This window comes from Saccharothrix longispora (assembly GCF_030852425.1).
In the GTDB taxonomy this organism is placed as follows: Bacteria; Actinomycetota; Actinomycetes; order Mycobacteriales; family Pseudonocardiaceae; genus Actinosynnema; species Actinosynnema longispora.
Genome location: NZ_NSDM01000005.1, coordinates 293,964 through 351,634 on the forward strand (window position 1 = coordinate 293,964; position 57,671 = coordinate 351,634).

Below are 57,671 nucleotides of genomic sequence, written 5' to 3' on the forward strand. Positions count from 1 at the left end.
GTGGTGGTCGGCGGCCTCGACCGCCTCGGCCAGCAACCGCCGCACGTGCCCGCCGCGTACCCGGTAGAGCGCCCGTCGCCCGTCCCGGCGCACCGTCACCAGGCCGGCCAGCTTCAGCTTCGCCAGGTGCTGGGACACCGCGGGCCTGGCCGCGCCGACCGCGGCGGCCAGCGCCGTCACGTCGTGCTCCGCACCGCAGAGCAGCCACACCACCCGCAACCGGGTCGGGTCGGACAGCATGCGGAACGCGTCGACGGCCGCCTCCACGTGCCTCCCGGGAGGAAGTTGTCGCCAGTCCTGCGTTGTTGCAACGTCGTCGCGTGCGCACATGAGCACCTATGGTGGCACCGCCCCAGGAGGAGCACCAGCCGTCCGGAGGTGTGCGCACCATGCCCGCCGTGCCGTCCGACCGCACGTACCGACGCCTGTTCGCCGCCCAGGTCGTCGCCCTCACCGGCACCGGCCTGGCCACCGTCGCCCTCGGCCTGCTCGCCCACGACCTCGCCGGGCCGGACGCCGGAGCGGTGCTCGGCACGGCGTTCGCGCTCAAGATGGTCGCCTACGTCGGCATCGGCCCACTGGCGGGCGCACTGGCCGCGCGGTTCCCCCGCACGCGACTCCTCGTCACCCTGGACCTGGTCCGCGCCGGCGTGGCCCTCACCCTGCCGTGGGTCGACCAGGTCTGGCAGGTCCACCTGCTGATCCTCCTGCTCCAATCGGCCTCGGCGGCGTTCACGCCGACGTTCCAGGCCACCATCCCCGACATCCTCACCGACGAACGCGACTACACCCGCGCCCTGAGCCTGTCCCGACTCGCCTACGACCTGGAAACCCTGCTCAGCCCCCTGCTCGCCGCCGCGCTCCTGCTCCTCGTCGGCCACGACCTGCTGTTCGTCGGCACCTCCGCCGGGTTCGCCGGCTCGGCCCTGCTGGTGCTCGCCGCCGCGCTCCCGACCACCCGCACCACGCCAGCCGACCGCACCACGCCCGCCACCCTCCGCACCCCGACCACCCGCGGCATCCGCGCCTACCTCGGCACCCCCCGGCTGCGCGGCCTGCTCGCCGCGCACCTCGCCGTCGCCGCCGCCGGGTCCGCGGTGCTCGTGGACACCGTCGTCTACGTCCGCGTCCTGCTCGGCCGCGACGAGACCGCCGTCGCCGTCGCCCTGGCCGCCCACGGCCTCGGCTCGCTCGTCGCCGCCCTCGCCCTCCCCCGACTCCTCGACCACGTCACCGAACGCCCCGTGATGGTGCGCGCCTCCGCCGCACTCGCCGCCGCACTCGCCACCACCGCCGCCACCACGGCGTTCCTCGACGACCTGCGCTGGCCCGCCCTGCTCGTGCTGTGGGCGGCGGTCGGCGCGGCCGGGTCCCTCGTGCTCACCCCCGCCGGGCGACTCCTGCGCCGATCGGCGCGCACGACCGACCTGCCGCACCTGTTCGCCGCCGACTTCTCCCTCTCCCACGCCTGCTGGCTGCTCTGCTACCCGCTGGCCGGGTGGCTCGCGACCACCACGTCCATGACCACCACACTGCTCGTCCTGGCCGCGATCACCGCCGCCGCAACCGCCGTCGCCACCCGCCTGTGGCCCGCCGGCGACCCCGAGGTGCTCGAACACGACCACCACGACCTGACCCGGGACCACGACCACCTCCGCGACGCCGTCCTCGTCGACGGGCGGCACCGGCACGCGCACACCTACCGCATCGACGACCTGCACACCCGCTGGCCGACGTGACCAACAGCCTTTTGCGCCGGTCGGCACCACTGATTAGGGTTGGCCCGGTTGCTCCGTCATGGAGCATGGTGTGCCGGGAAGCCTGGTCGGCGTCGTGTCCGACCGACCCCGGAGCCGCCCGTGAACCGCCCGACCACCACCAGGATCTTCACCAGGGGCTCGTGGCCCGAGGCCAAGCGCATCGCCGACGTCCTCCGCCTGGAGACCGTCGGCGGTGTGATCATGCTGGTCGCCGCGCTCCTCGGACTGGTGTGGGCGAACTCCCCCTGGGCCCCGGCGTACGAGGCGCTGCGCGACTTCGAGTTCGGCCCCGAGTCGCTGCACCTGCGCCTCTCCGTGGGCCAGTGGGCCTCCGACGGCCTGCTGGCGATCTTCTTCTTCATCGCCGGCCTGGAGCTCAAGCGCGAGTTCGTGGCCGGCGACCTGCGCGACCCCCGGCGGGCGGCGGTGCCGGTCGCGGCGGCGATCGGCGGCGTGGTCGTGCCCGCCCTCGTCTACGCCCTGATCAACCTCGGCTCGCCGGAGGCCGCGGCGGGCTGGGCCATCCCGACCGCCACCGACATCGCGTTCGCGCTGGCCGTGCTCGCCGTGATCGGCCGGAACCTGCCCGCGGCGCTGCGGACCTTCCTGCTGACGCTGGCCGTGGTGGACGACCTGATCGCCATCGTGATCATCGCCCTGTTCTACACCGAGCAGCTGTCGGTGGTGCCGCTGCTGCTCATGCTGGTGCCACTCGCGCTGTTCACCGTGCTGGTGCAGCGGCGGGTCCGGTCGTGGTGGCTGCTGCTCCCCCTCGCCGCGGCGGCGTGGGCCCTGATGCACGCCTCGGGCGTCCACGCGACGGTCGCCGGTGTGCTGCTCGGTTTCGCGGTCCCGGTCATCCGCCGCAGCGCCGGCGAGGGCCCCGGCCTGGCCGAGCACTTCGAGCACCGCTGGCGCCCCCTGTCGACGGGGGTCGCGGTGCCGGTGTTCGCGTTCTTCGCGGCCGGCGTGGCGATCGGCGGCTTCGACGGGTTCGTCGCCTCGCTGGGCGACAGCGTGACCACCGGCATCGTGGCCGGGCTGGTGGTCGGCAAGGTGGTCGGCATCACGGCGAGCACGTGGCTGATGGCGCGGTTCACCAAGGCGACGCTGGACAGCGACCTCGCGTGGGTCGACGTGGTGGGCCTGGCGGTGCTGGGCGGCATCGGGTTCACGGTGTCGCTGCTGGTCGGCGAGCTGGCGTTCGGCGAGGGCAGCACCCAGTACGACGACGCCAAGGTCGCGGTGCTGGTCGGGTCGCTGCTGGCGGCGGTCATCGCGACGGTGATCCTGCGCGCCCGCAACCGCGTGTACCGGCGCATCCACGAGGAGGAGACGCGGGACGTCGACCAGGACGGCATCCCGGACGTCCACCAGCGCCCCGACGCCCACTGACGACAAGCGCTCACCCCGCCGGACATGAAGAATTTTCGCCGTCACTGAAGCCACGAAGACCACCGCACGATTGCCCGCCCCGAACGGTGGAACCCCCGGGCGGACGACGCGACGAGGAGAGTGCGGCACATGGTGATCTTCGGCTTGCGGACCAAGGTCTTCGTCCTGGCGATGCTGACGCTGCTGTGCCCCCGGTGCGGCAACCCGGCGGCGCACGCCCTGCGCAAGTCGGTCACGAAGTTCTCGCTGTTCTTCGTCCCGCTGTTCCCGGTCAGCACCAAGCACACCACCCAGTGCACGTTCTGCGGCACGACCAACCGCATCTCCAAGGAGCAGGCGGGGCGACTGGCGCGGCAGGCCGACGGTCCCGCGCCGCAGTCGTGGGGGCAGCCGCAGTCGTGGGGGCAAGGGCAGTCGTAGGGCAGGGGCAGTCGTAGGACAGGGGCGATCGCGGGGCAGGAGGCGGACCCGCCCGGACCGTGAGGTCCGTTTCCCGCCGGACCCGCGACGCCGCGCCGGACATGATCACCGGCATGGACAACGTCGTGGACAACAGGATCGCGCTGGTCACCGGTGGCAGCCGGGGCATCGGCGCGGCGGTGGCGCTGCGGTTGGCGCGGGACGGCGCCGACGTGGTGCTGACCTACCAACGCGCGGCCGAGGCCGCGTCGGCGGTGGTGGCGGAGATCGAGGCGGGCGGGCGTCGCGCGCTGGCCGTCCGGGCGGACAGCGGGGACCGGGACGCCGTGACCGCCGCGGTGGAGCGGGTGGTCGACCGGTTCGGGCGGATCGACGTGCTGGTCAACAACGCCGGGGCCCTCCGGGTCGGCCCGATCGGGGAACTCGGGCCGGCGGAGTTCGAGGAGGTCGTGGCGGTCAACGTCCGCGCGCCGTTCTTCGCGTCGAGGGCGGCGGCCGCGCACATGACCGCGGGCGGTCGCATCGTCAACATCGGCAGCAACGTGGCCGAGCGCGTGACGTTCCCCGGTTTCTCCCTGTACGCCCTGAGCAAGTCCGCGCTGGTCGGGCTGACCAAGGGGCTGGCCCGGGAGCTGGGGCCGCGCGGGATCACCGTCAACCAGGTCAACCCCGGACCGGTCGCGACCGGCATGAACCCGGCGGACGGACCGCTCGCCGACGCGATCAACGGGTTCACCGCCCTGGGCCGGTTCGGCACCCCGGACGAAGTCGCGGCGACCGTGTCGCACCTGGCCGGCGACGGCGGCGCGTACGTGACCGGCGCCGTGATCGCGGTGGACGGCGGGTTCAACGGCTGAGGGGTCGGGTGGCGCCGTGCGGTTCGGGCCCCGCGGCGCCACCCGTTCAGGAGTGGCCCTCCTGGGCGCGTTGCCGGCGCAGGTTCTCGCGCTCGGCGACGGCGTCCGGTTCCTGGTCCAGCGCGCGGTGCACCTGGTCGAGGGTGGACTCGGGCAGGTGCGGCGCGAGCAGCGGCACGGCCGGGTCGACGATCGCCTCCACGACGACGGGCCGGTCCGCGTCGAACGCCTCGTGCCACGCACCGGCCAGGTCGTCGGGCGAGTCGACGCGGATGCCGCGCAGGCCGAGCAGCTCCGCGTAGGCCGCGTAGGGGAACTCCGGCACGCGCTGCGAGACCGGGAACCGCGGGTCGCCCTCCATCTCGCGCTGCTCCCAGGTGACCTCGTTGAGGTCGCGGTTGTGCAGCACCAGCACCACGAACCGGGGGTCGGCCCACCCGCGCCAGCGGTCGGCCACGGTGATCAGCTCCGGCAGGCCGCTCATCTGCATCGCGCCGTCGCCGACCATCGCCAGCACGGGCCGGTCGGGCGCGTGCAGCTTGGCGGCCAGGCCGTAGGGCATGGCGCAGCCCATCGACGCCAGGTAGCCGGACGTGTGCGCGGGCGCGCCCACCGGGAGCGCGAGGTGGCGGGCGAACCAGTAGGTGGACGAGCCGACGTCCACGGCGACCTGCACGTCGGCGGGCAGGTGCCCGGACAGCTCGTGCACCACCAGTTCCGGGTTGAGCGGGTCGGCGGGGGTGCGGGCGCGTTCACCGGCCACCCGCCGCCACCGGGCGACCGCCGCGAACACCTGCTCCTCCCAGCTCCGGTCGGGGTTGCGGCGCAGCAGCGGCAGCAGCGCCGACAGCGTCTCGCGCGCGTCGCCGACCAGCGCGGCCTCGACCGGGTACTTGCTGCCCACCACGCGCGCCTGGATGTCGACCTGCACGGCGCGGGCCCGGCCGGGTTCCGGGTAGAACTCGGTCCACGGGTCGTTGCTGCCGACGATGAGCAGGGTGTCGCAACCGGACATCAGCTCGGCCGACGCGGTGGTGCCCAGGTGGCCCATGACACCGGTGTGCCAGGGCGCGTCCTCGGGGATCACCGGCTTGCCCACCAGCGACGCGGTCGCGCCCGCGCCCAGCGCCTCCACCACCCGCGCCACCTCGCGGCCGGCGCCGGCCGCGCCGCGGCCGATCAGCAGCGCCGGCCTCTTCCCGGCGTTGAGCACGTCGGCGGCGCGGCGCAGGTCGTCCTCGCGCGGCAGCACCCTGGGGCGGGCGGTGACCGCCGAGGACGGCACGACGCCGTGGGTGTGCGGCAGGTCGTCGGCGGCGTCCGCGCGCTGCACGTCGTGCGGGATGATCAGGCACGTCGGGACGCCCTCGGAGATCGAGGTGCGCATGGCGTTGTCCAGCAGCACCGGCAGCTGCTCGGGCGCGGACACGGTCTGGAGGTACTGGCCGCAGACGTCCTTGAACAGCGTGTGCAGGTCCACCTCCTGGAGGTAGCCGGTGCCCAGCGCGCTGGTCACGACCTGCCCGACGATCGCCACGACCGGGCGGCGGTCGAGCTTGGCGTCGTAGAGGCCCGCCAGCAGGTGGATAGCGCCGGGTCCCTGGGTCGCCAGGCACACGCCGACCTCGCCGGTGTACTTGGCGTGGCCGCAGGCGGCGAACGCGGCCATCTCCTCGTGCCGCGTGGGCACGAACTCCGGGTCGCCGGCGCGGTGCAGGGCCGCCAGGAGGGGGTCGATGCCGTCACCGGCGTACCCGAAGACCCTGGGCACACCCCACGTGCGCAACCGCTCGACCAGGGCGTCCGCGACGGTCCGGCCGCTCACGCGACGCCCCGGGCGTTCGGACCCTCTTCCCGGCGTCCACCGGTCGCGTGCCGCACCACTGCCTCCATGCCGTCTCCCTCGCCCGTCTGGCCGAACGGCTTCCCCGGGGGGCGGCGCCGAAACGCCGGCGCCACCGGTCGGCGCGCACCGGCGCCCACGCCGGTGGGGTGACGGCCCGCGGGCCGGGCGCGTGGCGGTGTGCCCGGCCCGCGGTCCGGGTCAGGCGGCCTGCGCCTGGTTGTAGAGGTTCTGGGCGTCCGCGCCGAAGAACGGGCCGAACATCCAGTTCGGAAAAAAGTTGATCTTGTAGCTGTTCACCGAGTTGAGCGTGCCGGTGCCGGTGGCCTCGGAGAAGGAGCGGAACCAGGGACCGCCGCTCGCGCCGCCGGTCATGTCGCACGTCATGCCGATGCCGCTGCTGAGGAACGCGTTGAACGTCCGCCCGCTGCAGTAGATCAGCCTGGTGCCGTCGTACGGCGTGGCGGCGGGGTAGCCGAAGGCGTAGGTGTCGGCGGCCTTCGGCTGGTTGAAGGCGATGCCCTGGGCCCCGACGACGTCGGTGAGGGACTGGCCGTTCAACTGGCCGACGACGATGGCGCCGATGTCGTAGTTGATGTCCTCGCTCGCGTGCCACTGCGGGGTGGCGAAGGTGGCGCGCGCGTTCCACGTGCCGTACGGGGCGTTGCCGTTGTCGTAGGCCGGCACGAAGGCGACGTTGGTGTGGTACGCGCCGTCGAGCTTCACGCAGTGCCCGGCCGTGATGACCGTGCTCTTGTTGCCGCTGGTGACGGCGTTGCCGCTGCACGAGGCGTTGCGGCCCTGGTAGGTGAAGAACACGCGCCCGGCGGTGGCCACGACGGCGCCGCCACCGGTCCACGGGCTGCCCCCGTTCGGGATGGCCAGGGGGGCGACGGAGGTCGGTTCACCGGTCGGGACGGACGCGCGCAGCGCGGAGGCCGGCGCGGTGCGGATGTCGAGCGGCGCGGCGGCGCGCATCCGCTCCGGCGTCCAGTAGGCGCCGGGCTCGGCCGCCTGGACGGCGGGGACGATGACGAGCGATAACGCCAGGGCACTCGTCAGAGTGAGCAGTCTTTTCACACCACGGTGCAAGATCTCCACCTTTCGTGGGTCGATCACGGGCAGGGGACCGTGGTGAGGAAGTTACTCAGTGCAACGCTTCACCGTTTCCGGCGAACGGGTGGACTCCGTGCGTATTCGGACGCGCATCCACAACCGGAACACGACGTCGTCCCGGTGGGCCGCGGGGGCTGGACCAGGCGGGACCGGGCGGGCGTGGTGCGCGTCGACCACGCCCGCCCGGCGTGCCTCACCCGCCGACGGAGGCCGAGAAGTTGTCGACGCCGAGGCCGACGCCGCCGTTCCACGGTTCGAACCCGGCCTGGATGCTGGTCAGGTACCAGGACGTGGTGATCATCCCGCGGTTGCGGACGTCGTTCACGAAGTCGAGCACGCTGAACGACCACGAGTTGATCGGCGACGGCGCGACGTAGGAGATCACGTTGTTGGCGCCGTTGCTGCCGCGCCAGACCTGCCAGGTGCGACCGCCGACGGTGCCGGTGCCGACCTGGCTGCCGATGGGCTGGATGGAGCCCTGGCGGTTGAACCAGATCATGATCTCCACCTGGTTGACCCCGTTGGTCTTCGGGGTGGGGTCGAGCCAGATGTCGTACGAGGCGTTGTAGGTGCCGCCGGTGTACCGGTAGGTGATCGACGACGACGCGCTGCGGATGCGGCTGACCTGCATCGGCAGGTTGGAGCCGGGCGAGCAGTTGCCGTAGTGGCAGCCCAGGTAGACCGACGGGTAGGACAGGGGTGCGCCGTTGGTGGGCGCCGAGCCCGCCTGCTGGGTGATCCGGAACCCGGTCGAGGTGACGTTGATGCACTGGGTCGCCGACGAACCCCACCTGTTGTTCTGGACCACGTAGCGGCCCTGGACGGTGGTCGTGCCGTACTGGTCGCAGATCGACACGTCGGCCTGGGCCGGTCCGGTCACGGTGATCGCGCTCGCGACCAGCAGGCCGGCCAGTGCGACGGCGCGGGTGGTGCTTCGCATGGAACTCCTCTCGAAGTGTCCACGGCGGCGGGGGCACAGCTCTGGGAGCGCTCCCAGCATAGGGCCTGACGGGCGTTCGCCGCAGCACGGCGTGCCGCCGGCCCCGATCGGGCCGTTGCCGCAGCCCCTCCTGCCGCCGGTTCGTCCCCGGTGAAGCCCCCGGTCCGGCGCGGGACACCCCGTCGCGGGTCCGTGGCGCCGGCCCCGCCGGACGCGGTCCCGCGGCGGCCCCGGCGGGGCCTATACCCGAGCCATATCGGCCCGCCGACGACCGCGTATAGCGCCCGCATAGCCCGCGCGAAGATCCTGGCCCAGCCCGCCGGCCGCGCAGCGCCAACCCGACCACAGTGGACGGTGCCGACCGGACGTCCGGGAGGGCGTCACGACCACCGCCCGCCCACGTCTGCCGTGCGCGACCCGTGTCCTCACCGGCAGTGCTGCGAAGGGGAAGTGATGGACGAGAACGCCGTGTTCACGTTGACCGCCGAGGAACGCGCCCAGGCCAGGACCAGCGCGGACCGGCTCACCGGCACACCGCCCCGCAAGGTCGACGAACCCGCCTGGGTCGACGAGTGCCGGACCGCGTCGACGACGCTGCCGCAGCGGCTGCGCGCCCGCCTGGCCGAGTTCCGCCGCGACCCCGGGCCGAACGGCGCGCTGCTGGTGCGCAACCTGCCGGGCGCGGCCGAACGGCCCACCCCCAACGAGGCCGGCTCGGTCGAGCGCGACGCCACGCCCGGCGCCGCCGTGATCGGCATGGTGTCCATGCAGCTCGGCGAGGTCATCGCCTACCGCAACGAGAAGTCCGGTGCGCTCGTGCAGAACGTGGTGCCGGTGCCCGGCCGGGAGACCCAGCAGAGCAACGCGGGCTCCACGCGGCTGGAGATGCACGTGGAGAACGCGTTCCACCCCCGCCGGCCGGACTACGTGGGCCTGCTGTGCGTGCGCGCCGACCACGAGCGCGTCGCCGGCCTCCAGGTCGGCTGCATCCGCCGGGCCGTGCACGAGCTGCCCGAGGACGTCCGGGCCGTGCTCGCCGAACCCCGGTTCACCACGCAGGCCCCGCCGTCGTTCGGCCGCCCGGACGACGCCGCCCCGGCGCACGCCGTGCTCACCGGCGAGCCGACCGACCCGGACGTCCAGGTCGACTTCCACGCCACCCACGGCCACGACGCCGACGCCAAGAACGCGCTGGAGGTCCTCCGGGACGCGGTGGAGACCGTCGTCGAGACGCTGGTGCTGCTGCCCGGCGACCTCGCCATCGTCGACAACCGGGTCACCCTGCACGGCCGGACGCTGTTCACGCCGCGCTACGACGGCAACGACCGCTGGCTCTACCGGACCTTCGTCCACCTGGACCACCGCCGCTCGCGCCCGCTGCGCGACCTGCACGGGCACGTCCTGGCGTGAAGCGCCGACCCGCGCACCGGTGTGAGGAGGACCCGCGATGACCCCGACGCCCGGAGGGCTGATCCCCGCACTGGTCGCCCGGCAGGCCGCCGCCACCCCGGCCGCGGTCGCCGTGCTCGACGAGGCCGGCCCGCTGACCTACGCCGAGCTGGACCTGCGCGCGAACCGGCTGGCGCACCTGCTGCGCGCCCACGGCGTGCGCGCCGAGAGCACGGTCGGCGTGTGCCTGCACCGCGGGGTGAACCTCGTGGTGGCGCTGCTCGCCGTGTGGCGGGCCGGCGGCGCCTACCTGCCGCTGGACCCCACCCACCCCGGCCGCCGGACCGCCTCGGTGCTCCGGTCCGCCGGCGCGGACCTCGTGCTCACCCAGACCATCACCGACTCGCCGATGGCCGCCGCCGGCGTGCGCACGGTGGTGCTGGACCGCGACCTGACCGCCGCCGACGGGTTCCCGGGCGGCGCACCCCCGGCGGTGACCGGCGACCAGGCCGCGTACGTGCTGTTCACGTCCGGTTCGACCGGGACGCCCAAGGGCGTCGTGGTGCACCACGCGGGCATCGCCAACCGGGTCGGCTGGACGGTGCGCGCCCACGGCCTCGGCCCCGGTGACCGGGTGCTCCAGAAGACCGAGCTGACGTTCGACGCGGCGTGCTGGGAGATCTTCGCCCCGCTGGTGTCCGGCGGGACGGCCGTGCTCGCCCCGACCGGCGCCGAGCGCGACCCGGCGCTGATCACGCGGTTGCTGGCCGAACAGGGCATCACCGTCCTCCAGGTCCTCCCCTCGCTGCTGCGGACGCTGGTCGACGAGCCGGGCTGGGCGCACTGCGGCTCGCTGCGGCTGCTGTTCTCCGCGGGCGAGCAGCTGCACGCCGAGCTGGTGCACCGGTTCCTCGCCCAGCTGCCGGACCCCGGCGCGGTGCAGGTGTGGAACACCTACGGCCCCACCGAGTGCGCCATCGACGTCACCGCGCACCGCTTCGACCCCGCCCAGCCGTCGGGCCCGGTGCCGATCGGCCGGCCCATCGACGGGCTGCGCGTGCTCGTGCTCGACGAACGCGGGGAACCCGTGCCGCCCGGCGGGCGGGGCGAGCTGTTCGCGGGCGGCGTCGGCGTCGGCCGCGGCTACCTCGGCCGCCCGGAGCTGACCGCCGAGTGGTTCGCGCCCGACCCGGGCGGCCCGCCCGGCGCCCGGCTCTACCGCACCGGCGACCTCGTGCGCCGGCGCGACGACGGGGCCCTGGAGTACCTGGGCCGGCGCGACGACCAGGTCAAGGTGGACGGCGTGCGGATCGAGCCCGGCGAGGTGGAGGCCGCGCTGGCCGCCCACCCCGCGCTGCGCGGCGCCGTGGTGGTCGGTTTCCCGACCGCGAGCGGCACCGGGCTGGCCGCCTACGTGCGCACCGCGGACGGCTCGGTGCCGCCCGGCCTGCGCGAGTTCCTGGCCCTGCGGCTGCCCGCGACGCACCTGCCGGTCGCCTACCTCGGCGTGACGTCGTTCCCCACGACCGCGAGCGGCAAGGTCGACCGGGCGGCGCTGCCCGCGCCGGACCAGGCCCTGCTGCCGCCCCGGGAACCCGTGCGCGCCGGCTGATCCGGCGAGGACAGTCCGGGTAGTGCCCGAATATAGGTCGACCCGCGAGCGTGGGCGGAGCCGAGCCGTCGAACCGGAGAAGGACATGGACTTCGATCTCACGCGCGAACAGCGCCGCCGCGGCGAGGACCTGGACGCCGCGGTGCGCGAGCGGTTGGGCGACGACCGTCCGTCCACACCGGAGGGTCACTTCACCCGGGACCGCTGGCTGGTGGCCGCCGGGCTCGGGCTGACCGGCCTGTGCCTGCCCGTCGAGCACGGCGGCGGCGGCCTGGGCGCCCTGGACACGGCACTGAGCCTGGAGGTGTTCGGCCGGGCCTGCCCCGACACGGGCCTGGTGTTCGGCGTCGCCGCGCACCTGCTGGCCTGCGCCGTGGCGGTCCGCGACTTCGCCACCCCGGGGACCGCCGCGGAGCTGCTGCCGGGGCTGGCCGACGGGAGCGTGATCGCGGCCAACGCGATCACCGAGGACGAGGCCGGCTCGGACGTCGCCCGGCTGGGGACGAAGGCGGTCGCCGACGGCGACGGCTACCGGCTCACCGGCGTCAAGTCGTTCTCCAGCAACGCGCCCCTGGCCGACGTGTTCGTCACCTACGCGACCACGGACCCGGGTGCCGGGTTCCTCGGCAACACCGGCTTCGTGGTCCGCCGCGACTCCCCCGGCGTCGAGGTCGGCCCGCCGATGGTCAAGATGGGCCTGCACGGTTGCCCGGCGGGCCGGCTCACCCTCGCCGACACCCCCGTGCCGGCGCGCGACGTGCTCGGCGAGCCCGGCCAGGGCGGGGCGATCTTCCAGCACTCCATGGGCTGGGAGCGCGCCTGCCTGTTCGCGATCTACCTCGGGCTGATGGACGACCAGCTGCGCCGCTGCGTCCGGCACGCCCGTCGCCGCCGCCAGTTCGGCAAGCGCATCGGCGAGTTCCAGGCCGTCGCGCACCCGATCGCGGAGATGCGCCACCGCCTCGACAGCGCCCGCCTGCTGCTCTACCGCGCGTGCTGGCGGATGGACCGGGGTCGCGCGGACGCCACCGAGGTCTCGCTGGCCAAGATCGCCGTGTCCGAGGCCGCGGTCGCCAACGGGATCACCGCGATGCAGGTGTTCGGCGGCAGCGGCTACCTCGCCGAGACCGGGGTCGAGGCGCAGCTGCGCGACTCGCTGCCCGCCAGGGTCTTCTCCGGCACCAACGAGGTGCACCGCGCCATCGTCGCGAGGGGGATGGGCCTGTGAGCCTCCACCAGCTCGTCATCGACACCGCCGCCCGCCACCCCGACCGGCTCGCCGCGTCCTGCGCCGGGGCCGCGCTCACCTACCGCGAGCTGGACGAGGCCGCCGACCGGTTCGCGCACCGGCTGCGCGCCCTGGGCGTGGGCCGGGGCGACCGCGTGGTCCTGTGGTCGGACAAGTCCACCGACGTGGTCGCCGCCATGCAGGGCGTGCTCCGGCTCGGCGCGGCCTACGTGCCCATGGACCGGACCGCCCCGCTCGCCCGGGTCGTCATGCTCGCCGCGGACTGCGGCGCGGCGGCCGTCTGCGCCGACGCGGGCCGCCTCCCGGACCTGCGCGAGGCGATCGCGGGCACGGCGCCGTGCCTGGACCTGCACGACGACGAGGCCCGCGAGGTCGAACCGGTGCACGAGCGGGTGACCGACGACGACCTGGCCTACGTCCTCTACACCTCCGGTTCGACCGGTACGCCGAAGGGCGTGTGCGTCAGCCACCGCAACGCGCGGGCCTTCGTGGACTGGGCGGTCGCCGAGCTGGACGTCCGCCCCGGGGACCGGCTGGCCAACCACGCGCCGCTGGTGTTCGACCTGTCGGTGCTCGACCTGTACGCGGCGTTCGCCACGGGCGCGTCCGTGCACCTGCTGCCCGCCGAGCTGGCCTACGCCCCCGCGCAGCTCGTGCGGTTCCTGCACGACGAGCGGATCAGCGTCTGGTACTCGGTGCCGTCCGCGCTGGTGCTGATGATCCGCGACGGCGGCCTGCTCGACGGCCCCGCGCCCGCCGCGCTGCGGGTGCTCTGCTTCGCGGGCGAGCCGTTCCCGATCGGCGGCGTGCGCGCCCTGGCCGGCTGGACCGACGCCCGCCTGCTCAACCTCTACGGCCCCACCGAGACCAACGTGTGCACCTTCCACGAGGTCACCCCGGCGGACCTGGAGCGGGACCGGCCGGTGCCCATCGGCCTGGCCTGCTCCGGCGACACCGCGTGGGCCGAGCGCCCCGACGGCGCGGTCGCCGGTCCCGGCGAGGAGGGCGAGCTGCTGGTCGAGGGCCCGACCGTGCTGCTGGGCTACTGGGGCGCCCCGCCCCAGCGCGGCCCGTACCGCACCGGCGACGTGGTGCGCGTGCTCGACGACGGCTCGTTCGACTACGTCGGCAGGCGCGACCACACGGTCAAGGTGCGCGGCCACCGGGTCGGGCTGGGCGAGGTGGAGCTGGCCGTCGAGAGCCACCCGGACGTCGACGACGCCGCGGTGGTCGTGGCGGGCAGCGGCATCGACGCCCGCCTGGTCGCCTTCGTGGTGCCGGTGAGGGGCCGCACCCCCGGGCCGCTGGGCGTCAAGGCGCACTGCGCCCGCCTCCTGCCGTCCTACGCCGTGGTCGACCGGGTCCACGTCACGGCGGACCTGCCGCGCACGTCCAACGGCAAGGTCGACCGGCCCGCCCTGGTCCGCAGGCACGAGGACCTGGTCGCGAGGCGGACCGAACGCAAGGAGCAGCCGGTGGTCGCCGACGCGTCGGCCGGCCCGGAGAGGAGTACGCCGTGAAGCAAGGCGAAGTGGAACTCGCGCTGCTGGAGTTCATCCGGGAGGAGTTCCTGTGGGGTGACGAGGACCGGGAGCTGACCCTGTCCACGCCGCTGCTGGAGTGGGGCATCATCGACTCGCTGCGCACCGCGGTCCTGCTCACCCACGTCCGCGAGCGGTTCGGCGTGTACGTCTCGCACGCCAAGGTCAACTCGCGCAACTTCCGCGACATCACCAGCATCGCCGGCCTCGTGCTGGCCGAATCCCCCGAACACGACCCGCAGGCCGAACCGGTCGCGGCGAGCACCGCGGACAGGGAGAACTCATGACCACCGACTACGACGTCGCGATCATCGGCGGCGGACCGGCCGGGTCCACCATGGCCTCCTACCTGGCGAGGGCCGGCCTGTCCGTGGTGGTGTTCGAGAGCGAGACGTTCCCGCGGCCGCACGTCGGCGAGTCGCTGGTGCCCGCGACCACGCCGGTGCTGAACGAGATCGGCGTGCTGGAGAAGGTCGACGAGGCGAAGTTCCCGAAGAAGTTCGGCGCGTCCTGGACGTCGGCGGAGTCCCGCGACATCCCGTTCATGGGCTACCAGGGGCTGTCGCACGACTGGTCGGCGGAGATCCAGTTCGTCGAGCGCAACCAGCCGGGCGTGGACCGCGACTACACCTTCCACGTCGACCGCGCCCGGTTCGACTCGATCCTGCTGCGCCACGCCCAGGAGCAGGGCGCGACCGTGTTCAACGGCGCGCGGGTGCGCGACGTCGACTTCGACGACCCGGAGGCGGTCAAGGTGACCGTCCGCTTCGGGCCGCGCGACGCCGTATACACCGCGGGCATGGTGGTCGACGCGTCGGGCCGGCAGACGATGGTGGGCCGCAAGCTCAAGCTCAAGGTGTCGGACCCGGTGTTCGACCAGTACGCGCTGCACACCTGGTTCGAGGACCTGGACCGGGACGCCATCGCGCCCAACGCGTCCGTGGTCGACCACATCTTCGTGCACTTCCTGCCGATCAAGGACACCTGGGTCTGGCAGATCCCGATCACCGACACGATCACCAGCATCGGCGTGGTGACGCAGAAGAAGCGGTTCACCGAGGCCGGCACCGAACGCGAGCAGTTCTTCTGGGACTTCGTCGGCAGCCGCCCCGAGCTGGCCGAGGCGCTGAAGAAGGCGAAGCAGGTCCGGCCGTTCAAGGTCGAGGGCGACTACAGCTACGCGATGACGCAGATCTGCGGCGACCGGTTCGTGCTGATCGGCGACGCCGCCCGGTTCGTCGACCCGATCTTCTCCAGCGGGGTGAGCGTCGCGCTCAACAGCGCCCGCATCGCCGCGCAGGACATCATCGCCGCGCACGCCGAGGGCGACTACGCCAAGAAGCGGTTCGACACCTACGAGACCAAGCTGCGCCGCGCGGTGAAGTACTGGTACGAGTTCATCTCGATCTACTACCGCCTCAACGTGCTGTTCACCGCGTTCGTGCAGGACCCGCGCTACCGCACCGACGTGCTCAAGATGCTCCAGGGCGACGTGTACGACGGCGAGGAGCCGAAGGCGCTGGCCGCGATGCGCGAGGTGGTGGCGGCCGTGGAGGCCGACCCGGACCACCTGTGGCACCCGTACCTCGGCTCGCTCCGGGCTCCGGCCGCCGCGCCGGGCTTCTGAGTCGATGGTCAACCCCGCGCTGCGCGGCATCCTCTCCACGGTCGGCAGCACGCCGCTGGTCGAGCTCGAGCGCTTCTCCGTCGAGCTCGACCTCCAGGTGCACGCCAAGGTGGAGAAGTTCAACCCGGGCGGCAGCATCAAGGACCGCACCGCGGTCGCCATGCTGCTGGACAAGCTCCACACCGGGGAGCTGGACCCGGCGCGGTCGGTCGTCGTCGAGTCCAGCTCGGGCAACCTGGCGATCGGGTTGGCGCAGCTGTGCCGGTACTTCGGGTTGCGGTTCATCTGCGTGGTGGACGCCAAGACGACCGGGCACAACGTCAAGATCCTCCGGGCGTACGGCGCGGAGGTGGAGGTGGTCACCACCCCGGACCCGGAGACCGGCGAGCTGCTGCCCGCGCGGTTGGCCCGGGTCCGGGAGCTGGTGGCGACCCTGCCGCACGCGTTCTGGCCCAACCAGTACGCGAACCCGCGCAACCCGCAGGCGCACGAGCGCACCATGCGGGAGATCGTGACGGCGCTGGACGACCCGGTCGACTACCTGTTCGTCCCGGCGGGCACGACCGGCACGCTCCAGGGCTGCGGGCGCTACGTGCGGCGGCACGGGCTGCGCACGGAGATCATCGCCGTGGACGCGGTGGGCAGCGCGCTGTTCGACCCGGCTCCCCCGCCGGTGTCCCGGCTGATCCCCGGGCACGGCGCGTCGGTGCGGCCGCGGATCCACGACGCCTCGGCGCCGCACCGCGTGGTGCACGTGACCGACCTGGACTGCGTGGCGGGCTGCCGCGCGCTGGTCGAGCGGGAGGCGGTGCTGGCGGGCGGCTCGTCCGGCGCGGCGGTCACCGCGCTGCACCGCCTCGCGCCGTCCCTGCCCCGCGGCTCGACGTGCGTGCTGGTGCTGCCCGACGGCGGCGACCGCTACCTGGACACGATCTACTCCGACGAGTGGGTGGTCGAGCACCTGGGGCGCGTGCCGGACCTGTGGGCGGACGTCGCGCCCGTCCTGTCGGGCGCCAATTGATATTCCGGAAGCATACCCGCAATATAGCGCCGGTATGGCGCGGAACAGCAGAGTCGAGGACGATTCCGAACCGCCCCGAGCAATCCCGCCGGGAGTTCCCGGGGACGCGTTCCGGCAAGAGGAAAGCTTACCTGACAGGGAGTGGCACATGATCCGATCCGTGGTGATCGTGGGTGGCGGCACAGCGGGGTGGATGACCGCGACCTACCTGAAGACCGCCTTCGGCGACCGCGTCGACGTGACCCTCGTGGAGTCCGCGCAGGTCTCCCGGATCGGTGTCGGAGAGGCGACGTTCAGCACCGTCCGCCATTTCTTCGACTACCTCGGCCTGGACGAGCGGGAATGGCTGCCGAAATGCGCGGGCAGCTACAAGCTCGGTATCCGGTTCGAGAACTGGCGCAAGCCGGGCGAGCATTTCTACCACCCGTTCGAGCGGCTGCGCGGCGCCGACGGGTTCAGCCTCGCGGAGTGGTGGCTCGAACTGGGCGACCGCAGCGAGCCGTTCGACCGGTCGTGCTTCATCACCACGGCGCTGTGCGACGCCGAGCGCTCGCCGCGGATGCTGGACGGCTCGCTGTTCGTGTCCAACCTCGACGGGCCGCTGGGCAAGTCGACGCTGGACGACCAGCGCGCGCAGTTCCCCTACGCCTACCACTTCGACGCCGACGCGGTGGCGCGGTTCCTCGGCGAGTTCGGCCGGGCGCGCGGCGTCAAGCACGTGGTGGACGAGGTGGTCGACGTCGGCCTGGACAGCCGCGGCTGGATCTCCGAGATCCGCACCAAGGAGCACGGCGCCATCACCGGCGGCCTCTACGTCGACTGCACCGGCTTCCGCGGCCTGCTGATCAACAAGGCGATGGGCGAGAAGTTCCAGTCCTTCGAGGACCTGCTGCCCAACAACCGGGCGGTCGCGCTGCGCGTGCCGCGCGAGGACGCCACCGACATGCAGCCGTACACCACGGCGACCGCGATGACGGCGGGCTGGTCGTGGACGATCCCGCTGTTCCGCCGCAACGGCAACGGCTACGTCTACTCCGACCAGTTCATCACGCCGGAGGAGGCGGAGCGCGAGCTGCGCGAGAAGGTGGCGCCGGGCCGGGACGACCTGGAGGCCAACCACATCCGGATGCGGATCGGCCGCAACGACAACTCCTGGGTCAACAACTGCGTGGCGATCGGCCTGTCCAGCGCGTTCGTCGAGCCGCTGGAGTCCACCGGCATCTTCTTCATCCAGCACGCCATCGAGCAGCTGGTCAAGCACTTCCCCGACGGCGGCTTCGACCAGCGGATGATCTCGGCCTACAACAACCGGATCAACAAGGCCGTCGACGGCGTCAAGGAGTTCCTCGTCCTGCACTACCGGTCGGCGGACCGCGAGGACACGCCGTACTGGAAGGAGACCAAGACCCGGCCCATCCCGGAGGCCCTCCAGGAGAAGCTGGCGCTGGCCGAGTCGCACCTGCTCGACGAGGAGACGATCTACCCGCACTACCACGGGTTCGAGAGCTACTCGTGGAACACCATGAACCTGGGCCTGGGGCGCATCCCGCTCACCGCGCGCCCCGCGCTGCGCCACCTCGACCCGACCAACGCGCTGGCGGAGTTCGCCAAGCTCAAGGCCGAGGCCGACGAGATGGTCGCGACCCTGCCCAGCTGCTACGAGTACCTCGCCAGCATCAACGACTGACCGGCGGAGGGACGTCCGGCCGACCCGCGGAGCACATCACCGACGATCACCCGATGGGGGCAACACATGCAGACGATCCGGACCCACACCCACGCCGGGCAGGTAGCCCCCAGAGCCGTCAAGGACTTCATGACCGGCTACTTCACCGGCGTCACCGTCGTCACCGCGTTCTCCGGTTCCGGCCGGCCGCACGGGCTCACCTGCAACTCGCTGGTCAGCGTCACCCTCGACCCGCCCACGCTGCTGGTCTGCCTCGACCAGGGCGCCGGCACCCTGGCCGCCGTGCGCGAGACCGGCGCCTTCGCGGTGAACCTGATGTCGGAGCGGGGTCGGGCCACCGCCGAGCGGTTCGCCTCGGCCGCGCCGGACCGGTTCGACTCGGTGGCGTGGGAGCGCTCGGCGCACGGGGTGCCGGTGCTGGTCGACGACGCCCTCTCGGTGGCCCAGTGCGCGGTGGCCGACCTGCACCGGGTCGGCGACCACACCGTGGTGTTCGGCCGCATCCTCGACATCGAGAACCGTCCGGGGAACCCCCTGCTGTACGGGATGCGGACGTTCTCCGGCGCCCCGGAGGGGGTCCTGGAGGCGTCCGTCCCCGGGACCCTGCCCGCCGGTCGCTGACCCCGGTGCCACCACCGCCCGGCACCGGGGCGGACCACCCACCACCACAGCGGCACCACCGTGGCTCGCCCACCGGTGGTGCCGCTGTGGTGGTCCCGCTGCCCGATCCCACCGACCGCCCGGGAGGAACCATGTCCAGCTCCACTCCGCTGTTGCCGCCGATGACCGCCGGGCTGGAGGTGCTCAAGGCGACGTCCGACCGCTCCGACCCGCTCGACGAGGCGGTGCTGAGCGTGGTCGAGGCCGCCGCGCTGGCCGTGGACGCCGCGCAGCGCGCCCGCGCCGGGGGCGACCTGGCCGAGGTGCACTCCTGCCTGGGCGAGGTCCTGGGCGCGGCCCGCGCCGCCGTCACCGCGGCCACGTTCGCCGTGGTGCGGGTGCGGGACGAGATGGCGCTGGCCCGCGTCGCACCGCCCGAAGGCCGGTTGTGACGGACCGGGGCACGACGGGTCCGACGCCCGCCGCTGGGCGGGCGTCGGACCCGCGGGCGTCGGATCAGCGGGCGTCGGACCTGCGGATGGTGGGGCTGAGCACCGCCCCGACGAGGAGTACGACCAGCCCGGCCGTGACGCACAGCAGCGTCGAGGTGGTGGTGAGGGTGCTCAGCAGCACGCCCGCCACGAGCGCGCCCGCGGAGTTCGCGCCCCAGGAGGTCAGCATGACGGCGCTCATGGCGCGGCCCTGCATCTCGTCGGGCACGACCCGGGCCATGTAGGCGCCCGCGCCGACGTTGAGCACCGCGCCGGTGAACGACATCAGCGCGAACGGCGCGAACAGCAGCGGCAGGGCGGTGGCGAACGCCATCACCGGGACCAGCGCGGCGCGCGTGGCCAGGTCGAGCAGCAGGACGCCGCCCAGCGACAGCTTGCGCAGCAGCACCCCGCCGAACAGGGCCCCGCACACGCCGCCGACGCCGCCCACCAGGCCCACCAGGCCGGCCAGCGCGGCCGAGCCACCGGTCTGCTTGATCACCACGAGCGGGACCAGGTTGACCACCTGCGCGAAGAAGTTCGTCGCCGCGACCATGACCGTGGCGGCGCGCAGGAACTTCTGCTCCCACAGCCAGCGCAGGCCCTCGCCGATGTCCCGGCGCAGCGCCAGTGGCCGGTCGACCCGCTCGGTCTGCAACGGCCGGCGCACGAACAGCAGGCTGACCAGCGCCACCAGGTGGCCGAGCGCGACGGCCGCGAACGGCAGCCAGGACAGCAGGGCGAACAGCGAGCTGCCCGCGGGCTGGCCGAGCAGGGAGGCCACCCGGCCGCGCGCCTCGTTGCGGGCGACCGCCGAGGGCAGGTGCTCGGGCTCGACCACGTTGCGCACCGCGGCCCGCTGGGCGAGCAGGTAGAAGATCAGGCAGGCGCCCTCGACGAAGTTGACCACCAGCAGGTGCGGCAGCCACACCACGCCGAACAGCACGGCGACGGCCACGCTGAGCATGGCGATCGACGCCAGCGCGTCGCAGCCGACCATCAGCCGGCGGCGGTCCCAGCGGTCGACCAGGACGCCGGCGGGCAGCTGGAGCAGCAGGGCGGGCAGCAGGCCCGCGAACGCCACCAGGCCCGCGCCCAGCGCCGAGTCGCCGTGCCAGACGAGCAGCAGCGGGAACGCGATCACGCTGATCTTCGCGCCCAGCTGGGAGAACCCGGCGCCGGTCCACAGCAGCAGGAAGTCGCGGTTGCGCCGCAGGGGCGGGACTCCCCCGGTGGAGGGCGGTCCCCCGGCGATCGGCTCGGCGGTCACGCCCTGCACCACTCGACGACGGCCATCGCGGTCCACATCTTGTTGGCGGCCTGCCGGAAGGCGATGCTCGCGGGTCCGTCGAGCACCTCGGCGGTGACCTCCTCGCCGCGGTGCGCGGGCAGGTCGTGCATGAACACCGCGTCCGGGTTGGTGTCCCACAACGCCGCGCCGACCTGGAACGGCGCGAAGACGTCGCGCCAGCGCGGGTCCGGCTTCGCGGTGCCGGTGGTCTGCCAGCGGGTGGTGTAGAGGACGTCCACCCCGGACGGCGGCGTGGACATGTCGTGCGACTCGGAGAGCGTCGCCCCGGTGCGCCGGGCCACCGCGTGCGCCCGCGCCATCACGCCCGGGTCGACCGCGTAGCCCGGCGGCGTCCGGAAGTCGACCTCCATGCCGGGGACGCGGGCCGCCGCCAGGGCGAGCGCGGTCGCGCTGTTGTTGCCCTCGCCGAGGTAGGCCACCCTGATGCCGGACAGGGTGCCGAAGTGGGCCTTGATCGTGGCGAGGTCGGTGAGCGCCTGGGTCGGGTGCTCCAGCTCGCTCATCGCGTTGACCACGGACATGCCGCCCCACGACGCCCAGCCGCGCAGCTCCTCGGTGGTGCCGCAGGTGCGGGCGACCAGGACGTCGAGCATGGAGGAGAGCACCCGGCCGGTGTCCTCGGTGGTCTCCCCCGTGTTGGTCTGGAGGTCGTTCGGGCCGAAGTTCACCACGCCCGCGCCCAGCCGCAGCGAGCCCGACCAGAACGACGTGCGGGTGCGCGTCGACGTCCGCCGGAAGTACAGGCCGACGACCTGGTCGGCCAGCGGCCGGCCGTGCTCGACGGGCCCGGCCGCGAACCGCGCGGCGCGGTCCACGACGTGGTGCAGGTCGTCGTCGTCGAGGTCGTCGATCGAGATGAGGTGCTTCGTCCGGGCCATCGGTTCCCAACCCTTCGGGCGGACCGCCCGGCCTCAGCCGAGCCGGTCGGCGGCACCGGCCAGGACGTCGAACAGCTCGCGGGGCGGCGCGTCCACGTAGTAGTGGTCACCGGGCACCACGTGCTCGTCGGCGGGGCCGATGGTGTGCTTGGTCCAGGGGCGCATGTCGTCGATCGTGCAGCTGTGGTCCGCCGCGGCGGCGACCAGCGTCAGCGGGCACGTCAGCGGCGGACCGGGGGTGTAGCGGTAGCGCTGCGACATCAGCAGGTCACCGCGCAGCGGCGGGACCAGCAGGTCCCACAGGTCGGGGTCGCTCAGCGCCGGGCCGGCCCGGTTGCCCAGCCGGGTCAGGTAGCGGCGCAGGTCGTCGTCGCGGGTGAAGTCGTAGCCGGTGGTCGCGCAGTCGGTGGGAGGTCGGCGGGCCGACACGACCAGCCCGGCGAGCGGCGTCGGGAACCTCGGCGACAGCCGCCGCGCCACCTCGAACGCGACGGTGGCGCCGAGGCTGTGCCCGAAGAACGCGACCGGCCGGTCGAACAGGCGCGGCACGACCGCGGCCACCTCGTCCGCCAGCACCTCCAGCCGCGAGACGGGCTCCTCCCGGCTGCGGTCCTGGCGGCCGGGGTACTGCACGCCCACCAGCTCGACCGACTCGGGCAGGCGCTCGGCCCAGCCGTGGAAGACGCTGGCGCCGCTGCCCGCGTGCGGGAAGCACACCACGCGCAGCGCAGCGCGGGGGCGGGACCGGTAGACCCTCAGCCAGCCGGTCGACCCGGCGGTCGGCAGTCGGCCCACGGCTCACCCCCCGTTGGCCAGGTAGTCGGACACGTGCGCCTCGCCCATCGCCACGGCGATCTTGCGCGGGCCGGTGAACGGCTCGCGGCCGTGCGCGGCCAGCATGTTGTCCACCAGCAGGACGTCCTTGTGCCGCCAGTCGAACCGGCGCGACTCGGCCCGGTAGCAGGCCCGCAGGTGGGCCACCACGTCGGACGGGATCGGGGCGCCGTCGCCGTAGTAGGTGTTGGTCGGCAGGCCCTCCTCGCCGAACATGCCGAGCAGGCCCTCCTGGAGGTCCTCGTCCAGCGACGAGTGGTGGAAGAACGTGATGTGGTTGAACCACACGTCCTCACCGGTGTCCGGGTGGGTGTAGGTGGCCTTGCGCAGCGCCCTGGTGCGCAGGTGGTCGTCGCCGAGCCACTCGGCGGCCATGCCGCGATCGGCGCAGTAGCGCTCCACCTCGGCGCGGTCGGAGGTGCCGAACACCTCCGGCCAGGACACGCCGAAGTGGGGCCGGTAGTTGCGCACGACCATCCAGCCGCGGCGCTCGAACTCCTCGCGCACGGCGGGGTCGATCGCCCGGTGGACGCGGCGCACGTCGGCCAGCGGCGTCGCGCCCCGCGTCTCCGGTTCGCGGTCGCAGTAGAAGTAGACGACCCGCGGCCACACCGCCTGGTAGGAGTTCTCGTTGTGCAGGAAGATCTCCTCGTCCTGCGGGTAGTCGGTCGAGGTGTAGACGTTGCCCTTGATGGAGTGCCGGGGCGAGGAGCGCTCGCTGTAGGTCAGCGGTTCGCCGGAGAACGCCCGCACGACCGCCTCGAACGCGGTCACGTCGTCCACCGGGTAGCCGCGGAACAGCAGGGCGCCGTGCGTGGTGAGCAGTTCGCGCCAGCGCGCCCGGTCGGCCGCGACCACCTCGTGCAGCGGTCGGTCGTCGTCCGCCTGCCGCACGTGCGGCAGCGTCTGCTCCTGGGACAGGGTGTCGGTCATCCGTTGGTACCTCCGCTCATCCGGACATGGCCACGAGCACCCGGCGGGGGCCGGTGAACGGTCGCCTGCCGTGCCCGACGAGCACGTTGTCGATCAGCATCAGGTCGCCCTCGGACCAGTCGTTGTCGACCGCCTCCGCCAGGCCCCGGTCGCGCACCTGCACGACGTACTCGGCGGGGATCGGCGTGCCGTCGGCGAAGGCGACCGACTGCGGCATGTCCTCCTCGGCCATGATCTCGGCCAGCGCCCGGGCGGTCTCGTCGCCGAGCCCGGCGGCGTGCCACTGGTCGGACTGGTTGAACCAGACCTCGGCGCCGGTCCGCGGGTCCACGACCGTGGACGGCCCGCTCTGCTCGACGCGCAGCGAACCGTCGGCCCGCCACTCGAACTCGGCCGAGGTCTCCTTCAGGAACACCTCGACGTCGGCCTTGTTCGCGGTCTCGAACGTCTCCTGCCAGCTCTTGCCGAAGCCGTGGCCGTCGTGCAGGTTCTGCCGGTAGCGCACGCCCCCGCGGTAGGCCGCGCGGACCTCCTCGTCGAGGGCGGCGAGCCACCGGGCGCCGTCGACCACGGGGGTCGCACCGCCGCCGGCGGGCGCCTGCTGGCAGTAGAACAGCAGGCGGCTCGGGTAGCGCGCGGCGTAGGACAGCTCGTTGTGCATGGAGATCGTGTACTCGGGCGGGTACTCGGTGGACGTGTAGACGTTCGCGCCGATGTCGCCCACCTTGGTGCGCGGCGAGTTGCCGTGCCGGTACGCCCAGCGCTCCGGCAGCAGGTGGTCGATGACGGCGTCGAACTCGTCCGGCCGAACCGAGAAACCCCGCCACACCAACGCCTTCGCCCGGGTCAGCTCCACGCCCAGGTCGCCGACCGACGCCAGGTGCTCCACCAGCCCGGCCGCGGTGGGCGCGACCCCCGCGTCCTCCGGCCGGATCACCGTCGGCGACCAGCGCTGGTCGGTTGGCTCCGCCACGAGGACCACCCCTCTTCCCGTCTCGTCGCGCCGCACCCGGCGCGCTTGCGGCTCTGGAACTCTCGACCGCCGGGCAATACGGCGGCTATATCGGCTCAGACCTCCGGCGAGGTCCGGGCGATCAGCTCCTCCTCGGACATCTGCTCGACCTCGGCGAGGATCGCGGCCTCGACGACGGCGGCCAGCTCGGCGACCGTCGGCCCCTCGAACACCGACCGGATCGGCAGGTCCACTTCGAACACCGACCGCAGGGCGGCGACCAGCCGGATGGCCAGGATCGAGTTGCCGCCCGAGCGGAAGAAGTGCGAGTCGCCGCCGACCCCGACACCCAGCAGGTCGGTGAAGATCTCCGCGACCCGCTCCTCGACCGGGCCGCGCGGCGGCACGAACCCGGTGGTGCGCGCCTCCTCGAACGGCGGCAGCGCCGCCTTGTCGACCTTGCCGTTGGCGTTGAGCGGCATCCGCTCCAGCACCACGACCCCGTCCGGGACCATGTAGTCCGGCAGCCGGGCGGCGCAGTGGGCGGTCAGCGCCTCCGCGAGGTCCGCCACGTCCGGCGCGGCCACGCAGTACGCGAGCAGCCGCACGGACTCCGCCGGGCCCTTTGCGGTGACCACGACCGCGTCCTTGACGTCCGGGTGGTCGGCCAGCACGGCGGTGATCTCGCCCAGCTCCACCCGGTAGCCCCGGACCTTGACCTGGTCGTCCGCGCGGCCGACGAAGTCCACGTCGCCCTCGGGCAGCAGGCGGACCAGGTCGCCGGTGCGGTACAGGCGGGCCCCCGCCGGGCCGAACGGCGACGGGACGAACCGGTCGGCGGTCAGCGCCGGGCGGTCGAGGTAGCCCCGCGCCAGGCCCGCTCCCCCGACGTACAGCTCGCCCACCACACCGGGCGGCAGGGGCTTCAGCGCCTCGTCGAGGACGTGCACCTCGATGCCGGGCAACGCCTGGCCGATCGGCACGGTGTCGCCCGCCACGGGCTCGTCCACGGGGAAGACGCAGGTGCCCACGGACGACTCGGTCGGGCCGTACTCGTTGATCAGGTGCCCCGGGCCGAGCGCCCGGCGCCACCGCTCCGCCAGCGCGGGCGGCAGCGGCTCGCCGGCCACCACGACGACCTCGGCCAGGTCGGCCAGCCACTGCTCGGAGAGCTGGTCGGTCAGGATCTGGAGGTGGCCGGGGGTGAGCTTGAGGAAGCTCAGCGGCGCCGCGTCGGTCAGCAGCCTGCCCAGGTCGGCCAGGTCCAGGTCGGACGGCAGCAGGTGCACCGGCTGACCGGCCATCAGCGGCGCCCACAGGTTGGGCACCACCAGGTCGAACGCCACGGAGGAGAACACCGCGCCGCCGCGCCGGCCGCGCATGGCCAGCTCGTTGGTGGCCCACCGCAGGTGGTTGGCCAGGCCGCCGTGGGTGATCTGCACGCCCTTCGGCCGCCCGGTCGAGCCGGAGGTGTAGATGACGTAGGCCAGCAGGTCCGGGTCGTCGACCCGGTCGGGGGCGTCGGCCGGTTCCGCGTCGATCAGCGGCGCGTCGGTGTCCAGGTGGACGACGTGGCCGGAGGCGTGGCAGCCGATCCGGTCCGCGTACGAGGAGGAGGTCAGCACGACCGGCACGTCGGCGTCGGTCAGCATGAACCCGATCCGCTCCTGCGGCAGGTTCGGGTCGACCGGCAGGTAGGCGGCGCCGGCCTTCCACACGCCCAGCAGGCTCGCCATCAGGTCGATCCCGCGGTCCAGGGCCACCGCGACCACCGCGTCCGGTCCCGCGCCGCGCCGCCGGAGGTGGTGGGCGATCCGGTTGGCCCGCGCGTCCAGCTCGGCGAACGTCGCCGTGTCCGCGCCGGCCACCAGCGCCACCGCGTCGGGAGCCGCCCGGACCTGCCGCTCCACCAGGCGCGGCACCGAGCCGAACGAGGCCGCGACCCGGTTCGCCGGGCGCCGCGCCGGGCGCCGCACCCCGTCGAAGTCCATCTCGGCCAGGCGGGCGCCCGGGTCGGCGGCGGCGGCGGTGAGCAGGCGGACGAAGTGCTCGGCCATCCGCTCGACCGTGGCGCGCTCGAACAGCGCGGTGGCGTACTCGAAGCCGCCGACGTACCGGCCGTCCGGTTCGCGGCGCAGGTAGAGCGTCAGGTCGGTCCGGGCGGTGCGCGACAGGTCGAGCAGGGTGCCCAGGTCGTCGGGGTCGGCCGCGGAACCGGTCAGCCGCTCGTCGTGCAGGTCGAAGGCGACCTGGTACAGCGGGGTGCGCGACAGGTCCCGCTCCGGGGCCAGGTCGGCGACCAGCAGCTCGAACGGCAGGCCCTGGTGCGCAAGGGCGTCGCGGCACGTGTCGCGCACGCCGGCGAGGGCGTCGCGGAAGGACGACCTGCCGTCGAGGCGGCAGCGCAGGACGACGCTGTTGAGGAAGAAGCCCACCACGTCCTCGACCTCGGCGCGGTCGCGCCCGGACACCGGCGTGCCGATCACCACGTCCCACTGGCCGGTGTGGCGGGCCAGCAGGGTGGTGAAGCCGGACAGCAGCGTCATGAACGACGTGGCGCCGACCTCGCGGCCGAGTTCGTCGAGCGCCTCGGCGACCAGGGCGGAGACGGTGAAGGGCACCATCGAGCCGCGGCCGTCGCGGACCTCCGGGCGGGCCTTGTCGGTGTGCAGCACCAGGGGCGACGCGCCGTCGAGCACGGTCCGCCAGTGCCGCAGCTCCTCCTCGACCGCCGGGCCCTCGGCCCGCTCCCGCTGCCACACCGCGTAGTCGGCGTACTGCACGGGCAGGTCGGGCAGGTCCGGCGCGCGGCCGGCGCGCGCCGCGGCGAGCAGCTCGGCGAAGTCGCGTTCCAGGACCGCCGAGGACCAGCCGTCGCAGACGATGTGGTGCATCAGCACGACCAGCACCCGGTCGCCCGCGGCGTCGTTCGCGGTGAGCACCGAGCGGACCAGCGGCCCGCGCTCGATGTCGATGCCCCGGTCGAGTTCCCCGTCCAGCACGGCGGCCAGCCCGTCGGCGGTCGTGTCCAGGACGCGCAGGTCCGCGCTCGTGGGCGGGTCGACCACCTGGACGGGTTCGCCGCGGTCGGTGGCGAACCGGGTGCGCAGCGACTCGTGCCGGGCGATCAGGCCGTCCAGCGCGGCCCGGACCAGCTCGTCCGGGGTGTCGCCGGGCACCCGCAGGAACAGCGGCGAGACCCACTCGCGGGCGCGGGGCTGCATCCGGTCGAGCAGCCACAGCCGGCGCTGCCCCGTGGAGACCGGCAGCGGCCCGGTGCGCGGGATGCGGCGCAGCGCGTCCTCGTCGACCTCCTCGACCGGGACGACCAGCGCGGCCTGCTCGGCGAGGGTGGTGGCGGAGAGCAGCTTCGGCAGGTCGATCGCCGTGCCGGTGGCCTTGCGCAGCCGGTTGGCGAGCCGGGTGAACTGGAGCGACGAGCCGCCGAGGCGGAAGAAGTCGTCGTGCACGCCGACCTCGTCCACGCCCAGCAGGTCGCACCACACCCGCTCGACCAGCCGTTCGGCGGCGGTGCGCGGCGCGACCTTCTCCTCGGTGGCCGCCGGCTCGGGCAGCGCCGACCGGTCCACCTTGCCGCTGGCCAGCAGCGGGAGCCGGTCGAGTCCGACGAACGCCGACGGCACGTGCGTGGCGGGCAGGCGCTCGGCCAGGTAGGCGCGCAGGTCGCCGACCTCGGCCTGGCCGGTCGCCTCGTGGTAGGCGACGAGGCGGGTGCCGCCGTCCGGCGTGGCGAACGGCACGACGGCCACCGCGCGCACGCCGGGGTGCGCGGCCAGCGCGGCCTCGACCTCGCCCGGCTCGATGCGCACGCCGTTGACCTTGACCTGCTGGTCGACGCGCCCGCGGTACTCCAGGTAGCCGTCCTCGCGCCACCGCGCCAGGTCGCCGGTGCGGTACAGCCGCGCACCGGCGGGGCCGTGCGGGTCGGGCACGAACGCCTCGGCCGTGCGGCCAGGCAGGTTCAGGTAGCCGCGGGCGACGCCGACGCCGCCCGCGTACAGCTCGCCGGTCACGCCGATGTCGACCGGGTCGCACCGGTCGTCGGCGATCAGCACGCGCATGCCGGGGATCGGCCGCCCGATCGGCACCGGCCCGGAGCGCTGCGCGGGGTCGAAGCGGAACGCGGTGACGTCGATGGAGCACTCGGTCGGCCCGTAGGTGTTCCACACCTCGACCCGCTCCGGCGCGGGGAGCAGCCCGAGGAAGCGCTGCACCAGCTCGGCGTGCAGCGGTTCGCCCGCGCAGGTGAGCAGTCGCAGCGCGCCGGCGCCGTCCCAGCCGTCCTCGGCCACCAGGGCGCGCAGCACCGACGGCACGACCTGGAGCACCGTGACGTCGTGGCGGACCACGGCGGCGACCATCGCGGCCGGGTCGCGCTCGGCGCCGTGCGGGGCGAGCACCACGGTGCCGCCGCAGGTCAGCGGGGCGAAGATCTCCCAGCCGGCGGCGTCGAAGGTCATCGCGGTCTTCTGGAGCACCCGGTCCGCCGCGGTCAGCCGCTGGCCGCGCACGGCCCAGTCGACCCGGTTGGCGATGCCCGCGTGCGTGACGACGACGCCCTTCGGCGTACCGGTGGAGCCCGAGGTGTGCACGACGTAGGCCGCGCCGTCGCCGTTCGAGTCGACGGCGGGGGCGCCGGCGGCCTCCGGCAGGTCGTGCGGCGAGAGCACCACCAGGTCCGGCACGTCGGGCGCGGTGGCGCCGGGCGCGGCCAGCAGTTGCCGGACGCCTGCGTTGCGCAGCACGAGGGCGTTGCGCTGCCCGGGGTGGTCGGGGTCGAGCGGCAGGTACGCGCCGCCGGCCTTCCACACCGCGAGCAGCCCGGCCACGAGGTCGACGCCGCGCGGCAGGCACACGCCGACCACCGACCCGGGCCCGACGCCGGCCGCGCGCAGTGCGGCGGCCTGGCGCTCGGCGCGGGACTCCAGGTCCGCGTAGCTGTGCGAACGGGGACCGTCGACGACGGCGATCGCCTCGGGCGTGGCAGCGGCCTGTCGTGCGACGAGCAGGTGGATGTCGAGGGACATCGGTGATCCTCCATGCGGACTCGGCTCGGCACGTGCGCGTCGGACGTGCGCGGCACCCGGCGTACCGGTGGTTCGGGTGTTCACGGGCGGCTCAGGCGTAGCCGCCCCATTCGGCCAGCAGCCGTCGCCGGTCGCCGGCCTCGGCCGCGTACAGCTCGCGGACCGGCCGCTCGGGGTCCGCCGCGAAGCGGTCGAGCACGGTGGTGAAGCGGTCGAACAGCGCACCCGCCGCGGCGTCGTCGAACGCGTCCGGGCGGTGCCCCAGCCACAGCTCCAGCCGGTCACCGGGGATGGCAACCATGCGCAGCGGGTAGTGCGTCTCGTCCTCCAACCCGTAGGGACCGGCCCGGAGGTCGCCGAGGGAGTCCGGCCACACCGAGGGGTCGAGCGGGTAGTTGACGACCATCGTCGTGGTGTCGAACAGGCTCTTGCCGCCGCCGAAACCGGCCTGGCGCTGGATCTCGGCGAGGGACAGGTGGTGGTGCGGCAGCAGCGCGGCCTGTTCGTCCTGGGTGCGCCGGGCCAGGGCGGCCAGGGACTCGTCGCGGTCGACCCGCACCCGCACCGGCACCGTGTTGGTCAGCAGCCCGACCATGTCCCGGACGCCGGGCAGCTCCGGCGGCCGGCCGGAGACCGACGTGCCGAACAGGACGTCGTCGGAGTTCGTCAGCCGCGACAGCACGTAGCCCCACGCGCACTGCACGACCGTGTTGAGCGTGACGCCGAGCGCGCGGCACCGGTTGGTCAGCGCGTCGGACTCCGGCGCCCCGAGGGCGCGCCGGATCTGCCGGTGCGGTTCGGGCGTGCCCGCCCGCTCGGCCGGGTGCACGTGGCACGGGCCGGTCACGCCGGCCAGCGCCTCCGCCCACGCCGCCCGCGCGCCGGGGACGTCCTGCCGGGCCAGCCACTCCAGGTAGGTGCGGTAGGGCGCGACGGGCGGCAGGTCGGCGTCGAGGTCGCCGTAGAGCGCGAACAGCTCCTTGAGCACGATGCCGGTGGACCAGCCGTCCCACAGGATGTGGTGCGTGGTCAGCGCCAGCCGGTGCCGGCGCGGGCCGAGGCGGAGCACCAGCAGGCGCAGCGCGGGCGGCGCGGCCAGGTCGAACCGGCCGACCCGCTCGCGGGCCGCCAGCTCGGCCGCGCGGGCCTCCTGGTCGGGCACGCCGGTCAGGTCGTGCCCGGTCCACGGGACCTCGACCCGCGCGGGCACCACCTGCACGGCCGTGCCGTCCTCGTCGTCGTGCACGAACGCGGCGCGGATGTTGTCGTGCCGGGCCAGGGTGGCCTCCGCCGCCCGGCGCAGCCGCTCCGGGTCCAGGTCGCCCTCCACGTCGACGCGCACCTGGGAGGCGTAGACGTCCAGGCCGCCCTCGGTGAGCAGGTTGTGGAACAGGAACGCCTCCTGCATCGGCGCGAGCGGCAGGACGTCCACCGCGCCGGGGTAGGCGGCGCAGATCCGGTCGACCCGCTCCTGGGTCAGGTTCGCCAGCGGCACGTCGGAGGCCAGCAGCGCGCCCGCGCCCGGCGTGGCGGCGTGCGCGACCAGGCCGGCCGTCGCCGCCTCCCACAGGTCGAGCAGCCCGGTCACGTCGGCCTCGTCGAGCAGGCGCCCGGGCCAGGTCAGCATGAGCGTGGTGCGCGGGCCCGCCGCGGTGTCGTGGGTGATCGCGTCGGCACCGAGCACGTTCGGCACCGGCATCCGGGGGTCCGCGCCGCCGGCGAAGCTGTCCTCCGCGCCCGTGATGCCCCAGTCGTCCGCGCCGGCCGACCGGAACCGGCCGAGGTAGTTGAAGCACAGGCGCGGGGTGGGCAGCGCGGCGAGCGCGTCGCGGGACGCCGGGTCGAGGTGGCGCAGCACGCCGAAGCCGATGCCGTTGTCGCGCGGCGCCCGCAGCTGCTCGCGGACCCGCTTGAGCGCGGCGCCCAGCGCCGGGCCGCCCGCGACCGCCTCCGCCCACGGCACCTCGCCGGGGTCGACGCGGGCGGGGTGGATGGTGGTGAACCAGCCGACCGTGCGGTCCAGGACGACGCCCGGCGCGATCTCCTCGCGCCCGTGGCCCTCCAGCTCGACCAGCACGGCGTCCGCGCGGGGCGCGCCGCGCTGCTCGCGCCACCGGGCGTAGGCCAGCGACAGCGAGGTCAGCAGGGCGTCGCCGGCGGTCGCCCGGAAGCGGGCGGGCACGGTGTCCAGCAGCGCGTCGCCGACGTCCGCCGGCAGGGTGAGCCGGACGGTCCGCGCGGTGGCGAAGGTGTCGACGGCGGGGTCGGGTTCCGCGGTGTAGGCCGGGTCCGGCGTGGACAGCACGTCCGTCCAGTGCGGCAGCTCGTCGCGGTAGGTCCCCGCCGCCGCGGTGGCGGCCAGCCGCCGCGCCCACGCGGCCATCGGCGTCGTCACGGCGGGCAGCCCGCCCGGCCGGCCGGCCGCCGCCGTGCCCAGGTCCTGGAGCAGGACCCGCCACGAGACGCCGTCGACCACGAGGTGGTGCACCACCAGCAGCAGGGTGCCGCGCTCGGCGGGGCCCGCGTCGAACCACACCGCGCGCAGCACCGCGCCCGCCTCGGGCGACAGGCCGCGCCGCGCTTCGGCGCGCTCCTCCGCGAGGGCCGCGCGCAACCGGTCCGCGTCGAACCCGGCGGCGTCGACCCGGCGCAGCCAGCCGTCCGGCATCGGCGTGCCGGTCGGGCGCACGTCCAGCACCGGTTCGCCGTCGTCGTCCCGCGCCAGCGCGGTCCGCAGCGCGTCGTGGTGGTCGACCAGCGCCCGCAGCGCCCGGTCGAGCGCGTCGAGCCGCAGGTCGGCCGGGGTGTGGACGGTGACCGCCTGGTGGAAGCCGTCGATCGGGGCGTGCCCGGCGCGGGCCCAGCGCATGATCGGGGTCAGCGGCACCGGTCCGGTCGGCCCGACCTCGGGCGCCGCCTCGGTGTCGAGCACGCGGGCGACCTCGGCGAGACCGGCCGCCGTCGGGTGGGCGAACACCTCGCGGGCGGTCAGCTCCAGCCCGTGCTGCCGGGCCAGGGACACCAGCTGCAACGCGATGATGCTGTCGCCGCCGCGGTCGAAGAACGACTCGTCCGGGCCGATCTCGGCCACGCCGAGCACCTCGCGCAGCAGGTCCCGCACGACCTTCACCGGGCCCGCCGCGTCCGGGGTGGCGGGTGCCGTGACGACGTCCTCCGGGCTGGGCAGGCCGCGCCGGTCGAGCTTGCCCGCCGCCGTCAGCGGCAGCGCGTCCAGCAGGACCACGGAGTCCGGCACCATCTGGTTGGGCAGGAACCGCCGGGCGGCCCGGCGCACCTCGTCGGGCTCCACCGCCGCGCCCTCGGCCGGCACGACGTAGGCCAGCAGCCTCATCCGGCCGTGCGGTCCCTCGTCCGCGACGACGGCGACGGCGCCGACCCCGTCCAGGCCGGCCAGCACGGTCTCGACCTCGCCGGGCTCGATGCGGGCGCCGCGGATCTTGATCTGGTCGTCGGCGCGGCCGACGTACTCCAGGTTGCCGTCCTCGCGCCAGCGCACCAGGTCGCCGGTGCGGTACATGCGCTCGCCGGGCAGGCCGTGCGGGCAGGGCAGGAACCGGTCCGCGGTCAGGCCGGGGCGGCCCAGGTAGCCGCGCGCCAGGCCGGCGCCGGCCACGTACAGCTCCCCCGCCGCGCCGGGCACGGTCGGCCGCAGCTCGCCGTCCAGCACGTAGACCCGCATGTTGCGCAGCGGGGTGCCGATGTCGGGGCGGCTCGCGCCGGTGAGCGGGGCGCTGCCGGTCGAGCCCACGCCCGCCTCGGTCGGGCCGTACATGTTGAGCATCCGGCGGCCTGGTCCCCAGCGCCGGCACAGCCGCTGGTCCACGTCCTCGCCGCCGGTGAGCAGCGTCTCCAGGTCGGGCAGGTCGGTGTCGGGCACGTTGGCCAGCACGGCGGGCGGCAGCGCCAGGTGAGTGATCCGGTTGTCCCGCAACATCTCCACGAGCCGGTCGAACGGCAGTTCGGCGGCGGGTGGCGCGAGCACGAGCCGCCCGCCCGCGACGAGCGCGGGCCAGATGTCGGCCACCGAGGCGTCCACGCCCGGCGAGACGAGCTGGAGCACGCGCGTGTTCTCGTGCATCCCGTACCGGGGGATGTTGTCGAACACCATGTTGCACAGCGCCGACCGGGGTTCGACGACGCCCTTCGGGGCGCCGGTCGAGCCGGAGGTGTAGATGACGTAGGCCGGGTTGGCCGGGTGGACCGGTCGGCGGGGCGCGGCGCGGCCGACGGTGGGCCGGGTGTCCTCCACGACCAGCACCTCCACCGCGGTGGGCGGCAGCGCGGGCTCGGTCGCGGCGTCGCTGACCACGCAGCGCGCGCCGGCGTCGGCGACCAGGTGGGCGATCCGCTCGGGCGGGTTCGCGAGGTCGATCGGCAGGAACGCGGCGCCGGCCTTGAGCACGGCCAGCATGGCGACGACCAGGTCAGGCGTGCGTGGCAGCACGAGGGCGACCACGTCCTCCGGCCCGACCTCGCGCGCGGCCAGCCGGTCGGCCAGCCACTCGGCCCGCTCGTCCAGCTCGCGGTAGGTCAGCTCGGTGGTCCCGTGGACCACGGCCACCGCGTCGGGGGCGCGTCGCGCGCGCCGCTCCACCAGTTCCGCGATGTCGCCGTCCGGCACGGGGGCGGCGGTGTCGTTGCGGCGCACCAGCAGCTCGTGGCGCTCGGCGCGCGACAGCAGGTCGAACGAGTCCACCGGCCGGTCCGGGGCCGCGGTGACGTCCCGTGCGAAGGCGGTGAACCGGTCGGCGTGCTCCTCGACGCCGCGCCGGCCGTGCAGCCTGGGTTCGGCCTCGAACACCAGCGTGACCGGGCCGTCGTCCTGCCCGTGCACGTTGACGGACAGGTCGATGGGCGGGCCGGAGGCGAGGTTGCGGGCCCGCGCGGTGGTGCCGGCGAAGGAGAACTCGTCGTCGAACGGCGTGAAGTTGACCAGCGGGCCGAGGAAGCCGCCCTCGGTGACGTTCACGCCGAGCGCGCGGACCACCTCGTCGTGCCGGAGGCGCTCGTGCGGCAGGCCCTCCGCCAGCGCGGCGGACAGGAGCCCGACCACGTCGGTCAGGGTGGCCGTCGGCGCCACGTCGACGCGCAGCGGGACCACCGCCGCCGCCATGCCGACCACCTGCCGCGTCGCGATGCCGCGCCGGCCGCTGGTGGGCAGGCCGAGCACGACGTCCCGCCGCCCGGTGAGCCGCCCCAGGTAGGAGGCGACGGTGGCGAGCAGCACGACCTGCCAGGTGGCGCCGGTCAGCTCGGCGACCTCGCGCAGCCGGTCGAGGGCCGCGTCGTCGAGCTCGCGCGCCACGCGCCAGGCGACGAGGTCGGTGTCCGGCCCGGGGCCGCCGATCGGGGACACCCGCATGGACTCCGGCGCGTCGGCGAACGTGCCGGTCCAGAACTCCAGGTCGGCCGCGTGCGCGGGCGACTCGCGGTAGCGGCGGTCGGCGTCGACCAGCGCGGTCAGCGACCGCAGCGGGGGCTGTGCCGGGGCCGAGCCGGTCACCAGGGCGGTGTAGCGGTCGGCCAGCGTGCGGTGCAGCAGCCGCATCGAGTACGCGTCGGTGACGATGTGGTGCATGCGGCAGTAGAACCGGAACCGCCGCTCGCCCAGGCGGATCAGCGCCGCCGCCGAGACGGGGCCCACGCCGAGGTCGACCGGCGTGGCGCGCTCGGCCGCCGTCCACTCGTCGGCCCGCCGCTCCGGGTCCGGCTCGTCGGAGAAGTCGAGCACCGGCAGCCCGGGCAGCCCGTCCTCGGGGACGACGACCTGCACCAGGCCGTCCTCGTCGGCGAACCGCTCGACCCGCAGCGCGTCGGCCTCCGCGCGCACCCGCCGCCACGCGGCCGCGAACGCGCCGACGTCGAGCGGCCCGGCGAATTCGAGCACCTCGGCGCAATTGAAGACCTGGCCGGTGCCGTCCAATTGGTGCGCGAACCAGACGCCTTTCTGCGCCGCGGACAGCGGCAGGCGCTGCGCACCGCCCTGCCCGCCCGAGTCACCCACGGCACGCCGCCCAGGTCAGGGGCACCGTCGAACTCGCAGCACTCGGACGTCCGCATGGGCTCGTGAACATGCGGACCACGGTGCCGAGCCCGACTACAACTCCCCTATACCCCGGGGATATTGGGCCGCTGTAGACCGGCGGCGACAATCGGGTACCTGTGAATGAAAAAACGAATCGGACGTCGGTCGCCGTCATCGGCTCGGGCGGCACAATCGCGGGCCTCGCGGCGAGCCGGTCGGACTTCCAGAGCTACCGCGGCGGAGCGCTCACGACGGCCGAGCTGCTCGACTCCCTGGCCGACGAACTGGACGGGGTCGCGCGCACCGAACCGATCGACTTCCGGGGCGAGGGCGGCGGGTGCCGCACCCTGCGCGACTTCCACGCGCTGTCCACCCTGGTCGACACCCACCTCGCCGCCGACGCCGACGCCGCCGTGGTGCTGTGCGGCACCCGGCAGCTCGAAGAGGTCGCCTACTGGCTCGACCTCACCGTCCGCAGCCCCAAGCCGGTGGTCGTCACCGGGTCGTTCCGGCCGTGGAACGCGCTGGGCAGCGACGGGCAGGCCAACCTGCACAACGCCGTCGCGCTGGCCGCGTCCGGCCGCACGACCGGCTTCGGCACGGTGGTGGCGCTCAACGACCGCGTCCTGTCCGCCCGCGACGCGGCCAAGTCGGACACCCTGCGCCTGGACGCCTTCCGGGGCCGCGAGTGGGGTGCGCTCGGGGTGGTGGACGAGCGGAACATCCGCCTGCTCCGCGCCCCGGCCCGCGTGCTGCTGCACGGCCGCCCGGAGTGGGGCACGCCGTTCGACCTGACCCGGATCGACCCGGACCGGCTGCCGCGCACCGAGATCGCCTACTCCTACACCGACGCGGGCGGCGAGGCCGTGGCCGCGTTCGCCCGCTCCGGGGTCGCCGGCGTGGTGATGGCGGGCGACCCGTCCGACCGGCAGGCCGGTGCGCTGCGGGAGGCGGTCGGCGCGGGCCTCGTGGTCGTCGCGGCGGGCCGCAACACCACCGGCGCCGTGTACGACCCGGGCGTGCCCGGGATCATCGCCGCCGAGGACCTCACGCCGCAGAAGGCGCGGCTGCTGCTGACGCTCGGCCTGGCGGTGACCGACGACGTGGACCGGCTGCGGTCGCTGTTCCGCGAGCACGGCGTGCCCGAGTTCGGCTGACCCGACTCCGAGGGGGCGGCGACCACGCGGTCGCCGCCCCCTCCCGTCACGGGGCTTCGACCTCGTCGTCCTCCTCGGGCAGCAGCCGCGCGATGGTCGGCGCGAGGAAGATCTCCCTCGCCGTCACCTCGAAGCCCTCCCGCGCCAGCGCGGCGACGAGCACCACGGCCAGGATCGAGTCTCCTCCGAGGTCGAAGAAGCCGTCCTCCAGCCCCACCCGCTCGACGCCGAGCACGTCGGCCCACACGGCGGCCATCCGGTGCTGCCGCGGCGTGCGCGGTTCGACGTGGCGGGAGGCGGTGGACGCCGTGCCGTCCCACTCGGGCAGCGCCGCGACGTCGAGCTTGCCGTTCGGGGTCAGCGGCAGGGCCTGCACCGGCACGAACGCCGACGGCACCATGTAGGCGGGCAGGGTCGCCGCCAGCCAGCGCGACAGCGACTCCGGCTCGGGGGCCGCGGTCTCGTCGAGCGGGACCAGGTAGGCCACCAGGCGCGGTTCGCCGGTGCGGGTGTGCCGTTGGACGACCCTCGCCTCCGCCACCCTCGGGTGCCCGCCCAGGACGCCCTCGACCTCGCCCAGCTCGACCCGGTAGCCGCGGATCTTCACCTGGCCGTCCAGCCGGCCCAGCACGTCCACCGCGCCGTCCGGCAGCACCCGCGCGATGTCGCCGGTCCGGTACAGGCGCGACCCGGGCGGGCCGTACGGGTCGGGCACGAACCGCTCCGCGGTCAGGCCCGGTCGGCCGAGGTACCCGCGCGCCACGCCGAGGCCGCCGACGCACAGCTCGCCGGGCACGCCGATGGGCACCGGCTGCAACGCCTCGTCCAGCACGTGCATGCCGGTGCCGTCGATGGGCACGCCGATCGGCACGACCTCGCGCTCCTCGGAGTCCGCCACCTGCGTGGAGTTGGCCACCGTGATCTCGGTGGGGCCGTACTCGTTGATCACCCGCGCGCCGTCGCCCAGCCAGTCTGCCCAGCGGGCGGCGGTGCGGGCGGGCAGCGACTCGCCGCCGACCACCAGGGTCGTGGTCAGGCCGCGCGCGGTGGTCGCGTCGAGCTGGTGCGCGAGCATCTCCAGGTGACCGGGGGTGAGCTTGACGAACCCGAACGGCGCCGCCGCCCGCAGCCGCGCGCCGAGCCGGGACAGGTCGGTGTCCTCGGGCACGACGTGCACCGACCGCCCGGTCACCAGCGGCGTGAACAGCGTCGTCACGACCAGGTCCGAGGCGGGCGTGGAGAACAGCGGCGCGCCGCCGGGGCCGGCGGGGTACTCGCGGGCCGCCCAGGTCAGGTAGTTGGCGAGGTTGGCGTGCGTGACGCACACGCCCTTGGGGCGCCCGGTCGACCCCGACGTGTAGACCAGGTAGGCGGGTTCGGCGGGGTCGGGTCGCGTCCCGTCGTGCGCGGCGGTCCGCTGGTCGGCCGGGTCGACCGCCGCGTCCACCACGATCGCCTCGCCCGCGAAGAACGACTCGGCGACCTTGTCCACGTCGGCCTGCCCGGTGAGCACGCAGCCCGCGCCGCTGTCGTCGAGCATGAGCGCCCACCGCCGGGCGGGCTGCTCGGTGCCCAGCGGCACGTAGGCGCCGCCGGCCTTCCAGGTGGCCAGCAACGACACCAGCAGGTGCTCGTCCCGCCGCGCCACGACGCCGACCACGCGCCCCGGGCCGACGCCCGCCGACCGCAGCCGCTCGGCGAGCCGGTCGGCGCGGGCGTCCAGCTCGGCGTAGTCCAGCCGGACGTCGCCGCACTCGACGGCCGTCGCGCCCGGGGTGAGCCGCGCCTGCCGCTCGAACGCCTCGATCGCGCTGGTCACCCGACCGTGCGCGGCCGGCGCCGGCGTGCGGCCCCGGGCCAGCAGCAGCTCGCGCTCGCCCGGCGGCAGGTAGGTGGCGGACGCGTCGCCGTCCAGGCCGGCGGCGATCGACTCCAGCACCGCGCGGAACATCCGCGCGACGGCCGTCGCCCGCTCCTCGGTGACCACCCGCGGGTCGACCGTGACGAACACGTGCCCGGCGCGCGAGGAGATGCTGAGCGGGAACTCGGTCGGGCTGTCGTCCTCGCCCGCCAGGTCGCCGACCAGCCGGCTCTCGACCTGGTTGAAGTCCTGGTAGTTGAACAGCACGGTGACCAGCCGCCCGTGGCCCCGGGTGAGCCGGTTGATCTCGGGCAGCGGGAAGCCCCGGTAGGGCCAGAACGCCACCTCGCGCTCGAAGACCTGGATCAGCAGGTCGCGCCACGTCCGCGCGCCGCGGTCGACGGCGAACGGCACCGTGTTGAGGTACATGCCGTACACGCGGTCGGCGCCGGTGCGCTCGGGGCGCGCGTCGCACACGAGCCCGGCGTGGAACGCGGGTTCGTCGGTCAGCTGGGAGAGCACCTTCGCGTACGCGGCCAGCATGACGCTCTTCATCGACACCCCGGCCTCGCTGGCACGCGCCCGCAGCGCCGCTTCGAGGTCGCGCCAGGAGATGTGGGCCTGCCGGGTCTGCCCCGCCGGGGCGTCCGGGTCGCCCCACTCCTGCGGCGGGGTCACCGGCGCGTAGTCCGCCACGACGCCGCGCCAGTAGTCGGCGTGCTCGCGCGAGGCGATGGCGGCCATCTCCTCGGCGACGAAGTCGGCGAACCGGACGGCAGGCGGGTCGTACGGCGGCGGCTGCTCACCGTCGCGCAGCGCCTCGTAGCACTTGAGCAGCTCCATGATGAGCGTGTGGTGCCCCCAGCCCTCCAGGATGGGGTGGCACTCGGTGCACGACAGCCAGTAGACGCCGTCGTCGGTCAGGTGGATGAAGAACCGCAGCAGGCCGGGCGTCTCCAGGTCGAACAGCTCGCGGCGCTCCCGGTCGGAGTGCTCGCGCAGCAGCACCTGCACCTCCTCCGGGGACGAGCCGGAGGCGTCGCTGACGGCCAGCGGGATCTTGGCGGTGGCGTGCACGAGCTGCATCGGCGTCGAGTAGCCGGTCAGGTGCAGCGAGGTGCGCAGCGCCTCGTGCCGCTCGGTGACCAGCGCGGTGGCCCGGGTCATCGCGGTGAGCGAGAACGGCTTGTCGTCGAACACGCGGAACGAGGTGACGTTGTGGTAGCGGTTCTGGTCGTCCGCCATCATCTCGAACAGCATGCCGATCTGGTTGCGCGACAACGGGTACGCGTCGACCACGCCCTCCGGCAGCCGGTTGCGGTCCTCCAGCCCGATCAGGGCGAACGGCTGCACGACGCCGCCGACGTCGGCCAGCTCCGGCTTCCCGGCGACCAGGGCGCACAGCGCGGCCACCGTGCGCTCGGCGAAGATGTCGCGCACCGAGACGTCGAACCCGGCCTCGCGCAGCGCGCCGACGAGCGCGACGGCCCGGATCGAGTCGCCGCCGAGGTCGAAGAAGCCGTCCCGCACACCGACCCGCCCGACGCCCAGGACGTCGGCCCACACCGCGGCCATCCGCTCCTCCTCGGGCGTCCTCGGCTGCTCGTAGCCGACCTCCGCCCCGGCGTCCGGCACGGGCAGCGCGGCCACGTCGAGCTTGCCGTTGGAGGTCAGCGGCATCCGGTCCAGGTAGACCAGGTCGGGCGGGACCATGTACTCGGGCAGGGTCCGCCCCAGCCAGTCCCGCAGCTCCTCCGCGTCCACCTCCGGCGCGCCGTCCGCGGCGACCAGGTAGGCGGCCAACCTCGGGTCCCGGTCGCCGTCCCGGCGCAGCAGCACGCGCGCCTGCGCGATGTGCTCGTGGGTGCCCAGAACGCCCTCGACCTCGCCCAGCTCGACCCGGTAGCCGCGGATCTTCACCTGGTCGTCGCGGCGCCCGACGAAGTCCACCGACCCGTCGGGCAGCACCTTGCCCAGGTCGCCGGTCCGGTACAGGCGCGCCCCGGGCGGGCCGTACGGGTCGGGCACGAACCGCTCCGCGGTCGTCGCGGGCATGCCGACGTAGCCGCGGGCCACCCCGTCGCCGCCGACGCACACCTCGCCCACGACGCCGACCGGCACCGGCTCCAGCCGCTCGTCCAGGACGTACATGCTGGTGCCGGGCATGGGCCTGCCGAGGGGGATGACCTCGCGGTCGAGCGCCTCCGCGACCGGGCACGTCGAGTTGCCGACGGTGATCTCGGTGGGGCCGTACTCGTTGACCACGCGGCCGTCGCCGAGCATCTCCTCCCACCGGCGCGCCACGTGGCCGGTGAGCACGTCGCCGCCGGGCACGACGGTCGCCGCGAGCCCGTCGATCTCGGCGTCGGACAGCTGGTGCGCCAGCACGTCGAGGTGGCCCGGGGTGAGCTTGACGAAGCTGAACGGCGCGGCGTCGCGCAGCGTCCGCCCCAGCTCGGACAGGTCGAGGTCCTGCGGGAGGACGTGGACGGGCAGGCCGGCGAGCAGCGGCCCGTAGAGCACCGGGACCACCACGTCGGAGGCGACCGTGGAGAACAGCGGCGCGCCGCCGGTGGACTGCCCGACGTACTCGGCGAGCACCTGGTCGAGGTGGTTGGCCAGGCCCCGGTGGGTGACCTGGACGCCCTTGGGGCGCCCGGTCGAGCCGGAGGTGTAGATGACGTAGGCCAGCGCGTCGCCGCCGAGGTCGACGGGCGGGTCGAGCGGCGGGAGGTCCGCCGGCGCCGGCTCGTCGACGACGAGCACCTCGCCGTGGAACAGGGCGCGCACGTCGTCCGCGTACTTGCGCTCGGTGAGCACCCAGTCCGCGCCGGCGTCGCCGAGCAGGTGCGCCCACCGCTCGGGCGGCAGCTCGGGGCCGATCGGCAGGTAGGCGCCGCCGGTCTTCCAGGTGGCCAGGAAGGAGGCGATGAGGTCGACGCCGCGGTCCAGCAGCACGCCCGCGACGCGCTCCGGGCCGTGCCCGCGCGCCCGCAGCAGGCGGGCGAGGAGGTCGGCCCGCGCGTCCAGCTCGGCGAACGTGGTGGCGCCGTCGGCGGTGCGGACCGCCTCGGCCCCGGGGGACACGGCGACCCGGGCGTGGAAGCGGTCCAGCGTGTGGGCGCCGCCCAGGCCGGGGCGCGGCGGGAGCGTCAGCACGGCCCGCTCGACGCCGTCCAGCACGTCCACGTCCGACAGCGGCGCGTCGGGCGCGGCGACGGCCCGTTCGAGCAGGGTGGTGAAGTGGCGGGCCATGCGCTCGACGGTGGCGTGGTCGAACAGCTCGGTGGCGTAGAGCAGCCGGGCGGTGATCGAGCCGTCGGGCAGCAGCGCGGCCTGGAGTTCGAGGTCGCACCGGGCGACCTGGTTGTCACCGGCGTAGGGCTCGGCGGTCACGCCGGGCAGCGCGATGCCCGCGCCGTCGGACTCGTGCATGGTGAGCACGACCTGGAACAGCGGCGTCCGCGACAGGTCGCGTTGCGGTTCCACCGCGTCCACCACCTGCGCGAACGGCACGGCGTCGTGGTCGAAGGCGTCCAGCACGATCTCCCGGACGTGGTTGAGCAGCGCCCGGAACGACACGTCGCCGGACCAGCGGGTGCGGATCACCAGGGTGTTGACCGCGTAGCCGACGAGGTGCTGGAGCTCGGGCTGCGTGCGGGAGGAGGCGATGGTGCCCACCGGCACGTCCGCCCGGCCGGTGTAGCGGGCCAGCACCGCCTGGAACGCGGTGAGCAGCGCGACGAACGGGGTCGCGCCCTCGCCCCGGGCCAGCTTCACGACCCGGTCGGCCAGCTCCGCTTCGACGCGCAGGTCGTACTGGGCGCCCGCGTAGCCGCGCACGGCCGGCCGGGGCCGGTCGGTGGGCAGTTCGACGGGTGCGATGCCGGACAGCACGTCCGTCCAGTAGCCCAGTTGCCGCCCCCGGTCCTCGTCGGACATGCGGGCGCGCTGCCAGGCCGCGAAGTCGGCGTACTGCACCGGCAGCGCGGGGAGCGCGGCGGGCTCGCCCCGCACGATGGCGCGGTACCCCTCGGCGAGTTCGGCGAGCAGCGCCTGCGTGGACCACGCGTCGCACGCGATGTGGTGCAGCGTGAGCAGCAGCAGGTGGTCGTCGGCCGCCCGCGCGACCAGCACGGCGCGGCAGGGCCACTCCAGCGCCAGGTCGAACGGCGTGCGCGCCTCGCGCCCGACGATGTCCTCGGTGCGCGCGTCCAGCTCCGCGACCGACCGACCGGACGGCCGCTCCACGCGCAGCAGGCCGGTCACCGCGGCGTCCACGACCTGGACCGGCGCGCCCGCGTGCATCTCGTAGCGGGTGCGCAGGATCTCGTGCCGCGCCACCACCTGGTCCCAGGCCCGGCCGAGGGCGTCGGCGTCGAGGTCGCCGGTCAGCCGCAGCGCCACCGGCACCAGGTACTCCGAACTGCCCGGCCTGAGCTGCTGGAGGAACCACATCTGCTCCTGCCCGTGGGACAGCGGCAGCGGTCGGGAGCGGTCCGCTCGTCCGATGCGCGCGGACGCGCCGTCGCTGCCGTGCAGGCGCCGCCACAGCAGCTGCGCGCGGCGGGCATCCACGGACATGTCCGGCTTGCTGGCCATCGAGGCTCCTGTCTGCGACATGGTCCGGTGGCGTGCGCCCTCCGGCGGGTGCTCGGTGCACGCCTGACCGGGAACCCTCGCGGGCGTGGCAATACGGCCGCTATATGGCCAGTCCGCGCCGGCCCCGCGCACGGCGCGAGGACCGGAGCGCGACGACTCCGCACCACCGGGCGGCCCGGTGGCGGTCCGGTCCCGTATAGCCGGGATATGGCCGGGGCGAGCACTCTTCGTCCCGCCCCACGAAGAGGACCAGCAGGAGGATTCGGTGACGGAGAACCTCGCCGACGACCGCCGGTGGCGGGTCGTGCTCAACGATGAGGAGCAGTACTCGGTGTGGTGGGCCGACCGCGAGCCGCCTGCGGGGTGGCACGCGGAAGGCACCGAGGGCACGAAGGACGAGTGCCTGGCGCGGATCGAGGACGTGTGGACCGACATGCGCCCGCTGAGCCTGCGGCGGCGGATGCAGGCCCAGGCCAGCTGAACCCGAGCGCGTTCACCGGTCGGGCCGCGCCCGTCGTCCACACACCGCACGACCGGAGTCCGGTAACCACGTGTCAGGCAGACGCCTGCCTACTGTCGGAAGAAGTCAGATATGCGGATCGTAGGTGTCAATCTCAGCCACGACAGCAGCATGAGCCTGGTCGAGGACGGGCGCATCGTGGCGGCTCTCGCGCTGGAGCGCATCACGCAGCAGAAGCGGGGCACCGTGCCGTGGCACGAGTACACGCTCGCCATGACGAGGTTGGCGGTCGAGGTGCTGGGCGGCCAGGGCCTCACGATCGACGACGTCGACTACTGGATCGGGACGTCGACCGAGTCGGGCGACCAGAACGAGGAGGAGCGGCTGCTCGACATCCTCGGTGTGCTCGCCCCCGCGGGCAAGCGGCTCGCCCTCCCCCACCCGGCGCACCACCTGGCGCACGCCGGCGCGGCGTTCTACACGTCCGGCCTGCCGGACGCCGCGGCGGTCGTGGTCGACACCTACGGGTCGATCTTCCGGGGCCACCGCGAGCGGGAGACCGCGTTCGAGTTCTCGTTCGGCAGCCGTCCCAAGGAGCTGTTCCGCATGACGCGGGCCAGCACGCGGATCGCCGGCACCGTCCACGACGGCGCCGTGCACCTGCCGGAGAACATCGGCGGCCTGGGCGAGCTGTACCGGGTCGTCACGCTGGCCCTCGGCTTCCGCGAGTCGGGCACCGCGTACGACGACGCGGGCAAGACCATGGGCCTCGCGCCCTACGGCAAGCGCCTGTCGGCCGAGCCGCTGTTCATCGACGTGAGCGGCGACGAGATGCGGTTCGACAACGCGACGCAGTCCCTCGTGGACCTGGGCTTCGCGAAGTACGCGCAGACGGGCGCGCAGCTGCTGCCGCGCAAGCGCGGCGAGGCCATGACCCAGCTCCACAAGGACCTGGCCTACCAGATCCAGTCCGAGTTCGAGGACGCCATGCTCTTCCTCACCAACAAGAGCCTGGCGATGTCCGGCAGCCGCAACCTCGTGCTGTCCGGCGGTTGCTTCCTCAACTCCACCACCAACGCCCGCCTGGCGCGCGAGCTGGACATCGACGGCATCTCCGTGTTCCCGGCGGCGACCGACGACGGCAACGCCGCGGGCGCCGCGCTCTACGCCTACTACAACATCGTCAACGAGCCCGGAACGGTCGCTCCGGCGGACCCCCGGTCGTTGCGGATGACGGACGTGTACCTGGGCCCGCCCCGGGTCGCGAAGGAGCAGATCGAGCAGGCGAGCAAGACCTGGTCGTGCGACCCCGTGTACCACGCCGACGAGGCCGACATGGTGCAGGCGGCGGCCGAGGCCATCGAGCGCGGCGAGATCATCGGCTGGTTCCAGGACCGCGCCGAGTACGGGCCCCGGGCGCTCGGGTCGCGGTCGATCCTGTGCCACCCGGGTCTGCCCGGCATGAAGGACCGGCTCAACGCGCGGGTGAAGTTCCGCGAGGCGTTCCGGCCGTTCGCCGCCTCGGTGCTGGCCGAGCGGGCCGTGGACTACTTCGAGATCCCGGTCGAGGACAGCCCGTTCATGCTGTTCGTGTGCCCGGTGCTCCCGGAGAAGCGGGAGTCGATCGAGGAGATCACCCACGTCGACGGGACGTGCCGCATCCAGACCGTGGCGGCCGAGCAGGACGGCAAGTTCCGCCGGCTCATCGAGCGCTTCGACGAGCTGACCGGGGTGCCGATGATCCTCAACACCTCGTTCAACCTGCGCACGAGGCCGATCGTGGAGACCCCGGGCGACGCGCTCAACTGCCTGTTCGGCTCCCGGCTCGACCGGTTGTTCATCGGCCAGTACGAGTTCACCGCGCCGAACTTCGCGGACATGGTGCCGACCAGCCTCACGGCCGACGGCGACAAGGGGCCGGCCGACCCGCGCGAGGCGGCGATCCTGGGCCTCGTCGACGGCTCCCGGTCGGTGCGCCGCATCGCCGAGGAGGCCGGGCTGGACGTCGAGGTGACGATCAACCTGGTGCTCGACATGCGGCGCCGGGAGTTCCTCGACTGGGCCAACCTGCCCAACCGGTACCGGGAGCTGACGATCCCGACGCCGCAGTACCAGCAGAACTTCAGCGAGAGCCGCTGAACGTCCGGCACCGGGTCCCCCGGTGCCGCCCGGACGTGCCTCCTCCCCCTGGTCACGTGCGGAAACACCGCCGCCCGGCACCCCCACAGGTGCCGGGCGGCGGTGTGCCCGCACGCCCTCGACGGTGACCGCGGGTGATCGGCAGGCCACATCCTGACAAGGCATGTTCCTGCCAAACGTGACGGCTGACATGTTTGAAAACCTTGAACAGACTTCCTGGAGGCGACAGCACGCGGGCAACGCCGCCGCGCGAGCGTGTGAGGGGTGGTCGATGAGGTTCCAGGTACTTGGTCTGGTGGGGGCGTGGGTCGGGGACACGCAGATCGAAGTGCGCGGTTCGAAGATGCGCACCTTCCTGGCGTCGCTGCTGCTGGCCCGCGGTCGGGTCGTGTCGGACGCCAGGTTGATGCAGATGTTGTGGGACGAGGACCTGCCGTCGACGACGCAGGCGCAGATCCAGACCTACGCCTCGCGGCTGCGCAGCCTGCTCGGCGCGGAGGCCAGGATCACCCGCCAGCCGCCCGGGTACCGCTTCGAGTTCCTCGCGCGGGACCGGGTCCAGCTCGACCTGGTCGAGTTCGAGACGCTGGCGGCGCAGGGCAGCACGGCCCTCGCCGAGGGCAGGCACGCCGAGGCCAGCAGGCTGCTGCGCGACGCGCTGTCGCGGTGGAACGGCCCGGCGCTGGGCGGCGTCACCGACCACCTCGCCACGGTGGAGCAGCCCAGCCTGGAGGAGGCCAGGCTCACCGCGCTGGAGAGCTGCATCGACGCCGAGCTGGCCCTGGGCGAGCACCAGCGGCTGATCACCGACCTGACCGCGCTGATCGCCGCGGAGCCGCTGCGGGAACGGCCGCGCATGCAGCTGATGAGCGCGCTGCACGGCAGCGGTCGCACCGCCGACGCGCTGGCCGTGTACCAGGACTTCCGCACCGCGCTCGCCGAGCTGGTGGGCCTGGACCCGTCCAGCGAGCTGCGCGAGCTGCACCAGTCGATCCTCACCTCCGTGCCGCGCACGCCGCGCGCGACGATCACGCTGTGGACCCGGCGGCAGGAGGGCGACCCGGCGCTGCCGCCGGAGCCCAGCGACTTCACCGGCCGGGCCGCCGAGACCGAGCGGGCGTGCGCGGTGCTCAGCGGTTCACCCGGGCAGGCCGAGCTGCCCACCGCGTGCGTCGTCAGCGGCATGAACGGCGTCGGCAAGACCACCCTCGCCCAGCGCGTGACCAGGTTGCTGACCAAGCGGTTCCCGGACCGGCAGCTGCTGGTGGACCTCGGCGGCAGGCACGCGTCGCCACCGGGCGCCGGCACCGTGCTGGACGGCCTGCTCGCGCGGCTCGGCGTGCCGGCCGACCGGGTGCCCGAGTCGACCGCGGCGAAGGTGGAGCTGTACCGCCGGACGTTGGCGGGCACCAAGACCCTGCTGATCCTCGACGACGCGCACGACGAGCGCCAGGTCCGGCCGCTGCTGCCGTCCGTGCCGGGCTGCGGGGTGCTGATCACCAGCCGCTCGCTGCTCGCCACCCTGGAGGGCACCGCGCGGATCACGCTCGGCCCGTTCTCCCCCGCCGAGTCGATGCAGCTGCTGGGCCGCATCATCGGGGTCGACCGGACCACCGCCGAGCACCGGACCGCGCTGGACATCGCGGAGGTGTGCGGCCACCTGCCGATCGCGATCCGCGTGTGCGGCTCCCGGCTGGCCTCCCGGCCGCACTGGTCGCTCCGGCGGCTGGCCGACCGGCTGCGCGACCCGGCGCGCGTGCTGGACGAGTTGCGGGTGGGCGACCTTGACGTGCGGGAGCGGCTGCTGCCGTCGTTCGCCGCGCTGTCGGACGACCTGCGCGGCGCCGTGCTGCGGCTGTCGGCGCTCGGCCCCGGTACGTTCCACGTCCGCACCGCCGCCGAGTTGCTCCGGCTGTCCACTGTGGATGCGTTCGACGTGCTCGACGAACTGGTGGCCGCGCACCTGCTGCGCCCCGACCCCCGCGCGGTGGACCACTACCGGCTGCCCGAACTCGTCCACGCCCTGGCGCTGGACCAGGAGCAGCTCTGCAAGGTCGGCTGATGACCCGGTCGACGACCGCCACTTCCCTGGAGAACCCGTCGTGACGACAACGATGAACGAGTTCCGCTACCTCACCCGCGACGACGTCGTGCGCGCGCTGTCCGAGGTCGACGCCGTCGCGGTGGTGGCCGAGGCGCTGCGCCTGCACACCGAGCGCCGGGTGATGCTGCCGGAGGAGGCGTACCTGCCGTGGCGCTCGCCCGGCGGCGCGGCCAACCGGTGCCTGGCGATGCCGGGGGCGGTCGAGTTCGACGACGGTTTCGCGGTGGGCCTGAAGACCATCAACGCCAGCCTCGGCAACGTCGACCGGGGCCTGCCCCGCTCGCAGGGCTTCACGCTGCTGCTGGACCCGGAGACCGCGCGGCCCCGGGCGTTGATGGAGGCGGCGCACATCAGCGCGCTGCGCACCGCCGCGGTGACCGCCGTGGCCGCCCGGGCGCTGGGCAGGCCGGGGGCCTCGACGATGGGCCTGATCGGTTGCGGCACGCTGGCGATGACGCACCTGGAGCTGTTGGCGGACACCATGCCCGCGTTGGCCGAGGTGAGGGTGTTCGACATCGACCCGGCGCGGGCGGAGCGGTTCCGCGAGGAGGCGTCGGCGCGCCGGCCGCGCCTTGCCGTGTCGGTGGCGGCGTCCGCGCGGGACTGCGTCGTCGGCTCGGACCTGGTGGTGCCGGTGACGACGGTGACCGAGGGGTACATCCCCCGCGAGTGGCTGTCGCCGGGCGCGCTGGTGTCCAACGTGTCGCTGGACGACCTGCTGCCCGACGCCGTGCGCCACTGCGACCTGCTGGTGATCGACGACTGGGACCTGGTCAGCGGGGACAACCGCCGGCTGCTGGGCCGGATGTACCGGGCGGGTGAGCTGCTGCCGCCGTCCGGCATCGTGGAGGCCGACGGCGGCGGCCTGCCGAGCGCCTCGGTCCGCAAGGTGGACGCGACGCTCGGCGAGGTGGTGTCCGGCGACCACCCCGGGCGCGGCGCGGACACCGACGTCGTGGTGTGCAACGCGTTCGGGATGGCCATCCTGGACGTCGCCGTGGCGCACCGGGTGGCCGAGGTCGCCGAACGGGCCGACCTCGGCCAGGTCCTGTCGTTGTGAGCGGCGCCGTGCCCCTCCGCTCAGCCGCGCCCGCCGGACAGCCAGCCGACCTCGACCGCGCGGACGCCGACCTGGAACCGGCTGCGCGCCCCCAGGCGCTCGGCCAGGTCCGCGATCACCCGTCGCGTCGTGCGCACCGACACCCCCAGCTTGCGGGCGACCACGGCGTCGGTGTGGCCGTCTGCCAGCAGGCGCAGGACCTCGTGGTCCTGCGCCGTCAGGCCGTCGACGTCCCGGTTGACCGGCACGCCGAGGTCGGTGGCCGGTTCCCAGGCGTGGTCGAAGAACGCGCACAGCGCCGTGAGCACACCGGCGCCGCGCAGCACCACGATGCCCTCGTCCGAGTTGTGCGGGTCGATGGCGACGATCGCCACCTTGCGGTCGTAGAGCGACATCCTGACCGGCAGGCTCGGTACGGTGCGCACCTCGCCGCCCTGCTCGACCAGCCAGCGCGCGTAGCCGAACGCGGCGGTGTCGTTGGCGATGCTCTCCAGGTAGAGCCGCCGGATGCGCACGCCGCGCCCCAGCAGCCGGAGGTCCTCGGCCCGGTCCGCCTCCTCCTGCGGTTGCGGCGCCGGGCCACCCGGCGAGAACGACATCATCTCGGACGTGCAGTTGTCCGCCAGGCTGTCGGCGAAGCTCTGCACCGCTTCCGAGCCCAGCACGCGCTGGTCCGGGAACTCGCCCTGGTCCACCTGCGCCTGCTCGTATTCGGCGAGCATGCTCGACACCAGCGACCGACTGCGGGCGACGTCCTGCTGGTGGTAGGCCAGCACGGCCTCCTGCGCTTCCAGCAGCCCGTGCAGCGCCACGCCCGGGTCGATCAGCACGGCCTCGTCCCGGTCCTGGTTCTGCCAATCGGCCTTGATCAGGTTGAGCTGCACCAACTCGTCGAGCGAGCGGGTCAACCTGCCTTCCGACCACGTCAGCCAGAGCCCCAGCTCCGCGATGCCGACGTGCGGGTACTTGATCATGGTTTGGTACACGATTCCGGCATCGGTGCCGAGACCGAGGAACTGCATGTTCAACCTCCCCAGAGTGGCTGAACCAGCCACCGGTCGAACGTGAGATCTGTTCACCACCGTGTGCTTATTCCTGACAAAACCTCCGACTCCCAGGCAAAAATTCTTTTGCAATGCCAACCGAGGAAAGAAAAGCACATGTCAAATACCGGAACGATAGGTCAGACGGGTGCATTGCCCGGCCGCCGGATTGGGCCGTTCGGAGTCTTACGGATTCCCGAATCGTCGTCCGGGCGACTGGCACGGCGGTGTTGACGTGGCCGTGGATCGCCTTCGGGCTGGCGTTCGCCACGGCGGTCGTGCCGTTCGGCAGCATCGAGCTGTTCGTCATCGGCCTGGTCGCGCAGCGGCCGGACATCCCGTTCGCGGCCGTGGGCGCGGTGATCGCGGTCGGCCAGGTGCTGGGCAAGCTGGTGCACTACTACGCCGCCCTCGGCGTGCTGCGGTTGCCGCCGCTGTTGCGCCGGGCGCCGCGGCCCGGGCGCGCACCCGGCCGGGTCGCGACCTGGCTGAAAGCGGCCACCGAGCGCGCCCGGGAGAGCCCGCGGTGGATGGCGGGGATCTTCTGCGTCAGCTCGGTCGTCGGGTTGCCCCCGTTCGGGGCGACCGTGCTGCTGGCGGGCGTCACCCGGATGCGGGTCGAGCTGTTCCTGGCGGTCGGCCTGGCCGGCCGGTTCACCAGGTACTGCTGCCTGGCCGCGGCCCCCGGCGTGTTCGGCGACGTGTTCTTCTGACCGGGAGCGGCCCGGGGCCGGCTCCCCGCGCAGTCCACAGAGGATTGATCTGACGGAGGGGACCGGTCGTGACGGACCACGTGGCAGTGCTGCTCCTCGACCTGGCGCTGATCCTGTTGATCGCCCACGCGTTCGGCGCGCTCGCGCGCAGGTTCGGGCAGCCGCCGGTGATCGGCGAGATCCTCGCCGGCATCCTGCTCGGACCGACGCTGTTCGCCGGCGGGCTGTCCGCGGTGGTGATCCCCGCCGACGTGCGGCCGCTGCTGTCACCGCTGGCGAACGTCGGCGTCGCGCTGTTCATGTTCCTGGTGGGGCTCGAACTGGACCGGTCGCTCCTGGCCACCGGGCGCCGCGTCATGACCGGTGTCGCGCTGAGCGCCACGCTGGTGCCCTTCGCGCTGGGCGCGCTGCTGGCGTGGCACCTGCTGAACCGGCACGAGACCACCCACCCGCTGGGCTTCGTGCTCTTCCTCGGCGTGGCCATGGGCGCGACCGCGTTCCCCGTGCTGGCGCGCATCCTGACCGACCGCGGGCTCCAGAAGACCCCGCTGGGCGTGCTCTCGCTGGGCATCGCGGCGATCGGCGACGTGGTGGTGTGGTCGGTCCTGACGGGCGTGGTCGTGCTCGTCGGCGGCACCGGCTCGGAGTGGCGGCTGCTCCTCGCCGTCCCCTACGCGGCCGTCCTGCTGTTCGTGGTGCGACCGCTGCTGCGCAGGCTCGGCACCCGGCAGGCGACGTCGGGCACGGACACGCGGCGGCTCGTGGTGATCACCATCGGCGTGCTCGCCAGCGGCGGCGCGACGGAGTGGCTCGGGCTGCACTTCGCGTTCGGCGCGTTCCTGTTCGGCTTCGTCTTCCCCAAGGACACCGACAGCCGGCTGCGCGCCGACGTGGCACGCCGGGTCGGTTCGATCACCTCGGTGCTGCTGCCGGTCTACTTCGTGACGGCCGGGCTCAAGGTCGACCTGTCGACGATCGACGTGTCGGGCTTCCTCGACCTGGCCCTGGTGCTGCTGGTCGCGGTGGGCGGAAAGGGGGGCGGCGCCTACGTCGCGGCGCGGTTGCAGCGGGTGCCCCCGCGCGACGCCGCGTCCCTCGCCGTGCTGCTGAACACGCGCGGCCTGACGGAACTCGTCATCCTCACCATCGGGTTGCAGCTGGGCCTGCTCCAGGAGGACCTGTACTCCCTGATGGTCGTCATGGCACTGGTGACCACCGCGATGACCGCGCCGCTGCTGACGCTGGTCGACCGGGTCGGCGGGCGCCGCTCGCGCCTCGGACCGGACGCCGACGTGGCGCACCCCGGCTCGGTGCCCCGCACCCGACCCGGTGGCCGGTGACCGGAACGCCGGTCGCCCCCGACGCGTCCGACCACCGAGGACGTCGGTCGTCGGGAGGTCGGGGTGGAACGTCGGGCGTTGCTCGGCCTGGCGTGGGCGTGCGTGCCCGTCCAGGTCGTCGGGGGGTTCCTCGTCGGGAGCGACGAGTGGTGGTGGGTCGGCGCCGCCGGGTTCGTCCTGGGGGCCGTCGGCTTCGCCCTCGTCTTCCACGCGCTCGGGCTGGGCCCCGGCGCCGTGGGCGCGGCCTGCTTCCTCGGGTTCGGGCTGCTGGCGGTGTCCGCGCTGACCGGGCCGCCGCTCTGGGCGGCGTGGTTCGGGGAGCGGGCGGAGTGCGCGATCGTCGACCGGCGCGCGGAGCGGGGTTCGTGGGACGACGACGAGGCGTGGTACGTGGTCGAGTGCGACGGGGGGCGCGGCGCGGCGGAGGTGTCCGCGCGCGGCAGGCACCTCGGCGTGGTCGGCGACCGGGTGCCACTGGTCTTCGACCGGCTCGGGGTGGTGGCGCCCCTGCGGCCGGACGACGTGACGACGGCCGGCGCGTGGCTCGTCCCACCCTCCACCGCGGTGGTGGTCTGGTTCGTCGCGGTCGCCGACCGGCGGCCGGGGTGGCGGCGCCGGGCCGCGCGCCGGCGGTGACGCGGCCCGGCCCGTCCGGCCCGGCGGGACGCCGGCGCGCCGGACGGCCTCACGTGGTCCAGGCGTGCAGGGACCGGTTGCGCTCCGGGTCGCGCAGCAGCTTCAGCGACTCCTTCTCCAACTGGCGGATGCGCTCCTTGGTCAGGCCGAGTTCCCCCGCCACCTCCTGCAACGTGCACGGGCGGCCGGCGGCCGGGCCGTAGCGGCGGGTCACGATCCGCGCCTGCCGCTCGGGCAGCGTGCCCACCAGGGCCCGCAGCTCCGCGACGAGGCCCTGCCGCTCGACCACCTCGTGGGCCTGCACGGCGCCGGTGTCCTCGATCAGGTCGGCCACCGAGGCGCCGCCGTCGTCGCCGACCGGGCTCTCCAGGCTGATCGTGGCCCGGGCCGCCCCGAGCAGCTCGGTCACCCTGTCCACCGACTCGCCCGCCGCCCGCGACCTCCTCGTGGGTCGGCTCGCGGTCGGAGTCCGCGCGCAGGCGCCGCTCGACCTTCTGCAACCCGGACAGCTCCTCGCTCACGTGGACCGGGATGCGGATGGTGCGGGTCTGGTCCGCCAGGTCGCGCAGGTGGAGAACTTGAACCCCTTGGTGTGGTCGAACTTCTCCACCGCGCGGATCAGCCCGAGGTCGCCCTCCTGCACCACGTCCAGGAACGGCAGGCCGCGGAAGGCGTGCTTCCTGGCCACCGACACCACCAGGCGCAGGTTCGCCCGGATCACGTGGTCCTTGGCGCGGCGGCCGTCCTCGGCCACCGCGGTCAGGTCCCGGCGGCGTTCCGCAGCGGTGTCCCGTTGATCTCGCGCAGGTACTGCCCCACCAGGCCGGCGTCACCCGACCACTCCCGCCCGGCGGCGGCCGGGCGGGTCCTGTCCATCGTCGACGGCATGGTCATCTCCTCGCCGGCTCGCCCGCGGCGGCGGCACGCGGGTCCGGGAACGTGGAAGGAGGGCGGTCCGGGGGACCTCGCCCGCGCCCGAAAGGGCCGGCGCGCCGTCGTCCGGCCACTGGTCCCCCGGGGTGCCCGGGGCCGCTGCCCCGGGCACCCGCCTCGGCGGACGCGGCGCGCGGGCGATTTAAGCTGACCGCATGATTCACTACACGGACGCCGAGAGCCGGACCCTGCGCACGGCCGTGTTCGGCGTGATGGTGCTGGTGTCGCACGCCGATCCCGGCCCCGTGATCCAGGAGCGGCACGCCGGGCTCCGCGCCCTGACCACGCTCTCCCCCGACCTGCGCGTCGTCCTGCACGCGGCCCGCGTCGACCTCTCGGGGATCCCCGAGGAGCAGTTGGAGGAGCGGGTCCTGGAGGCCCTCCGGACGTCCGCGGAGGTCCTCGCCGCGAAGTCGCCCGCCGACGCCGCCGGCTTCCCCGACGCCGTGGAGGCGATCTGCCACGAGGTCGCCGCGGCCGACGGCCAGGTGGCCGAGGTGGAGACGGCGGTCATCGAGAAGGTGCGGGCCGCGCTGAAGGGCTGACGCCCGTCCACCCCACTCATGTGTACGAACGTACACAAGAGTGGTACGGTCGTACACGTGACGAGCGACCGCCCGGTGACCGAGAAGCGCGCCCGGCCCCGGCGGCCGGACCCGGGGCGCCGGGACCGGATCATCGACGCCTGCCTCGACGTGATCGCCGAGGTCGGGGTGGCCGGCGCGTCCCACCGGACGATCGCCGCGGCGGCCGGCGTGCCGCTGGGGTCGATGACCTACCACTTCGACGGGATGCAGGAACTGCTGCGCGAGGCGTTCGGGCGGTTCGCGGCGGGGGTGGCCGAGCGGTTCGAGCAGCGGATGGCGGCGGCCTCGGACTTCGCGGCCGCCGAGCGCGCCGTGGTGGAGATCATCACCCTCGACACCCTCAACGACCACCGCGACCTGGTCCTCACGCACGAGCTGTACACGCTGGCCGCGCGCGACCCGGCGTGCCGCGACATCACCAACGCCTGGATGGCGGCCAGCCGCCGGGCGCTGGAGCGGCACTTCGACCCGCTGACCGCGCGCCTGCTCGACGCCCTGATCGAGGGCCTGACGCTCCACCGCGCCCTGGACACCGAGCCGCACGACGCCGCCACCGCGGCCGCGGCCGTCGAACGCGTCACCGCCCCCGTCCGCCCGGGGTGACGCCGCCGGGTCGCGCCCCGCCGCCGTCCCGGTTTTTGCGGCCGGTACCGGATTTCGCGATCACCCCCTCGATCGCGTGTACGAACGTACATCCGCGGATACGGTCGTACCCACGCGGGCGCGACGAGCCGCCCACGAGCCGCGGCGACGCTCCGCCGTGACCTGGACACTGGAGAACGCATGGACCACGACCTGCCCTTCCGCGATCCCGCCCGGCCGATCCCGGAGAGGGTGGCGGACCTGCTGGGGCGCATGACCCTGCCGGAGAAGGTCGGGCAGATGATGCAGCTGGACTCCCGGGAGGACCTCGACGACCACGTGCTGCGCAAGCACGTCGGTTCGGTCCTGCACACCTCGCCCGAGCGGGTGCTGCGCGCGCACGACCTGACCGCGCGCACGCGGCTGCGCGTCCCGCTGCTGGTCGCCGAGGACTGCATCCACGGCCACTCGTTCCACGAGGGCGCGACGATCTTCCCGACCCAGCTGGGCATGGCCGCCTCCTGGGACGCCGAACTGGTCGAGCGGGTCGCGCGCGCCACGGCCGTCGAGGTCGCCGCCACCGGCGTGCACTGGACCTTCTCCCCCGTGCTGTGCATCGCGCGCGACCTGCGGTGGGGCCGGATCGACGAGACGTTCGGCGAGGACCCGGTGCTGATCGGCGAACTCGCCTCGGCGATGGTGCGCGGCTACCAGGGCGACGGGTTGGGCGACCCGACCGCGATCCTGGCCACCGCCAAGCACTTCGCCGGGTACTCCGAGACCCAGGGCGGTCGGGACGCCAGCGAGGCGGACCTGTCGCGCCGCAAGCTGCGCTCGTGGTTCCTGCCGCCGTTCGAGCGCGTCGCGCGCGAGGGCTGCCGCACGTTCATGCTGGGCTACCAGACCACGGACGGCGTGCCGATCACGGTCAACGACTGGCTGCTCGACGAGGTGCTGCGCGGCGAGTGGGGCTACACCGGCACCCTGATCACCGACTGGGACAACGTCGGCCGCATGGTCTGGGAGCAGCGCGTGCAGCCCGACTACGCCCACGCCGCCGCGGCCGCCGTCCTCGCGGGCAACGACATGATCATGACCACGCCGGGGTTCTTCGAGGGCGCGCTGGAGGCCGTCGAGTCGGGCCTGCTCGCCGAGTCCGACCTGGACCGCGCCGTGGCCCGCGTCCTCGCGCTGAAGTTCGAGCTGGGCCTGTTCGAGGACCCCCGACGCCCCGACGCGGAGCGGCAGCGCGCCGTGGTGAACCACCCCGACCACGCCGCGCTCAACCTGGAGGTGGCCCGGCGCTCGCTGGTGCTGCTGCGCAACGACGGCGTCCTGCCGCTGGACGGCGGCCTCACCGCCGACGCCACCGGGCGCGCGGTCGGCACGCCGGGGCGCACCCGCCGGATCGCCGTCGTCGGGCCGCTCGCCGACGACGCGCAGACCCAGCTCGGCGACTGGGCCGGCTCGTCGGGGCAGGCGGACTGGCTGCCCGACGGCCAGCCCCGAGAGATGATCACCACGGTGCTGGACGGCCTGCGCGAGCACGTGCCCGACGACTGGGAGGTCGTGCACGCCCGGGGCGCCGACATCCTCGTCCTCGCCCCGGACCCCGAGGGCGACACGTTCCCGGACGGCCAGCCACGCCCGCAGGTGGTCCTGCCGAGCGCGCCGGACGAGGCCCTGATCGCCGAGGCCGCCGCCGCCGCGCGCGACGCGGACTACGTGGTGGCCGTGGTGGGCGACCGCGTCGAACTGGTCGGCGAGGGCCGTTCCACCGCCACGCTCGACCTGGTCGGCGGCCAGATCGCGCTGCTGGACGCCCTCGCCGCGACCGGCACCCCGCTGGTCGTCGTGCTGCTCGCCTCCAAGCCGCTGGTGCTGCCCCCGTCGACCCGGGACGCCGCGCTGCTGTGGGCGGCCAACCCCGGCATGCGGGGCGGGCGGGCCGTGGCCGAGGTGCTGCTCGGCCTGGTCGAGCCCTGCGGTCGCCTGCCGATCTCCTTCGCCCGCCACGTCGGCCAGCAGCCCACCTACTACAACCAGGTGCGCGGCCAGCACGGCAGCCGGTACGCGGACCTCACGCAGGACCCGGCGTTCGCCTTCGGCGAGGGCCTGTCCTACACCCGGGTCGAGTACGACGACCTGCGCGTGGAGACCGACGTCCTCGGCCCCGAGGACCACGTCCGGGCCGCCGTGACCCTGCGCAACACCGGCGCGCGGCCGGCGCGCGAGACGGTGCAGGTCTACGTCAGCGACACCGTCACGTCCGCCAGCTGGGCCGACAAGGAGCTCAAGGCGTTCCGGCAGGTGGAGCTGGCGCCGGGCGCGACCGCGACCGTGCACCTGGACGTGCCGGTGGCCGACTGCACCATCGTGGACGCGCGGGGCCGCCGGGTCGTCGAGCCGGGCGAGTTCACGCTGCTCGTCGGCCCCTCGTCCCGGGACTCGGCGTTGCTGCGGGCCGGTTTCACCGTGAAGTGCCCGACCTGACACCTCCCACCGGCAGGTCCACGTCCGCCGGCATGGCCGGGTGAGAGCGCTCTCGCAACGGGGAGGGCCCTCACCCGGCCGGCGGTCGGCCCGGCGGGCGCAGGCCCGCGACGAGGAACCCGACCAGCCGGCGCGCGTCGTAGCGCGGGTCGTCCGCGCCGATGCACAGGTTCCCGACCCCGCGCATCAGCTCGAACGCCCGCACGCCCGGCCTGATCTCGCCGGCGTCCGCCGCGGCGTCGAGGAGCCGGGTGCACACGGGCACGAGGCGGTCCAGGAAGTAGGTGTGCAGGGCGTCGAAGCCCGCGTTGTCCGACTGGAGCACGTTGGCCAGCCCGTGCTTGGTCACCAGGAAGTCCACGAACAGGTTGATCCACCGCTCCAGTGCCGCGTACGGACCGGGGCCGGCC

At 74.0% G+C, this 57,671-nt stretch carries 42 protein-coding genes (2 of these 42 cut by a window edge); 25 read left to right on the top strand and 17 right to left on the bottom strand.

Going from position 1 to position 57,671, the window contains the following annotated elements; genetic code table 11:
* Positions 1-330, bottom strand: the 5' portion of a protein-coding gene (locus tag CKY47_RS14540; protein ID WP_371320666.1) for an ArsR/SmtB family transcription factor. 27 nt of this gene lie to the left of the window's left edge; only the first 330 of its 357 coding nucleotides appear in the window; its start codon is at positions 328-330; the stop codon falls past the left edge of the window.
* A gap of 59 nt (positions 331-389) precedes the next feature.
* Here CKY47_RS14540 and CKY47_RS14545 point away from each other — a divergent pair, with 59 nt between their 5' ends.
* From CKY47_RS14545 to CKY47_RS14560, 4 genes are all read left to right on the top strand, one after another.
* Positions 390-1,739 (top strand): MFS transporter, encoded by a 1,350-nt coding sequence (locus tag CKY47_RS14545; RefSeq protein ID WP_306746447.1) that lies wholly within the window; start codon positions 390-392, stop codon positions 1,737-1,739.
* Positions 1,740-1,859: 120 nt separating this feature from the next.
* A complete protein-coding gene (nhaA, locus tag CKY47_RS14550) occupies positions 1,860-3,155 on the top strand; it encodes a Na+/H+ antiporter NhaA (protein ID WP_306746306.1) in 1,296 nt (431 codons plus the stop codon).
* Positions 3,156-3,284: 129 nt separating this feature from the next.
* Positions 3,285-3,575: a zinc-ribbon domain-containing protein gene (locus CKY47_RS14555; protein WP_306746307.1), complete on the top strand. Its 291-nt coding sequence runs from the start codon at positions 3,285-3,287 to the stop codon at positions 3,573-3,575.
* Between the two features lie 113 nt (positions 3,576-3,688).
* The gene (locus CKY47_RS14560) at positions 3,689-4,432 is read left to right on the top strand and encodes an SDR family NAD(P)-dependent oxidoreductase (protein ID WP_306746448.1); all 744 of its coding nucleotides are present in this window, start codon (positions 3,689-3,691) and stop codon (positions 4,430-4,432) included.
* Positions 4,433-4,478: 46 nt separating this feature from the next.
* Here the strand turns inward: CKY47_RS14560 and CKY47_RS14565 are convergent, their stop codons facing one another.
* From CKY47_RS14565 to CKY47_RS14575, 3 genes are all read right to left on the bottom strand, one after another.
* A complete protein-coding gene (locus tag CKY47_RS14565; protein WP_306746308.1) occupies positions 4,479-6,257 on the bottom strand; it encodes a thiamine pyrophosphate-requiring protein in 1,779 nt (592 codons plus the stop codon).
* 219 nt (positions 6,258-6,476) lie between these two features.
* Positions 6,477-7,367 (bottom strand): trypsin-like serine peptidase, encoded by an 891-nt coding sequence (locus CKY47_RS14570; RefSeq protein ID WP_371320667.1) that lies wholly within the window; start codon positions 7,365-7,367, stop codon positions 6,477-6,479.
* Positions 7,368-7,584: 217 nt separating this feature from the next.
* Positions 7,585-8,331: a GH12 family glycosyl hydrolase domain-containing protein gene (locus CKY47_RS14575; RefSeq protein ID WP_306746309.1), complete on the bottom strand. Its 747-nt coding sequence runs from the start codon at positions 8,329-8,331 to the stop codon at positions 7,585-7,587.
* Between the two features lie 453 nt (positions 8,332-8,784).
* Here CKY47_RS14575 and CKY47_RS14580 point away from each other — a divergent pair, with 453 nt between their 5' ends.
* The 10 genes from CKY47_RS14580 to CKY47_RS14625 all read left to right on the top strand — a co-directional run bounded on the left by CKY47_RS14580 (position 8,785) and on the right by CKY47_RS14625 (position 19,509).
* Positions 8,785-9,741, top strand: a complete 957-nt coding sequence (locus tag CKY47_RS14580) for a TauD/TfdA family dioxygenase (RefSeq protein WP_306746310.1) — start codon at positions 8,785-8,787, stop codon at positions 9,739-9,741.
* Between the two features lie 37 nt (positions 9,742-9,778).
* The gene (locus CKY47_RS14585; RefSeq protein WP_306746311.1) at positions 9,779-11,332 is read left to right on the top strand and encodes an amino acid adenylation domain-containing protein; all 1,554 of its coding nucleotides are present in this window, start codon (positions 9,779-9,781) and stop codon (positions 11,330-11,332) included.
* An 85-nt stretch (positions 11,333-11,417) separates the two neighbouring features.
* Positions 11,418-12,560: an acyl-CoA dehydrogenase family protein gene (locus tag CKY47_RS14590; protein WP_306746312.1), complete on the top strand. Its 1,143-nt coding sequence runs from the start codon at positions 11,418-11,420 to the stop codon at positions 12,558-12,560.
* Positions 12,557-14,101 carry an amino acid adenylation domain-containing protein gene (locus tag CKY47_RS14595; RefSeq protein WP_306746313.1) on the top strand — a complete coding sequence of 515 codons (1,545 nt, stop codon included), beginning with the start codon at positions 12,557-12,559 and terminating at the stop codon, positions 14,099-14,101. The genes CKY47_RS14590 and CKY47_RS14595 overlap by 4 nt, the downstream gene beginning before the upstream one ends.
* Positions 14,098-14,409 (top strand): phosphopantetheine-binding protein, encoded by a 312-nt coding sequence (locus CKY47_RS14600; protein ID WP_306746314.1) that lies wholly within the window; start codon positions 14,098-14,100, stop codon positions 14,407-14,409. The genes CKY47_RS14595 and CKY47_RS14600 overlap by 4 nt, the downstream gene beginning before the upstream one ends.
* Positions 14,406-15,749, top strand: coding sequence for an NAD(P)/FAD-dependent oxidoreductase (locus tag CKY47_RS14605; RefSeq protein ID WP_306746315.1), 1,344 nt, complete (start codon positions 14,406-14,408; stop codon positions 15,747-15,749). The genes CKY47_RS14600 and CKY47_RS14605 overlap by 4 nt, the downstream gene beginning before the upstream one ends.
* A gap of 4 nt (positions 15,750-15,753) precedes the next feature.
* Positions 15,754-16,770, top strand: a complete 1,017-nt coding sequence (gene sbnA, locus CKY47_RS14610; RefSeq protein ID WP_306746317.1) for a 2,3-diaminopropionate biosynthesis protein SbnA — start codon at positions 15,754-15,756, stop codon at positions 16,768-16,770.
* A 148-nt stretch (positions 16,771-16,918) separates the two neighbouring features.
* Entirely contained in the window at positions 16,919-18,457 is a 1,539-nt protein-coding gene (locus tag CKY47_RS14615) for a tryptophan halogenase family protein (protein ID WP_306746318.1), read from the top strand.
* 66 nt (positions 18,458-18,523) lie between these two features.
* On the top strand, positions 18,524-19,078 hold the full coding sequence (locus tag CKY47_RS14620) for a flavin reductase family protein (protein WP_306746319.1): 555 nt from the start codon (positions 18,524-18,526) through the stop codon (positions 19,076-19,078).
* Between the two features lie 131 nt (positions 19,079-19,209).
* Positions 19,210-19,509, top strand: coding sequence for a hypothetical protein (locus CKY47_RS14625; protein ID WP_306746320.1), 300 nt, complete (start codon positions 19,210-19,212; stop codon positions 19,507-19,509).
* A gap of 64 nt (positions 19,510-19,573) precedes the next feature.
* Here the strand turns inward: CKY47_RS14625 and CKY47_RS14630 are convergent, their stop codons facing one another.
* From CKY47_RS14630 to CKY47_RS14660, 7 genes are all read right to left on the bottom strand, one after another.
* A complete protein-coding gene (locus tag CKY47_RS14630) occupies positions 19,574-20,818 on the bottom strand; it encodes an MFS transporter (protein ID WP_306746321.1) in 1,245 nt (414 codons plus the stop codon).
* The gene (locus CKY47_RS14635; protein WP_306746322.1) at positions 20,815-21,738 is read right to left on the bottom strand and encodes an ornithine carbamoyltransferase; all 924 of its coding nucleotides are present in this window, start codon (positions 21,736-21,738) and stop codon (positions 20,815-20,817) included. Before CKY47_RS14635 ends, CKY47_RS14630 begins: the two co-directional genes overlap by 4 nt.
* A 33-nt stretch (positions 21,739-21,771) precedes the next feature.
* Positions 21,772-22,533 (bottom strand): thioesterase II family protein, encoded by a 762-nt coding sequence (locus CKY47_RS14640; protein ID WP_306746323.1) that lies wholly within the window; start codon positions 22,531-22,533, stop codon positions 21,772-21,774.
* A gap of 3 nt (positions 22,534-22,536) precedes the next feature.
* The gene (locus CKY47_RS14645) at positions 22,537-23,505 is read right to left on the bottom strand and encodes a TauD/TfdA family dioxygenase (protein ID WP_306746324.1); all 969 of its coding nucleotides are present in this window, start codon (positions 23,503-23,505) and stop codon (positions 22,537-22,539) included.
* 16 nt (positions 23,506-23,521) lie between these two features.
* On the bottom strand, positions 23,522-24,478 hold the full coding sequence (locus CKY47_RS14650) for a TauD/TfdA family dioxygenase (RefSeq protein ID WP_306746325.1): 957 nt from the start codon (positions 24,476-24,478) through the stop codon (positions 23,522-23,524).
* A gap of 95 nt (positions 24,479-24,573) precedes the next feature.
* Positions 24,574-29,505 carry a non-ribosomal peptide synthetase gene (locus CKY47_RS14655; RefSeq protein ID WP_306746326.1) on the bottom strand — a complete coding sequence of 1,644 codons (4,932 nt, stop codon included), beginning with the start codon at positions 29,503-29,505 and terminating at the stop codon, positions 24,574-24,576.
* Positions 29,506-29,596: 91 nt separating this feature from the next.
* Positions 29,597-35,530: a non-ribosomal peptide synthetase gene (locus CKY47_RS14660; protein WP_306746327.1), complete on the bottom strand. Its 5,934-nt coding sequence runs from the start codon at positions 35,528-35,530 to the stop codon at positions 29,597-29,599.
* 158 nt (positions 35,531-35,688) lie between these two features.
* Here CKY47_RS14660 and CKY47_RS14665 point away from each other — a divergent pair, with 158 nt between their 5' ends.
* A complete protein-coding gene (locus tag CKY47_RS14665; RefSeq protein WP_306746328.1) occupies positions 35,689-36,708 on the top strand; it encodes an asparaginase domain-containing protein in 1,020 nt (339 codons plus the stop codon).
* 46 nt (positions 36,709-36,754) lie between these two features.
* On the opposite strand, the gene CKY47_RS14670 is transcribed toward CKY47_RS14665, so the two are convergent.
* Positions 36,755-43,171: a non-ribosomal peptide synthetase gene (locus CKY47_RS14670; RefSeq protein WP_306746329.1), complete on the bottom strand. Its 6,417-nt coding sequence runs from the start codon at positions 43,169-43,171 to the stop codon at positions 36,755-36,757.
* A gap of 265 nt (positions 43,172-43,436) precedes the next feature.
* On the opposite strand from CKY47_RS14670, the gene CKY47_RS14675 reads away from it, so the two are divergent.
* The 4 genes from CKY47_RS14675 (at position 43,437) to CKY47_RS14690 (ending at position 48,934) form a co-directional block, all read left to right on the top strand.
* The gene (locus CKY47_RS14675; RefSeq protein WP_306746330.1) at positions 43,437-43,652 is read left to right on the top strand and encodes an MbtH family protein; all 216 of its coding nucleotides are present in this window, start codon (positions 43,437-43,439) and stop codon (positions 43,650-43,652) included.
* A 150-nt stretch (positions 43,653-43,802) separates the two neighbouring features.
* The gene (locus CKY47_RS14680) at positions 43,803-45,770 is read left to right on the top strand and encodes a carbamoyltransferase C-terminal domain-containing protein (RefSeq protein WP_306746331.1); all 1,968 of its coding nucleotides are present in this window, start codon (positions 43,803-43,805) and stop codon (positions 45,768-45,770) included.
* A 343-nt stretch (positions 45,771-46,113) separates the two neighbouring features.
* On the top strand, positions 46,114-47,832 hold the full coding sequence (locus CKY47_RS14685; RefSeq protein ID WP_306746332.1) for an AfsR/SARP family transcriptional regulator: 1,719 nt from the start codon (positions 46,114-46,116) through the stop codon (positions 47,830-47,832).
* A 40-nt stretch (positions 47,833-47,872) separates the two neighbouring features.
* Positions 47,873-48,934 (top strand): ornithine cyclodeaminase family protein, encoded by a 1,062-nt coding sequence (locus tag CKY47_RS14690; protein WP_306746333.1) that lies wholly within the window; start codon positions 47,873-47,875, stop codon positions 48,932-48,934.
* A 20-nt stretch (positions 48,935-48,954) separates the two neighbouring features.
* On the opposite strand, the gene CKY47_RS14695 is transcribed toward CKY47_RS14690, so the two are convergent.
* Complete coding sequence (locus tag CKY47_RS14695; RefSeq protein ID WP_306746335.1) at positions 48,955-49,956, bottom strand: helix-turn-helix transcriptional regulator; 1,002 nt, start codon at positions 49,954-49,956, stop codon at positions 48,955-48,957.
* A 248-nt stretch (positions 49,957-50,204) separates the two neighbouring features.
* On the opposite strand from CKY47_RS14695, the gene CKY47_RS14700 reads away from it, so the two are divergent.
* From CKY47_RS14700 to CKY47_RS14710, 3 genes are all read left to right on the top strand, one after another.
* Complete coding sequence (locus CKY47_RS14700) at positions 50,205-50,690, top strand: YqaA family protein (RefSeq protein WP_306746337.1); 486 nt, start codon at positions 50,205-50,207, stop codon at positions 50,688-50,690.
* 68 nt (positions 50,691-50,758) lie between these two features.
* Positions 50,759-52,030 (top strand): cation:proton antiporter, encoded by a 1,272-nt coding sequence (locus tag CKY47_RS14705; RefSeq protein ID WP_306746338.1) that lies wholly within the window; start codon positions 50,759-50,761, stop codon positions 52,028-52,030.
* Between the two features lie 63 nt (positions 52,031-52,093).
* A complete protein-coding gene (locus CKY47_RS14710; RefSeq protein WP_306746339.1) occupies positions 52,094-52,666 on the top strand; it encodes a hypothetical protein in 573 nt (190 codons plus the stop codon).
* A 49-nt stretch (positions 52,667-52,715) separates the two neighbouring features.
* Here the strand turns inward: CKY47_RS14710 and CKY47_RS14715 are convergent, their stop codons facing one another.
* From CKY47_RS14715 to CKY47_RS14725, 3 genes are all read right to left on the bottom strand, one after another.
* Positions 52,716-53,075, bottom strand: a complete 360-nt coding sequence (locus CKY47_RS14715; protein WP_306746340.1) for a sigma factor-like helix-turn-helix DNA-binding protein — start codon at positions 53,073-53,075, stop codon at positions 52,716-52,718.
* Positions 53,076-53,183: 108 nt separating this feature from the next.
* Positions 53,184-53,420: a sigma factor gene (locus CKY47_RS14720; protein WP_306746341.1), complete on the bottom strand. Its 237-nt coding sequence runs from the start codon at positions 53,418-53,420 to the stop codon at positions 53,184-53,186.
* Positions 53,421-53,425: 5 nt separating this feature from the next.
* Positions 53,426-53,554 (bottom strand): hypothetical protein, encoded by a 129-nt coding sequence (locus CKY47_RS14725; protein WP_306746342.1) that lies wholly within the window; start codon positions 53,552-53,554, stop codon positions 53,426-53,428.
* 200 nt (positions 53,555-53,754) lie between these two features.
* Here CKY47_RS14725 and CKY47_RS14730 point away from each other — a divergent pair, with 200 nt between their 5' ends.
* The 3 genes from CKY47_RS14730 (at position 53,755) to CKY47_RS14740 (ending at position 57,261) form a co-directional block, all read left to right on the top strand.
* A complete protein-coding gene (locus CKY47_RS14730) occupies positions 53,755-54,144 on the top strand; it encodes a hypothetical protein (RefSeq protein WP_306746343.1) in 390 nt (129 codons plus the stop codon).
* A 57-nt stretch (positions 54,145-54,201) separates the two neighbouring features.
* Positions 54,202-54,789 carry a TetR/AcrR family transcriptional regulator gene (locus tag CKY47_RS14735; RefSeq protein WP_306746344.1) on the top strand — a complete coding sequence of 196 codons (588 nt, stop codon included), beginning with the start codon at positions 54,202-54,204 and terminating at the stop codon, positions 54,787-54,789.
* Between the two features lie 180 nt (positions 54,790-54,969).
* A complete protein-coding gene (locus tag CKY47_RS14740) occupies positions 54,970-57,261 on the top strand; it encodes an exo-beta-d-1,3/1,6-glucosidase (RefSeq protein WP_306746345.1) in 2,292 nt (763 codons plus the stop codon).
* Between the two features lie 70 nt (positions 57,262-57,331).
* On the opposite strand, the gene CKY47_RS14745 is transcribed toward CKY47_RS14740, so the two are convergent.
* A protein-coding gene (locus tag CKY47_RS14745; RefSeq protein WP_306746346.1) for a TetR/AcrR family transcriptional regulator crosses the window boundary here: on the bottom strand, positions 57,332-57,671 show its 3' portion. The gene runs 263 nt beyond the window's last position; 340 of the gene's 603 nt are visible here — the last part of the coding sequence; the start codon falls outside the window, past its right edge; the stop codon is at positions 57,332-57,334.

Bases quoted from the DNA above. Each gene is read 5' to 3' on its own strand.
- CKY47_RS14635 (WP_306746322.1), bottom strand. From the start codon at position 21,738: ATGGCCCGGACGAAGCACCTCATCTCGATCGACGACCTCGACGACGAC.
- CKY47_RS14655 (WP_306746326.1), bottom strand. From the start codon at position 29,505: ATGTCCCTCGACATCCACCTGCTCGTCGCACGACAGGCCGCTGCCACG.
- CKY47_RS14645 (WP_306746324.1), bottom strand. From the start codon at position 23,505: ATGACCGACACCCTGTCCCAGGAGCAGACGCTGCCGCACGTGCGGCAG.
- CKY47_RS14695 (WP_306746335.1), bottom strand. From the start codon at position 49,956: ATGCAGTTCCTCGGTCTCGGCACCGATGCCGGAATCGTGTACCAAACC.
- CKY47_RS14740 (WP_306746345.1), top strand. From the start codon at position 54,970: ATGGACCACGACCTGCCCTTCCGCGATCCCGCCCGGCCGATCCCGGAG.
- CKY47_RS14685 (WP_306746332.1), top strand. From the start codon at position 46,114: ATGCGCACCTTCCTGGCGTCGCTGCTGCTGGCCCGCGGTCGGGTCGTG.
- CKY47_RS14625 (WP_306746320.1), top strand. From the start codon at position 19,210: ATGTCCAGCTCCACTCCGCTGTTGCCGCCGATGACCGCCGGGCTGGAG.
- CKY47_RS14580 (WP_306746310.1), top strand. From the start codon at position 8,785: ATGGACGAGAACGCCGTGTTCACGTTGACCGCCGAGGAACGCGCCCAG.
- CKY47_RS14555 (WP_306746307.1), top strand. From the start codon at position 3,285: ATGGTGATCTTCGGCTTGCGGACCAAGGTCTTCGTCCTGGCGATGCTG.
- CKY47_RS14670 (WP_306746329.1), bottom strand. From the start codon at position 43,171: ATGGCCAGCAAGCCGGACATGTCCGTGGATGCCCGCCGCGCGCAGCTG.
- CKY47_RS14615 (WP_306746318.1), top strand. From the start codon at position 16,919: ATGATCCGATCCGTGGTGATCGTGGGTGGCGGCACAGCGGGGTGGATG.
- CKY47_RS14605 (WP_306746315.1), top strand. From the start codon at position 14,406: ATGACCACCGACTACGACGTCGCGATCATCGGCGGCGGACCGGCCGGG.
- CKY47_RS14585 (WP_306746311.1), top strand. From the start codon at position 9,779: ATGACCCCGACGCCCGGAGGGCTGATCCCCGCACTGGTCGCCCGGCAG.
- sbnA (WP_306746317.1), top strand. From the start codon at position 15,754: ATGGTCAACCCCGCGCTGCGCGGCATCCTCTCCACGGTCGGCAGCACG.
- CKY47_RS14730 (WP_306746343.1), top strand. From the start codon at position 53,755: ATGATTCACTACACGGACGCCGAGAGCCGGACCCTGCGCACGGCCGTG.
- CKY47_RS14575 (WP_306746309.1), bottom strand. From the start codon at position 8,331: ATGCGAAGCACCACCCGCGCCGTCGCACTGGCCGGCCTGCTGGTCGCG.
- CKY47_RS14620 (WP_306746319.1), top strand. From the start codon at position 18,524: ATGCAGACGATCCGGACCCACACCCACGCCGGGCAGGTAGCCCCCAGA.
- CKY47_RS14725 (WP_306746342.1), bottom strand. From the start codon at position 53,554: ATGCCGTCGACGATGGACAGGACCCGCCCGGCCGCCGCCGGGCGGGAG.
- CKY47_RS14560 (WP_306746448.1), top strand. From the start codon at position 3,689: ATGGACAACGTCGTGGACAACAGGATCGCGCTGGTCACCGGTGGCAGC.
- CKY47_RS14545 (WP_306746447.1), top strand. From the start codon at position 390: ATGCCCGCCGTGCCGTCCGACCGCACGTACCGACGCCTGTTCGCCGCC.
- CKY47_RS14590 (WP_306746312.1), top strand. From the start codon at position 11,418: ATGGACTTCGATCTCACGCGCGAACAGCGCCGCCGCGGCGAGGACCTG.
- CKY47_RS14680 (WP_306746331.1), top strand. From the start codon at position 43,803: ATGAGCCTGGTCGAGGACGGGCGCATCGTGGCGGCTCTCGCGCTGGAG.